31 protein-coding genes (2 of these 31 cut by a window edge) are annotated in these 57671 nt (G+C 65.6%); 14 read left to right on the top strand and 17 right to left on the bottom strand.

What is annotated here, in order from left to right; translation table 11 throughout:
- From AB0H00_RS19740 to AB0H00_RS19725, 4 genes are all read right to left on the bottom strand, one after another.
- Nucleotides 1-480, bottom strand: partial view of a hypothetical protein gene (locus AB0H00_RS19740; protein WP_357268053.1) — the 5' portion only. It extends 66 nt beyond the left edge of the window; 480 of the gene's 546 nt are visible here — the first part of the coding sequence; it begins with the start codon at nucleotides 478-480; the stop codon falls past the left edge of the window.
- The gene (locus AB0H00_RS19735) at nucleotides 477-1661 is read right to left on the bottom strand and encodes a hypothetical protein (protein ID WP_357268051.1); all 1185 of its coding nucleotides are present in this window, start codon (nucleotides 1659-1661) and stop codon (nucleotides 477-479) included. The genes AB0H00_RS19740 and AB0H00_RS19735 overlap by 4 nt, the downstream gene beginning before the upstream one ends.
- A gap of 63 nt (nucleotides 1662-1724) precedes the next feature.
- Nucleotides 1725-2168 carry a hypothetical protein gene (locus AB0H00_RS19730; RefSeq protein ID WP_357268049.1) on the bottom strand — a complete coding sequence of 148 codons (444 nt, stop codon included), beginning with the start codon at nucleotides 2166-2168 and terminating at the stop codon, nucleotides 1725-1727.
- Entirely contained in the window at nucleotides 2165-3781 is a 1617-nt protein-coding gene (locus tag AB0H00_RS19725; RefSeq protein ID WP_357268047.1) for a hypothetical protein, read from the bottom strand. Before AB0H00_RS19725 ends, AB0H00_RS19730 begins: the two co-directional genes overlap by 4 nt.
- A 413-nt stretch (nucleotides 3782-4194) precedes the next feature.
- Here AB0H00_RS19725 and AB0H00_RS19720 point away from each other — a divergent pair, with 413 nt between their 5' ends.
- On the top strand, nucleotides 4195-4785 hold the full coding sequence (locus tag AB0H00_RS19720) for a hypothetical protein (RefSeq protein WP_357268046.1): 591 nt from the start codon (nucleotides 4195-4197) through the stop codon (nucleotides 4783-4785).
- A 442-nt stretch (nucleotides 4786-5227) separates the two neighbouring features.
- Here the strand turns inward: AB0H00_RS19720 and AB0H00_RS19715 are convergent, their stop codons facing one another.
- Entirely contained in the window at nucleotides 5228-6790 is a 1563-nt protein-coding gene (locus tag AB0H00_RS19715) for an MFS transporter (protein ID WP_357268044.1), read from the bottom strand.
- 953 nt (nucleotides 6791-7743) lie between these two features.
- Between AB0H00_RS19715 and AB0H00_RS19710 the strand changes: the two genes are divergently transcribed.
- The 3 genes from AB0H00_RS19710 to AB0H00_RS19700 all read left to right on the top strand — a co-directional run bounded on the left by AB0H00_RS19710 (nucleotide 7744) and on the right by AB0H00_RS19700 (nucleotide 11235).
- Nucleotides 7744-8712 carry a TIGR03557 family F420-dependent LLM class oxidoreductase gene (locus tag AB0H00_RS19710; protein ID WP_357268042.1) on the top strand — a complete coding sequence of 323 codons (969 nt, stop codon included), beginning with the start codon at nucleotides 7744-7746 and terminating at the stop codon, nucleotides 8710-8712.
- A 313-nt stretch (nucleotides 8713-9025) separates the two neighbouring features.
- Complete coding sequence (locus AB0H00_RS19705) at nucleotides 9026-9454, top strand: hypothetical protein (protein WP_357268041.1); 429 nt, start codon at nucleotides 9026-9028, stop codon at nucleotides 9452-9454.
- Nucleotides 9455-9975: 521 nt separating this feature from the next.
- The gene (locus AB0H00_RS19700) at nucleotides 9976-11235 is read left to right on the top strand and encodes a hypothetical protein (protein WP_357268039.1); all 1260 of its coding nucleotides are present in this window, start codon (nucleotides 9976-9978) and stop codon (nucleotides 11233-11235) included.
- A gap of 348 nt (nucleotides 11236-11583) precedes the next feature.
- On the opposite strand, the gene AB0H00_RS19695 is transcribed toward AB0H00_RS19700, so the two are convergent.
- The gene (locus AB0H00_RS19695; RefSeq protein WP_357268037.1) at nucleotides 11584-12333 is read right to left on the bottom strand and encodes a Mut7-C RNAse domain-containing protein; all 750 of its coding nucleotides are present in this window, start codon (nucleotides 12331-12333) and stop codon (nucleotides 11584-11586) included.
- Nucleotides 12330-13484 (bottom strand): FIST N-terminal domain-containing protein, encoded by a 1155-nt coding sequence (locus AB0H00_RS19690; RefSeq protein WP_357268036.1) that lies wholly within the window; start codon nucleotides 13482-13484, stop codon nucleotides 12330-12332. Before AB0H00_RS19690 ends, AB0H00_RS19695 begins: the two co-directional genes overlap by 4 nt.
- Nucleotides 13485-13760: 276 nt before the next feature.
- Between AB0H00_RS19690 and AB0H00_RS19685 the strand changes: the two genes are divergently transcribed.
- Nucleotides 13761-14807 carry a hypothetical protein gene (locus AB0H00_RS19685; RefSeq protein WP_357268034.1) on the top strand — a complete coding sequence of 349 codons (1047 nt, stop codon included), beginning with the start codon at nucleotides 13761-13763 and terminating at the stop codon, nucleotides 14805-14807.
- A gap of 221 nt (nucleotides 14808-15028) precedes the next feature.
- Nucleotides 15029-15229 carry a hypothetical protein gene (locus AB0H00_RS19680; protein ID WP_357268032.1) on the top strand — a complete coding sequence of 67 codons (201 nt, stop codon included), beginning with the start codon at nucleotides 15029-15031 and terminating at the stop codon, nucleotides 15227-15229.
- 315 nt (nucleotides 15230-15544) lie between these two features.
- Here AB0H00_RS19680 and AB0H00_RS19675 read toward each other — a convergent pair whose 3' ends face one another.
- From AB0H00_RS19675 to AB0H00_RS19660, 4 genes are all read right to left on the bottom strand, one after another.
- The gene (locus AB0H00_RS19675) at nucleotides 15545-16231 is read right to left on the bottom strand and encodes an FHA domain-containing protein (protein WP_357268030.1); all 687 of its coding nucleotides are present in this window, start codon (nucleotides 16229-16231) and stop codon (nucleotides 15545-15547) included.
- 77 nt (nucleotides 16232-16308) lie between these two features.
- A complete protein-coding gene (locus AB0H00_RS19670; protein ID WP_357268028.1) occupies nucleotides 16309-17646 on the bottom strand; it encodes a VWA domain-containing protein in 1338 nt (445 codons plus the stop codon).
- 24 nt (nucleotides 17647-17670) lie between these two features.
- Nucleotides 17671-18696 carry a zinc ribbon domain-containing protein gene (locus AB0H00_RS19665; protein ID WP_357268026.1) on the bottom strand — a complete coding sequence of 342 codons (1026 nt, stop codon included), beginning with the start codon at nucleotides 18694-18696 and terminating at the stop codon, nucleotides 17671-17673.
- Nucleotides 18693-20759, bottom strand: a complete 2067-nt coding sequence (locus AB0H00_RS19660; RefSeq protein ID WP_357268149.1) for a tetratricopeptide repeat protein — start codon at nucleotides 20757-20759, stop codon at nucleotides 18693-18695. The genes AB0H00_RS19665 and AB0H00_RS19660 overlap by 4 nt, the downstream gene beginning before the upstream one ends.
- Here AB0H00_RS19660 and AB0H00_RS19655 point away from each other — a divergent pair.
- A complete protein-coding gene (locus AB0H00_RS19655) occupies nucleotides 20650-20946 on the top strand; it encodes a hypothetical protein (RefSeq protein WP_357268153.1) in 297 nt (98 codons plus the stop codon). The two genes, AB0H00_RS19660 and AB0H00_RS19655, sit on opposite strands and share 110 nt — an antisense overlap.
- A 210-nt stretch (nucleotides 20947-21156) precedes the next feature.
- On the opposite strand, the gene AB0H00_RS19650 is transcribed toward AB0H00_RS19655, so the two are convergent.
- The 3 genes from AB0H00_RS19650 to AB0H00_RS19640 form a co-directional block, all read right to left on the bottom strand.
- Nucleotides 21157-22125: a glutamate ABC transporter substrate-binding protein gene (locus tag AB0H00_RS19650; protein WP_357268024.1), complete on the bottom strand. Its 969-nt coding sequence runs from the start codon at nucleotides 22123-22125 to the stop codon at nucleotides 21157-21159.
- Nucleotides 22126-22242: 117 nt separating this feature from the next.
- Nucleotides 22243-23469 carry a hypothetical protein gene (locus AB0H00_RS19645; protein WP_357268022.1) on the bottom strand — a complete coding sequence of 409 codons (1227 nt, stop codon included), beginning with the start codon at nucleotides 23467-23469 and terminating at the stop codon, nucleotides 22243-22245.
- A 386-nt stretch (nucleotides 23470-23855) separates the two neighbouring features.
- The gene (locus AB0H00_RS19640; RefSeq protein ID WP_357268020.1) at nucleotides 23856-25505 is read right to left on the bottom strand and encodes a sulfatase-like hydrolase/transferase; all 1650 of its coding nucleotides are present in this window, start codon (nucleotides 25503-25505) and stop codon (nucleotides 23856-23858) included.
- A gap of 438 nt (nucleotides 25506-25943) precedes the next feature.
- Here AB0H00_RS19640 and AB0H00_RS19635 point away from each other — a divergent pair, with 438 nt between their 5' ends.
- Nucleotides 25944-26705, top strand: coding sequence for a serine/threonine protein phosphatase (locus AB0H00_RS19635; protein WP_357268018.1), 762 nt, complete (start codon nucleotides 25944-25946; stop codon nucleotides 26703-26705).
- Between the two features lie 143 nt (nucleotides 26706-26848).
- On the opposite strand, the gene AB0H00_RS19630 is transcribed toward AB0H00_RS19635, so the two are convergent.
- Nucleotides 26849-27121 (bottom strand): hypothetical protein, encoded by a 273-nt coding sequence (locus AB0H00_RS19630; protein ID WP_357268016.1) that lies wholly within the window; start codon nucleotides 27119-27121, stop codon nucleotides 26849-26851.
- A gap of 303 nt (nucleotides 27122-27424) precedes the next feature.
- On the opposite strand from AB0H00_RS19630, the gene AB0H00_RS19625 reads away from it, so the two are divergent.
- From AB0H00_RS19625 to AB0H00_RS19610, 4 genes are all read left to right on the top strand, one after another.
- Nucleotides 27425-28150, top strand: a complete 726-nt coding sequence (locus AB0H00_RS19625) for a L,D-transpeptidase family protein (protein ID WP_357268014.1) — start codon at nucleotides 27425-27427, stop codon at nucleotides 28148-28150.
- Nucleotides 28151-28714: 564 nt separating this feature from the next.
- Complete coding sequence (locus tag AB0H00_RS19620) at nucleotides 28715-29239, top strand: cysteine dioxygenase family protein (RefSeq protein WP_357268012.1); 525 nt, start codon at nucleotides 28715-28717, stop codon at nucleotides 29237-29239.
- A gap of 173 nt (nucleotides 29240-29412) precedes the next feature.
- Complete coding sequence (locus tag AB0H00_RS19615) at nucleotides 29413-29811, top strand: rhodanese-like domain-containing protein (protein WP_357268010.1); 399 nt, start codon at nucleotides 29413-29415, stop codon at nucleotides 29809-29811.
- Nucleotides 29812-29930: 119 nt separating this feature from the next.
- Entirely contained in the window at nucleotides 29931-30788 is an 858-nt protein-coding gene (locus tag AB0H00_RS19610) for a serine/threonine-protein kinase (protein ID WP_357268008.1), read from the top strand.
- Between the two features lie 529 nt (nucleotides 30789-31317).
- Here the strand turns inward: AB0H00_RS19610 and AB0H00_RS19605 are convergent.
- Entirely contained in the window at nucleotides 31318-31515 is a 198-nt protein-coding gene (locus AB0H00_RS19605) for a three-helix bundle dimerization domain-containing protein (protein WP_357268007.1), read from the bottom strand.
- 388 nt (nucleotides 31516-31903) lie between these two features.
- Between AB0H00_RS19605 and AB0H00_RS19600 the strand changes: the two genes are divergently transcribed.
- Together AB0H00_RS19600 and AB0H00_RS19595 are read left to right on the top strand one after the other, a co-directional pair.
- Nucleotides 31904-32551, top strand: coding sequence for a hypothetical protein (locus AB0H00_RS19600; protein WP_357268006.1), 648 nt, complete (start codon nucleotides 31904-31906; stop codon nucleotides 32549-32551).
- 76 nt (nucleotides 32552-32627) lie between these two features.
- On the top strand, nucleotides 32628-33626 hold the full coding sequence (locus tag AB0H00_RS19595; protein ID WP_357268004.1) for a DUF4185 domain-containing protein: 999 nt from the start codon (nucleotides 32628-32630) through the stop codon (nucleotides 33624-33626).
- 243 nt (nucleotides 33627-33869) lie between these two features.
- On the opposite strand, the gene AB0H00_RS19590 is transcribed toward AB0H00_RS19595, so the two are convergent.
- Nucleotides 33870-57671, bottom strand: the 3' portion of a protein-coding gene (locus AB0H00_RS19590; RefSeq protein WP_357268002.1) for a non-ribosomal peptide synthase/polyketide synthase. It continues 669 nt past the right edge of the window; 23802 of the gene's 24471 nt are visible here — the last part of the coding sequence; its start codon lies off the right edge, out of view; its stop codon occupies nucleotides 33870-33872.

Here is a 57671-nt window from a genome sequence, read left to right as displayed (position 1 = left end):
GCCGAGCAGCGGCAGGGTGCCGATCGTCCAACTCAGCGGCAGTGGCGGTCCTGGCTGGTCGAGTACCTCCACGCTGCCCAGGGTCCCTTCCCCGTGTCCGAGCGGGCCGTCGATCGCGAAGGTGAAGGTGTAGATGCCCGGAGAATCGAAAGCCTTGACATCCAGGCCCCAGGAGTCGCGCTTGCGGGGATGGCGCACCAGCGGCCTGACGCGTCTGCCGGGTTTGATTGCCGGTCCGGTCAACCGCAGCGTCCCGGAATTGTCGGCGATGCCGCCGTCGGGCATGAACGTGAAGTCCAGCGACTTCATCGCGCGGATGGGCCAAGTGGAGAACCCGATGGTGATGCCGTAGGGACCGGCCTGGACACGCTCGGTGTGGACGATGTCGACCGGCGCGTATGCCGACGCTGGGGCGATCGCCACCAGGGAGAGTGTGACCGTCGCCAGCACAGTGAAGACGAGCCTGCGCAGCATGGTCATCGGACGGCCGTCGTCGCGGGTGCGAACACGGGGAGCATGGTGGCGAATCGGCTACCGAGGAATCCGGCGAGCAGCCCCAGTGGCACCCCGAGAATCGTGATTGTCATGATGTCGCGGAACGCAATGTGCGGCATGGCATGAGTGAGGTTCATTTGCAGTGGGAACGTCGCGCCGACGATGACACCGGTCACTACACCTGCCACCAACACGATCTTCTTCGCGTCGAAACCGCGGGCGCGAACCAGCCAGAACAAACCCTCGACGGCGACCGCGGCCACGATCAGAAACATCGGCATGATGGCGGGCAGTTCCGGCGGACGTGACGTGAGACCGTCACGCAGCGGGAGCCCGATTGCCGAGGCGTAGGTTTCCGCGGCCCACGGCGAGAACCACCACAGGATGGCCTGCATGGCGCCGAGCGCTGCTGCGATGGCGATGGTGGCGCCCAGGCGGGCCAGCAACGCCCCACCGAGGATGAGCAGCATCGGCCCGAACAAGACGATCCCGAGGATGGTCGGGTCGGCGGGCAAGTGCAGGTTGTTCAACGCGTTGGTGGGAATCGGCGCGAAGGTGATCAGGATCGGGATCGCGAGGACAATGCCGCTCCTGCCCCAGAAATGGTCGCGGTGGGCTGCGAAGACGATGATACTGCCGATCATAGTGAGCGTGATCGACAAGAACAGCGCCACATGCGAAGGGGTGTTCAGCACCGCGTCGAAGCCGTAGATCGAGTGCCATTCCAGGTCGAGCAGGCCGTAGAGCAGGAACAACGCCGCGCCCGCTCCAGCGATCATGTAGCCGATCGGGGCGGTGAGGTTACTGCCGAACACTCGGATGGGTGTACCGCCCATCCGAGGCACGGGCCGCCCGGCACGTTGGGCGGAGGTGGTGATGAGCACCATGGCGAGGCTGGCGAACCCCGATATGGCGCTGCCGGAATACAGGAACAGGTGCGGCAGGGTGAAGAAGGTGTCTGGGCCGACGTCGTTGTGCCACTGGATATCCCAACTGAGACCTACCAATGTGACGGCGGTGCCCAGTAATACGACCCAGGCGCCGACGCGGGCCGCTGTGCCGTTGTCGGATTCGGTGGCGGACGCGGCCGCCGGTACGCCTTGGGCGATAGGCGCTGCAGGTCCGGCGCGGCCTTCAGTCGCGTCGGACGATGCTGGAGTGCTCATGACGGACGGTCCTTCCTCTGGTCGTGCTCCGACTGTTCTTGCTGATGTGTACCGGGCCTGGTCTCATCCACCGACCCAGATCGGCAGCGTGAGTTGGTCGACGCCGTCGTGCGCTTCGATCGACAGTCGAAGCTCCCACGGGCCGGTCATCATCAAAGGCAGCGCCGCGACGTGGAAGCGATGCCCTCCAGCGGGTACCGCCGCGACGGGCTGTCCGGCGTAGCCCATGAGCGGCTGATCGGCCTGAATCCGCACTGCCGCATGGCCTATCGGGGCACCGGCACGGTCGGTGATGTCGATGTCGATGTCACTGTGGCCGACCCGAAGGCTGTCGATGGTGACGGTGACGAGGTGGTGGGAGGTGCCGGTGTTCAGCACGAGTGGGCCGGGCAGGTTCGGCCATACCAGCCACACGATGGCGGCGATCACTACACCGCCCACGAGGAGAACACGATGGGGACGAGAGCGGCGATCGGGTACCCCTTCAGCGGAGGTCGACGCGCTCATCGATGCACCCCCGAGGCCGCCGCGACGTCGATAACGACGGGAACGGTGAGCACGGTGTAATGCCGTTCGACCTGGATCCAGAGCCGGTACCGGCCCGCGATGGGGAAGGTGTAGGTGAAAGGAACATCGGGTCCGTACGCGGCCACAGTCTCGTCGGGCGCACTGTCACCGTTGACCGGCGGCATGAGCATGACTCCCCGTCCCGCTGCGGTGTCGGTCATGCCATTCATCTCCGGCATGCTCATCCCCGGCATGTCGGACATGCCCTGCGTCGCTGTCGAACCCATCGAGTGGGCGTGCCCCCATATGGGCGAGTTCTGCACGGCCACAGCGGTATCCGCGTCACTACTGTCCGGCAGCGGGCCTGCCATGATCATATGCCCGACCATGCCGAGCCACGGTTGCAGGTCGGCGGTGTCACCGACTTCGGCGGTGATGGTGGTGGGTGTTCCAGCCAACGGGGTCGTCGTTCTGATGGTGACGGGAACTGCCTCGATGACGGTCGACCCGGTTCGGTCGCCGGCGCCGAGATGCAGCGGTACATCCGGTGGTGGCGGTGCCGCGCCAGACGCTTGATCGGGTGCCACAGTGAAACCGGCTACGACGCGCACCATTTGAACCCCGCCGCCGCGCCGGGCCAACTCGGCGGACACTGCATGGCGTCCCTGCTCGGGTGATGCCAGATGGACCTGATAGCGACCCGGTCCGGTCCGGATCGGGTGCAGATGCGACAAGCGGCCCGTCGGTCCGATCACCAGCAGATGCATCAGGGCGCTGTCGTGGACGACGAGATCGTCGACGGGTGTGCCGGTGGCCGCGTCGATCAGGGCAAGGTCGAGATCGCCTGGCTGCCCGGCGGTTGCGGGTGAACCCTCGACAGTGAGCAGCACAGGTGGACGCGAGAAGTCCGAGATCAACGGCTGGTTCAGGGTGTACGGATCTGTGACGTTGTCCATCGAGGGGTCGAGCTGGCTACCGGGCTGAGGGGGCAGCGGCAATGATGCCGACAGCAACGCGGCGGTCACCGACACGGCAATTCCTGCCACCATTCCCCCCGCCGGAAGCAACGCCCACACGCTCCGTCGGGCGCGCATTGCCATCAGCACCGAGACCGGAAGCAGCACGCCTGCCACCAGAAACCCGCCGTAGACCAGACGCTCTGGTGGAGAGGTGACCTGCTTCGACACGATGAACGGAAGCCGCGCGACCCGCACGCCGTCACCAATGGTCAGTTCCCATGGCCCGGCCCGGTCCATCGTCAAGGTAGTCGAGTACATCCCGGGTGTGCCGCCGAGCTCGACAACGGCCTCGGCAGTGGGTTCCCCCGGTGCGGGCAATGCCGACTGCGTCGTCACCCCCGTCGGTGTCGCCGCGAGCCTGAGCTGTCCGGCGGCGGTACCGGCATGGGTGACGACGTCCACGCGCAGCGGTCCAGGCACGCTGGTGACCTGGCGCAGCACGATCGTGAGTTCACGATCACCAAGGGTCTGTGCGACCGAGACATCCGCTCCGGAGAACGGGGAGTCGGCGAACGCGGGAGCGATCCCGGCCGCCAGGAACAGGGCGCACAGCCCCGCGGCGAGCAGAGCGCGGCAGCGGACGGCAACAGTCACGACCGCCATATTAGGGATCGGAATCTACGAGATCATCACCTCCAGAGGGGATTCCGCCTCCCCGCTGGAGTGATGCCGCGATACCGGAAGTACCGGAGAATCCCTGAGCGGCCCCAGTGCACAGATGCGTCTGCACTTGGGGCACGGGTCGGTCCCACAGACGGCGCTGGAGTGGGTGTAGACCGAAGTCGGCCCCCGATAATGCGTGGCTGTCGAAAAATGGCTGGCCCTATACACCGAGCGGCGACGGAGCGGTTACCGGTGCGCCTCCTACCCAACGGGGTCTGAGAGCAGGTGTTCGATTACCCGCTCGAATGAACGCCCCTGACCGCCGTACGGGTCCGTCACCAGACAACGCTGTCGGATAGTGCTGGCAGAGTGTCCACGACTGCTCTAGGAGGTGCTCGACACTCGTGGGTGACTACTTCGAACGAATCGTCGACGTCGAGGTGACCGCTGCGGATGCGGACGTGCTGGCGGCACGAATGCTGGATTGGATGATTTCCCGAGGGCTGCTCTCGCGGGAGATGTCCGACGAGGCGATGTACAGCCTCAGCGTGGACAAAGGATATGTGCCCGGACCTCATTGGGCACGGATCACCCAGGAATGGGGTGACTGGATTCCTGGCCCGGTAGCCGTGATTGTCGGGCGCGCCGATCACTTCGGCGGACAAGGCGCGATCGAGCCGGACTCGGCCGTGTGCCCGCATTGCCAGGCGAAGACTCTGATCATCGACTACCCGCAACAGTGGGAGGCCGATCCCGAGGCTTGGCAGCCATTCCGGGACGGCATCGACGCATGGAAGCAAACCGGTGTCGGGGCTGCCGGCTGCAATTCCTGTGGCGAAGCCGTTCCGGTCACCGAGTGGCGCTGGCCGTCCGGGTTCGCGCTCGGCGCGCTCGCCTTCGATTTTTGGGGCTGGCCACCGCTCACCGAGAGTTTCATCAGCGAGTTCGGTGCGCGACTGGGACACCGAATCGACCATCAAATGGGCAAGTTCTGAACGATCTGCCGCCGCGACCGGTGGAGGCAAGAACCACCACTCCCGACCCGTGAACCGCGGCATGTCCGCGGCGACCATCGGCGAGCATCTCTTACGCCCCCGGGGACCAGCGAGCCGGGTCATCGCTGTACACCGATCCAGCAATCGCGGCCGTGGCATTCGTTCGGTGTACGACCACCCGGTGCATCGCCCCGGACCAGTGGCGGCGACCGGTGTCGGTACCGGTTAGGCCACCACGATGACCGCCGCCGTCATTCGCAAAATCACTCGGCGGTCGAACAACCATTTACTGACCGAGGCCGGGGCCGGCATTATCGAGTCGGTACCGAAGCGAACCGTCCGGGCCGCGGTATACCGCGGCCCGGACGGTTCTCGACGAGTTTTGACGCTCCCGCACAGCGGAGGAATCCGAGAGTTCGGAGCCTGCCGCCTGACGGGCCACTCATAGTGGGCTGGCAGAATTTTCCTCTTCGAGCGGCTCGGTCGCCACGAGTTCGGATACGGAAACTACTTGTGGCGATTCCGCCGAAACGGGACCGGCTTCCGGTGATTCCGCCTTCGACAGTGGTTCCGCGATGTCCTCCAGGGATTGACCTTCGGCGTTCACGCCGAAGAACCAGGCGACAACGCCACCGAAAATCATGAACCCCGCGCCGATGAGGTATCCCACCGTGAGCGGGAACCGGTCGGGGTTCGGGTTCTCGGCGCCGCCCACCAGGTGACCGAAGAGGAACGGTGCGATGACACCACCGACGCCCTGCGAGATGGCGAAGAAGAACGAGATGGCTTGACCCCGCAGTTCCAGCGGGAATATCTCGCTGACCGTGAGATAGGCGGAGGACGCACCGGCCGAGGCGAAGAAGAAGATGACACACCAGAACAAAGTCTGAGTGGTGGCGTTGAGGATACCTGCGTTGAACGCCCATGCGGAAACGAAAAGCAGGACACCGGATCCTACATATGTCGCGCAAATCATCTTCCGACGGCCGATGCTGTCGAAGAGCGGGCCGAGTACCAATGGTCCGATCAGATTGCCGACGGCAAACGGGAAGAAATAGTAGCCGGTGTGATGGTCCGGCACGTTGTAGAAGTGGATCAGCACCAATCCTACGGTGAAGAATATCGCGTTGTACAGAAAGGCCTGCGTGGCCATCATCGTGAATCCGAGGAAGGAACGAGAAGGATACCGACCGAAGAATATCCGACCCATCTGCACATAAGAGAGTCGATCCGTATCCACGATATCCAGAGCTTTGCTCTCGTCGACCGGAGGAAGTTCGACTCCTTGACTTCGAACCTGCGCCTCGATCTCGTCGACGGTCCGATCGGCTTCCTCGGCCCGCCCATGGGTGAGCAGCCAGCGTGGGCTTTCGGGGATGTGCCTGCGCAAGAAGATGATAACGAGCCCGAGAACGGGTCCGATGAAGAAGCCGATTCGCCATCCCCAGCCGGTCGGGATGAGACTTTCGTTGAACAGGACCAGGCTTGCCGCCGCTCCCAACGCCGCGCCGCCCCAATAGGTGCCGTTGATCGCGATGTCGACTCGGCCCCGATACTTTGATGGCATGATTTCATCGATCGCCGAATTGATCGCCGTGTATTCCCCACCGATTCCGGTGCCGGCGATGAAGCGGAAGAAGTAGAGTGACCAGGCATTCCAGGAGAATCCGGCCAATCCACTGCCGATCAGATAGATCGCCAGGGTCAGGATGAACAGTTTCTTGCGACCGAGCCTGTCGGTGAGCCGACCGAAGACGAGTGCGCCGACGACTTGGCCGGCCAGATACCACGACGCCATCGCGCCGACTTGACCACTCGTCAGATGCAGAGTTCCGGCATTCTGCAGCGGTCCGGCCATGCTGCTGACGATTTGGATCTCGATTCCGTCCAGAATCCAGGAGACGCCCAGACCTACGACGATGAGCCAGTGGAACTTCGTCCACGGAAGCCTGTCCATCCTGGCGGGGACCAGACTTCGAATTACCTTTGTTTGCGCTGTCGACACCTTGCGATCACCTCATTTTCCTAAGAATTCTAGTTCGTCCACGGGACTGCATGGGTATTCGATAGGATCATGTCAATATCACCGCCCTGTTCTTGATCCCCATCGCATCGGTGAAATTTTGAACCTTGCGAACGAAGTTCGGTCCAGATTCGTGGACATATTTCCGTCTCGGGTGACCGTGTCGGTGCCGCCGACGGGCTACCCCGCCGGCGGCAGTACAGACCATCAGCAGAACGTGCGCGCTGACCAGTAGCCGGACGGCAATCCGCCGCGCGGGATGGGAGTTGGCCCAGTCTCGACATCGCACCAGCATGGCGCGCGGCCCCCTATACGCCGTGTCCGACGTCCTGGACCAGCAACGCCAGGAGTCCAGGTCAAGGCTCGACACGTGCAGTCGCATCCGTCATCACCCCGCGCGAGCCTGGAACCGGTTACATTTGTTGTTACATGTGCATTGGCTCACTATTTAACGTGCCGTTACTTGGGAGTTCAATGTGACAGGGCGTAACGCGTATTATCCCAGCTGCCCCGGTGCCGACCGTCGCGGGCCGCTCGCGCCCAGCTGGGACGCGGCCCGCCGATGAGCAGGGGGGAGGAGACGGCCCGCCTCAGCGTGGCGGTCCGGGCCGTCGGTGGCCAGCGACACGCCGCTCGGGCCGACCAGTACATCGTCCGAGCTCGACGCCGTCCTGGTGGACGCTCCGGCTTGCAGCAATGTCGTGATCGCGACGGTCAGACAGTCGCGCCTCTCGGGAAAGGCTCACCGCCGACGGCGAAGAGCGCACGCAGCGCGTCGTCCATACCGTCATTGTGGTGGAGTCCGCGACCGACCTGAGCTCCGCCGAGCGGCGTGGATTCGCGGAGTCGGTTTTCCATACCGGATGCCGGGTACGCCAGCCAACAGCCGGTCCCCCGAGGCGACCGGCGTCTCCCTGCCGAACCAGGAGGTGGCGATGCGCGTCGGATACAAACTGGCGGCCGAGGCATTCGGTCCGAAGGAACTTGTCCGCCAAGCGATTCGGGCGGAAGAGGTCGGATTCGACTTTGTCGAGATCAGCGATCACTTTCATCCGTGGCTGGATAACCAGGGGCATTCACCGTTCGCCTGGACAGTGCTCGGCGCGATCGCCGCGAAGACCGAGCGGATCGGTCTGGCCACCGGCGTGACCTGCCCCATCCTGCGATATCACCCCGCGATCATCGCTCAGGCCGCCGCCACCCTCGCGATCGTTTCCGATAGCCGATTCACCCTTGGTGTCGGCTCGGGCGAACGCCTCAACGAGCATGTTGTCGGCCGTGAGTTTCCGCCCGTACGCGTCCGACAGCGGATGCTGCGCGAGGCGCTCGAGATCATCCGGCTGCTCTGGCGCGGCGGCTATCGCTCCTACGATGGCGAGTTTCTGACCGTCTCCGAGGCTCGGGTATTCGACCTGCCCGACACGCTTCCGCCGATCGCCGTCGCCGGGGGTGGTCCGGAGGCGGCCCGGATCGCCGCCGAACTCGGTGACGGCCTGTTCGCCACCGAACCGAAGCCCGACCTCGTCGACCGTTACCGCGCAGCCGGCGGCACGGGCCCCCGCTACGCCGAGGTCGGCATTGCCTGGGCTCGGGACGAGGAGACGGCAGCACAGGCAGTACTGGACACGACGCGCTGGGCAGTCACCGGGTGGAAGGTGATGAGCGAACTGCCGAACCCCGCCAATTTCGCTGCGGCGACCACCACGGTCCGCCTGGAGGACATCTACGACAACTTCGCCTGTGGCCCCGACCCCGCCCGCTATCTGGACGCCGCGAAGCAGTACACCGATGCCGGCTTCGATCATCTCGTCATGCAGAACGCGGGACCCGACCCCGACGGCTTCCTGGACTTCTATCGCCGCGAACTCGACGAGCCCCTCCGCACACTCACCCCGAAAAGCTGACGCCGCGCGATTGCCCGGAGTCCGTCACCTCGAGGCACACCGCAGGTCCGACCATGGGCAACCGGGGCATCCGCCGCACACCCCCTGACAGCAGGTGGGTGCTATACCCGAGCAAGCTGCGGTCGGCCCACACTTGTCCTCCAGGCAAAGCCGACCCCGACCTCGCCCGCGGATCGCAGCTGGTCGCCGAGATCTCCCTCCGACCGACTCGGAAGCGTGGACCGTCAGGGGCATTGACACTTTTCACGCTGACCTCGGCGGCGGCGAACTGCTCTGTGTCCGCGCAGGGATGGGAACAGAGTACAGATTCGGCTTGCTCATTGAATCGGAAAACTTGCGGTGGGGTGGCGCGACGCTGACACTGATCCGGGTCGCAGTTTTGCGAGTGCAGGCGCTGAACATGTTGTCCGTCAAACGTTTCGAGGCAGTGGCCCGTTGTTGTGGAGCTGGATCGTCGCTTTTTGTGGCAGTTGTCGCGGCGGGGGCCGTTTCGTCGAGTGCGCCGGGTGCGGCCGTCGGTGCTCCTGGTGATGTCACCACCACGGTGGCGCTGTCGGGTAGAGCGGCTACCGGCTGCACGGTGCAGGTGACGGCCACGGTAGCGGGCAGTTCCGCACTCGGGCTGGGCAGCGACATTCCGCCGGTGGAGTTCTGGGACGACTGGAATTCGCTCGGAAGTGTCACCCCCCACGGTGAATCGCGCGACGCCGACGACCGGGGCCTCCCTGACCGCCACCATTGATTGGAAACCGACTACCAGCGGAAATCACGTCGTACGTGCCAAGTACGTCGGCGGCAACTACACGCCGGAATCGGAAGGCTCGACCACGGTGAACACTGTCACCGGCAACAACCTCGGCTTGGCGTGCCTGTAGGGGCGAGCGGGCGTAGCTCACGCTGCCGCCTATACCGGCAGTTGCGGAGAGTGGTCATTCGGCCCTCGGTCCTTCTCGCGCTGGAGCCGTCGCGGAGCAGGTGAGCCATTTCCGCCTGGCCGGAGGGCGACGAACTCCGCTGCCCCGGTATTGTTTGCCGGGCCGAGTTGGAGCCGGATCAGCCAGGGCATGAGACGCCCGATGGTTGTCCAGAGTTCACCGAAACTTCGGTCGAAGCGGAGTAAAGGGGTGAGGTAGGCAACATCAAAACTCGGTAAACATTGCGTCACTACCGCTGGGTACGTGATCGAATGCTCTGGAACCCGTTCCAACTGATGTCGAAACCCTCGAATTCGTTGCGGGTCCATGGATCCAGGAGGTTGTAGTTGTGGTCGACGCAAGCGTACCTACGCTGCGTCTGTCCGAGCTGGACAGACTGGGCCAGCTCGACGAGCACAAGATTCTCTCTGCCGATCAAGTGCGATCGACGTCGCAGAAACTGGGTGTGCCCGAGCAAACCTTGTGGCGGTGGCTGGAGGCCCGCCGGGCGGGTTCCATACCGGCCGATCTCGACGAACTCACCAACGCACCGACCAGGCAGGTCGGCTACCGACAAATCAGAGTCCGACAGTCACGCATTGTCACGTTGCCGGAGACGGCCGGAGACGAGCCGTTGCCGCAGATCTCCGATGGTGACGTCACGACGTTTCGCGCGGATGCCTACCGGAGCTTGCCGCCCGCCGAATTCGCACGCATCGACGCCGTCTACACCCAAGGAATCCGAGCGACCTGCCGATGGTTGACTGAGAACAGCGGTCATCCATGCCACCACGACCTGGACCAAAACGGCGATTGGAGTGGCCTAGGCACGCATACCGACCTCGCCCAGTACATGCTCACGGTTCTTCAACCCCGTCTCACCGTCGCAGATCACCTGCGTAGCGGTCGCGGCGCCGGCTTGGTCGAGGAATGGAACGACATCCTGGGCCTGTACCGGTTCCTCGGCGGTCTCGTCGCTGACAGTCCCAGCCGCGGACATACCATCACCCGCCTTCGCGGTGCTCAAGCAGCGTTTCTACTTCACGGTCTGCGGTTGGACCTGCCGCCGGATCTGGCGTACTCGGTCGGACCGGGACTGACCACCATCCCGATCGATCACAAGATCATCTCCCGTATCCATGCTGGGACGGCCAATGTGGCCGACGCGGCCGCGATCGCCACCGTGCTGTTCACCGGCGCCACCGCGATCGAGCTCAACGCGGTTCCTTGCGTCGCGCTCACCGCAGATGCGCTGATCTTCAACGGTCCGATCGGCTACACACACGCATCCGACCTATACGTGTGGGTGATACCGCCATTGGCACGGCCGCTGCTCCACTCCGCGCGCGTGTACCGGGAAATGCACGACACACCCGACAGCAAACTGTTCGCTGGAGCAATCGGCGGAGCAGGCTTCCGCCTGCGCAAGATCGCCGCGGCCTGCGGGCTGACCATCCCGGACCTGTACCACTGGCACCACAGCTGGATTCGACAAGCTGGGCTTCTCCGGATGTCCGAGCAACCATCACCCGTTCGCAACACCGACCTGCTGTTCGGTCTGAAGCTCGTCCAACGGCCTCGCCGACGCCGCGGACGCCAACGAAGATGAGAAACCTGATCGGACGCGCCTGCGCCGAAACAACCGTCGGCGCCTCGGACGTGCGGGACACGGAGTCTCACCGCACCGTCCGACCGGCGGCTACCACGACGTTCCGGAAATGAGCTGACGCAGCCCGTTATCCGGATCGGTCGATCGAGACCGGCTCCACCTCACCGGTCGCCGCACCCTAGACCTGACCGCGGCTGGCCAACGAGTGATCGAGACCGTGCATCATCCCCCTGTGCGCGCTCACCGACTCCAGGCGATGCCGGCAAAGGAGCGAGTCTCTCCGACCAGGCGGTCCCAGCGGTGCGGGAGTCGAGAGATGTCCGCACCGGAGCCCGCTCGGCACGCTGGTCAAAATTGGTCCAACCCAGCGCGGATCGCCTCCACCGTCGCGTTGAGCCGGACTTGGTGCGAACCCGGCCAGTAGATCCGGCCGCAGTCGCGACACTGCCGGAACGTGTCGTAATAGCGGCGAGTGAGCGGTTCCAGCCGATCTTCGACCTCGGCTTTTGCGACCGCGGCGATGGCGCCGCCGCAGCGCAGGCAGCGGGTGAACGGCGCCAAGCACGCGACGAGGTCGAGCCGCCGGATCACCTCGACGACTTGGTCGATCGGCTGGTCCGACCGGACATATACGCCGTGAGTGACGTTGCGCCGCTTCAACAGTCCGCGGTCGCGGGTGAGCAAAATCCGGTGCTCGTCGGCCGACACCTCGGCGAGCTGGGCGTCGTCGGCGTCCCAACGGCAGTCAACGTCGAGGCCCATCAGCCGCATCAGCTTGGCGAGTCCGCCGAGATTGACGTCTGCGACGAAGCGCGGCTGGCGCAGCGGGCGTGGGCGCACCCTGGTAACCCGGCCGATGTCGAGCGTCTCGAACACGGGATACGCCGTGATACGGTCGCCGACCTGCGGGTGATGGTCGAAGTCGACCGGTTGCCCGTTGACCAGAACCAGGTCGACCTCGGTGTGCGGGATGCCGGCGGCCTCGACGACGTCCTTCACGGTCTGGTGCGGGCGGAACAGTCGGCGCAGCACCGTGTAGCGCTCGCCGGGCCGCAGGAAGTCGTTCAGCTCGGCGTAGACCCGGATGTCCACGCTCATTCGACGAACAGCGCCATCGATGCCGTGAATCCGTGCAGCGCATTGCGGCCCGCAATGGGGCCGATCTCGCCGGCGGCGAAGAAGCCCGCCAGCGGAATGCCCCCGAGCAAGTCCTCGATGGTCGCGGCGTCGTGATTCGCGATACCGAACATCTGCCTGCCGCGTCCGTTGCATGTGAACAGCAAAGCGCCGGCCGGACGCCCGGGCAGGTCCGAGCTAGCACGCTCGAGGGCCGCACGCAGATCTCTGTCCGCGCCGACCGCGTCGCGGACTTGGAACTGCACGGTCGTGCCAACCTCGACGACCTCGCCGATTTCGATCGCGCCGCTCGACAGGTCGGCACCGAGGAGTCCACGGATCAGGAAATCGCCCTGCCCGGGCGCTGCCAAATGCTCGTCCACCACGATTCCGATCTGCAGGCCGTGCGTCAACAGTTCCTGCTGATCGGGTGGCAGTATGTCGACGACCTCCCGCAACCGTTCGATCGGCGGCTGACCACCTAGTTCGGTGATCAGCGCGCCGCGCGCGCCGGTGACGATATAGGGGTACCCGATCGGCCGGCAGCCCTGCGACACAATCGGGACACCGCACAAGCCGGGAAGCCGCACGCCGACCGCGCCGGACGTCGAAACGTCACGGTCGCGAAACAGCCTGCTGCCGGTCGTACCCAGCGCGCCGCTCACCAGCCCGCCCATCACGATGGTGCCGGGCAGATCGGCATTCAGGTGCTCGAGCAGCAGGTCGGCCGGGAACGAATACGGGTCTGGCAGCAGCAGATGGAAGTCGCGTGCGGCCTTGTCGAAGCGGTAGCCGGCTAGCAGCCCCCCTGTCGCCGTGCGGACGAAGTCCAACTGGAAGGTCTCGGCGCCAGGCAACCCGGATGCCAGCCACACCGCCACCGCGGGCTCGTCCTCTATCTCACGGCGGCCTGCTACGACCGCCTGCGCCACGCATCCGATGAGCGCGGGCACCCGGACAGTCTGGTGGACACCGGCGAGTACGGCCGAGGCCTCGTCGGTGTGTGCCCGTGATGTGAGCAGCACGGCAAGCGACGGCGTCTCGCCCGCGAGCTGATCGCGCGCGTGCGCTGCGGCTTCCATGCCCGCCTGCCGCGCCTCGGGCGCGGTGGAGAGCCCGACTCCGATCCGCACCCTTCCATCGTAGCCAACCTGAGTGAACGCAGTCGTTGTTGCTGCACAATGCTTTTCCGCAGGTGCGGAAGTAGTATTTCAGCCACGCGGCGGGGGCGGATAGTGGCGCCGTCGGCGCCGAAGGTGGCCCTCTTCCCAACCGCGGGAGGTGCACGGAACCGCGCGAAAATCGATCGCACCAAAAACGGCTATTCGCCCACGCGAAAATCAGAATATTGGCATAGGCCAGCGTACCCGGCAAGAGTTGACCGCCGTAACAGCAAGCAGGAGATATCGGTGAGTCAGCCGTCTCGGATCGATTCGAGCGAACTGCTTGCAATGGTATCGACGCTGGAACACCTCATCGCCGAGGCCTCCCGAACGGTCAGCGAGTTGAAAGCCGCCATCGCCTCCGCGGAGGCGCCGCCGAACAGCAACCAAAGTGATCGTCACGCCGAGACACCGATCCCGGTTCGAGCGAGTACGGCCCGCAACCTGGAACCCGTACCAGGACAGCTCACTGCCTCCGACCGCAAAGCTATGCCTACCCCATGGTCCCGAAAACCGCCGACCACACCATGGTCGAAGCGCCTTGGCGCGCCATACACGCCGGTGCCCCGCGTCAGACCGACCACAGAGCTTTCGTCGACCGCACGGCAGGCGACCACACCTCACCTCGCAGAATCCGAGTTGGCTCGACGGCAGGCCAACACCGCTGCCGATTCCGAAATCCTCGGACTTGCACGCGAAATGGCGTCCCGGCACAGCCTGGAAGTCATCGGGTTCGAGACGGCGAGTATCGATGTACACGCTGTTCGCGAGATCGCCTCGGCTCTTGATGACATGCTCGCGAAGTACCCGATCCCGCTAGGCGGCATCGAGATCACCGAACGGCGCGACGGCACGTCCTCTCGTCCGGTTCGGGATCGCCCCTCGGACGCAGTGCGATCGGAGGCACCAGCGGTATGGATCGTCCTAGACGGCGCCGCCTTGGCAAACCCGATCCCGCCGGTTGGGTCGGTACCTGGGGAAACCCGAAGTGGAGCCCGCAGACACGGGCCCACAGAGCGGCCGGTATACACGGTGATCGTTCGCGAATTCGCCAGAGCACTCGACATCGCGGGCGGCTTCCGGGCGCGCCAAGAGGCTTGGCGAACCCTGATCGCCGAGTCGCTCCGTGGCGGCAAAAGTGTCGATCACAGCCTGCTGGACCCGGGCCGGGCATTGGTCGAGGGGTTCACCGAGGTGATGCTGCACGGGGAGCGAGCTGGAGAGTTGGCGAAGGCCCTGCACGGAGCGTTGGTGAAAATGGCGCGAGCCGAGTCCGCCGATCTGTCGGCGTAGGTGCGAGCATTTCCAGTCGGCGTCGGCCGCGCCGTCACCGGCAGCGAGCGCAATAACGAACCTGCCCCTGGGACGGCCTCCTGCGGGCTGGTGTGCGCTGCGGACGGCTTGCTGAAATGCGCGCCACGCAATCGGTGTCGAAGTTGCGGGCGCGTCGCACCCCAAGGCGGATAATCGGTTTCGTAGGCGCGGGAAGGACCGGCACAATGCACGTGAAGAATATGAGTCTTGGAAGTCTGCTGATCCTGTCCTGGTTGATCATCGGCTTGGTCGCGGCAGGCCAGCGCGACTACTTCGACAGCGGTCCGATCAACTGCGCGGGCTTCGGCACCACCGCGCTGACAGTGCTCGCCGGTCCGCTGAACTACATGGGCCTGAATCCGAAAATCGCGGATTGCACTGTGCCCCAGCCAAGCCCGTAGGTGACACGACGACCAGGCCGTTACCGTCCACTGCACCACCACAGCGCCCTCAGCGGCCAGACGGCGGCGACGGCCGGTGCAGACTCGCCAAGCCCCTGAAGGCGATACTTGATCGCGCAGCGCCTTCAGCTCGAGGGCGTGCGGGACCACCGAAGAGATCACGGCGACACTGGCACCTGCCGCAACCAGGCGGAACGTGATCAGCCTGGAGGCAACTCCCCCACGATCGAGCAGTCACCGGACCGTAAAAGCATGTGGTGTCCGTATCGTCACATCAAACCGGATGGTTTCCTGCCCGACCCCCCGTGTGGCCCTTCAGGCGGGCCCGACGGACAGCGTGATGGTGGTCCAGCCGCCGAGGTGGATCCGGTCACCGCTGCGCAGCGAAACAGCAACCTTGGGTGGTAGTAGGTCCTCACTGCCGTTCAGGCTGGTGCCGTTGGTCGAGCCGAGGTCGGTAATGGTCAGGCCGCGGTCGTCGACGTGAATCATGGCATGCGCACGCGAAACACCGATATCGGCGGGAGCGATGCCGAGATCTATTCCGGGCGCGATACCTTGGGAGACGCTGCGCTTGCCGATCAAAATCTCGCTGCCGTGCAAGACGATTCGACGCTCTGGATAGTAGGTCGGGAAGCCGACCTGCTCGGCGTCGGGACCCTTGCGGGCGATGACCCGGTCGTAGAACTCCCGGTCGGCGATGATCGTGGCGATCCAGGCGACCGGGCGTGGTGGTTCCGCGACGGCCGGTTCGGGTGCAACCGGTTCCGCGGCGGCCGGTTCGGCCGGCGCCGGTTCCGCAGGGTGCTGCAGCGGCCGGGCAAGCGCCGAATCACGCCCGCATACTTCACAGAATCGTCCGGTGCGCGCCGCCCCACAGGAGGGACACAGCGCGGTCGACTCTTTCACGTCCGAGACGGATGTCTGTGCACCGACCGGCTTTCCGCAGACATCGCAGAAGAAGGGTGCGAGGGATAGATGACCGTCCGGACAGATGTCCATCACCCCTCCTGCCATCTGATCCCGACCACCCTAGTCCGATCGGGCCCAGCGAGCAAGGCCGCACACAGGTCGCTCATCTACATTTCCTTCCATACCCGTGCGGTCTTGGTCGAGCCAGCCTCTACGGGCAGCTCCTCCCGTATCCGCGCCGTCTTGGTCGACCGAGCATCCAAAGCCATCTCGTCTGCTGCATCCACGTGCGACCGCAGCCGCACGGTCCCCGTGCGCTCGTCGACCTCGACCACGCCGCGCAGCAGCTTCGCCGTGCCCTCGTTGCCGGACTCCGCGGCCAGCTGCACCGCCCGGCGCAGCTTCGCGGTCGCGATCGCGGCATCGCCGTTCTTGCGCGCCGCCAGCCCCTCCCGCACCGCCTGGGCCAGCTCGGCCTGCCCGGTGTAGTGCGCGACGCGTCTGCTGATCCGGGCCGACAGCGCGGTGTCGGTGGTCCACAACGCCCGGACCAGCCCCTGGCCGAGTATCTGCTCCCCCGCGAGGACGCTGATCCGGGCCGCGAGCTTCTCCCGCCCCGGCGCCGCGGGCTCGACCCAGACCTGGAGGTGATAGTCGCGGCTTTCCACTCCCCACGCGCCCAGCGAGTACTCTCCCACCTGCGGACCGAACTCAGCGCGGCGTCCGGTCAGGTCTTCGATCGTCGGCGCGACCTGCTTGACGAATTGCACCCGGGCACCCCGTGGTGTCCACACCCGCAGTGTCAGCTCCCGAATCCCCTTCGCCATCGACGTCTGCATCATGGCCGCGAAGTCGGCCGCGAGGTTGGCCGGATCCTTCACGATGTCCACCGTCCCGTGCAGAGCCGAGGAAATGGAGCGCACTTCGTCCACCCGCCAATCGGTCCCGACACCGCGGCAGTCGCAGGTGAACATTCCCTCCGACAGCTTGATCTCCCCAGCCAGCGTCTCCGGCTCCTCATGTTCGTTCTTGCCGTCGGTCAGCAGGATGGCGTGCACCATCGCGCCGGGATGCTGCGTCGCCAGCTGTCTGGCCTGGCCGAGCCAGGTGCCCATCGCCGTACCGCCGTGCGGACGCAGCTGATTCAGCGCGCGGCGGGCGGCTGCCCGGGAGCGGCGATCGGCGCGCACCGAAGGAAACTTGGTCGGGAACACCGAGCGCGCCACATGAGTTCCCTCGACGATGGCGAACTGCGTGCCATCGGCTACTTCGTCCAGCGCGGCCAGGGTCGCGCTACGCGCGCCCTCGAACTTGTGGCCCGTACCCATCGAGCCGGAGCAATCGATAATCAGGATCTCCACCCGCTCCTGCGGCGGAGTGGTCACCATCAGGTCGCTACTCGCCTCGACGGTAACCACGGCGTCTACTGTGCCAGCCCCGGCGCCCAAGTACTCATTCTGGTCGACGGCAACCGAAATCCCCTTGCTGTCAGTAGAACCCAACATACGTCTCCTGCTCGATCGGACCGGTCACGGGCGAACGGGGGCGAGCGCGACGGTGATGTTGTCGCTGCCTCCGCTACGCAGGGCGAACTCGGCCAGTTCACGCGCGGCGGACAGTGGGACGGCGCCAGTGGCCATGGAGGCAAGCGATGCGGCATCAGACTGGTAGTTCCACAGTCCGTCGGTGCACAACAGCAATATCCCAGGACCCGTTGTGCGTAACGTCCGCACGCAGTTGTCCGACCAGGGTTGCGACCCGCCGTCCGCGCCGAGCCAGCGTAGCAGCGTATGCGCCCGTTGATCATTCATTGCGGACTCCTCATCCATGGCACCAGCGTCAACAAGGGCCTGTGCCCACGAGTCGTCCACTGTCAGGCGCTGTGAGGGCGGGTTGCCGTCGTGGTGCGCGGTCGGCGGCGTCTCGGTGCGCAGCCAATACGCGCGGCTGTCCCCCACATTGGCAACCGCGATCTCCACGCCCGCGACGCCACGGTCCAGCACGACAGCCGAAACATAAGTGCAAGAGGGAGAATACATTTCGTGCGTTGATGTGGCGCGGACAGCCTGCGCCGCCGCCTCGAGCCCTGCCATCACCGCTACGTCGGCGGACCGTTCCCGGGCCAGCGCGCCTACTGCGGCGTCGACACCGGCGCGTGCCGCCGCGCCTGAGGCGGCCTGCGGGTTCTCCGAGGTGGAAACCCCGTCAGAGACGACGATCACCAGGGCTGCGGGCCGTCCGGGAACATCGCCGTCGAGCACGGCGGCGGCCACGGCGTCCTCGTTTCGCGCGTGCGCGATGCCGCGATCGGTCAGCACACACACCGCACCCAGATCTGCCTCGAAGCGATCAGGCGCACGGTTCAGCTCGCCGCATCGGACGCAGTAACGGTCGGCGTCGTACCCCGCCGCGCCGCAACCGGCGCACACTGTCGATGGAAGGTCGTTGCGCGGCAGAGCAACCCTTCGAATGCCGAGCTCGCGTCCGCAGGCTTCGCAGTACTTGTCTGCGACATCGACTTCGGCGGCGCAGTCCGGGCATACGGCCGCTGTCACAGCGTGGTCCTCGGGCGGATCGTGTTCGCCTTGTCGACCAGCTCGATCCGCGTCCACAAGTCGTCGGTTCCGCGGGCGAGCTCGCGGTAGCACTGCTCGAGGCCGGTGCGCACGCCGTCCTGATGCAGCTCGGCGCCCAACAGCGGAGCCTGATATGAGGGAATCTTGCCGGCACGCAACCAACCGAGCGCGGCGGCCAGCACCCGCATCCGTATCTGAGCGAGGCGATGTTTCGAGTCCAGGGCCAGTCGCTCCACGCGACTACCCGCTTCGCGCAGTACCCATTCGGTCAGCTGCGCCGGGTCCCGATCAGCGAGCAGGGCTTCCACAGCGGCGATTCTGGCCTCGGTGAACAGTGCAGAGGTCGGATCCACTTGGTCGAGCACCGCCACTGCGCCCGCATGGTCACCGCGGGCAGTACGCAGTCGCGCGAGACCGAACACGGCGCTGACGAACGTGTGATCGGTGTGCCAGACCGTCGCGTAGTGCCGCGCCGCCCGTCCCGGATCGCTGCCGGACAGTTCCGTGACCGCGGCGAGGGCCAGCTTCGGTGCGGGCTCGCCGGGCAGGGCAGCGTATACGGCGTCGAATTCCTTTGAAGCCCGGTAGAAATCGCCTTCCAGAAACCGCACCTGACCGCGGTACCAGGCCAGCCGCCAATCGCCGGGCAGGCTCGAGGAGAGCTCGTCCAGCCGCCGGTGGGCGTACTCGACCGCGCCCACTTCCAGGCCCGCACGCACCAGGCGCAGCGGGATCTCCACCGATTCGGCGCCGCCGGTGACGACCGACCGCAGCCCAGCGGCGAACGCAAGCTCCAGTTCGCTGGGATCGGTGCCGTTTGTCGTCGCCAACAGAGTGGCCCCGCTGTCCGCGGCATCCACCAGCGGCACCGGCAGCGCGGCGATGACTGCCCGCGGGGTCAGCGGCACACCACCGAGCCCGAACACCGCCCGCGGCGGGCCGAAGGAGTTCGACATTCCCGGGCGAGGAATACCGTCGTCGGTCGACAGCACCTCGCGCAGCACGCCGACGAGCTGATCGGACATCTCCTCCGTCGAGGAGAACCGGGCCTGTGGATCGGGATCGGTAGCGCGCAGCAGGAACCGGTGCAGCGACTCGTAGGAGGCCAGCAACGGCTCGGTGTCCGGGCCGGGCAGCGCGCCGATCTGCCCGGCCTGCTGCGGCACGGCCATGATCAGCACTGCGAGTGTGCGCCCGATGGTGTAGACCTCGGTGGCGACCGTAGGACCGGTCTCGGCGATCTCGGGAGCCTGATAGCCGATGGTGCCGTAGATGGGGCTGTCGTTGTCGTCCATCTCGATCACCGCGCCCAGGTCGATGAGCTTCAGCTGCTCATCGGTCTGCATCACATTGTCCGGTTTGAAATCGCAGTACGCACGACCGCGCGAATGCAGATAGCCGAGCGCGGGCAGCATCTCCAGGATGTAGGCGATGGCCTGTGCGGGCGGCAGATAGGAGCCGTCCACGTCGCGCCGGTCGCGCAGGATCTGCTTCAGCGAGGTGCCACCGACGTACTCCATCACGATGTAGCCGACCGCGGTGCCGTCGGGCCCGGTGTGCTCGGTGAAGTTGTGGATCTTGACGATATTCGGATGGTCGACCTCCGCGAGGAAGCGACGCTCGGCCACCGCGACTCGCAGTGCGTCCGAATCGCCCGAGTTCAACAGGCCCTTCAGCACCACCCAGCGGTCGCTGACCCGGTGGTCGATCGCCAGGTAGATCCATCCGAGGCCGCCGTGCGCCAGGCATCCGGCCACTTCGTACTGGCCGCCGATCAGATCACCCTTGGCCAGCTTCGGAGTGAAGGAAAACCTGGTGCCGCAGTTGGCGCAGAAACCCTCGGTGCGGCCGGGCTTTCCGTCACGGGTACGGCCGACGGGCTGCTCGCACTTCCCGCAGTAGCGCTTGCTCTCGGCAACGTGCGGTGCCGCCATGACCGCTCTCAACGGATCGATCCGCGGCACCCGCGGCACATCCACCATGCCCGCGCCGAGCCTGCCGCGCGCCGCGGCGCTGGACGACGAGGACCGGCTGGTCCGCACCGATCTGCCGACGTGGCGGGTGCCCACGACAGCCGCCGCGGTGGGAACGGTGCCGCAAGCGTCGCAGTATCCGCCGACAATCGTTCCGACACACCCCAGCTCGGTGCACGCACCGCCCGTCGGCGGCATAAGCTGTGCCGATGCCACGCTGTCCTTGAAGGGCGCCGTGCCACACACCACGCAGTAGCCGTCCTCGACGGTTCCGCCGCACCCGGGCTCGCCGCAGGTCATGCGCTCTTCCCCGCTTTCTCCGCCATGCATTGCCGACAGTCCAGGGCCGGGCGGGCGACCGCCGTCAGCTCCCATAGTCTCCACGAATGCCGGCCCTCCGCGATCGGATTCGAGGTGGGAACGTCGCGATCCTCGCCGAGTCCAGGAACCTGCGTGGTGGTCGAGCTCATTCCCGGTACCGCGGGGCTGGTGGACCGGGCGACGGGCCGAGCACGCTGAGCCGGGCGCGGTACATCCGATCCCAGGTGCCGTCGGAGCGGATCCGGTCGAGCACGCCGTTGACGAAGCGAACGAGTTCGGAGTTTCCCTTCGGCAGACCGATCGCATAGTTGTCCCGTCCCAGCGGATCGCCGACGACTTCGAGATTGGCGTCCTGCATCGCGAGTCCGTGCAGGATCGTCTCGTCGGTGCTGACCGCGTCGGCGTGTCCCTGCTGTATCGCCGCCAGGCAGTCGGTCCAGCTGGTCGTGCCGATGACCGTCGGCCGCGCCGGAAGGGCGAACAGCGGCTCCGCCGACGTGCTGCCGTGCGCGGCGCATACACGTTTGCCCGCGAGATCGTCCGGGGTACGAATGCCGGAGTTATTGGCCACCAGAATACGTTGCGCCGAAACGTAGTACACGCTGGAGAAGTCGACATCCTTCGCACGTTCGCAGGTGGCAGAAAAGGTGTTCACGATCAAATCGACCTCGTTGTCGCGCAACGCGTCGATACGTTCGGCCGAGGGGACCGTGCGCAGCTCGATTCGCTCCGGATCGCCGAACAGGGCACGGGCGATCTCCCGCGCGAGGTCGATATCGAAACCCTCCACCTGACCGGTCTGCGGATTGCGGAAGCCGAACAGGTAGGTGTTCTGCTCCACCCCAACCCGGACCCGGCCGTTCGCGACGATCTTCGCCATCGCCGAACCGGGTGGCATAGAGCCGGGTGGCGGCAGCGGGCCGGGCCGCAAACTCGCTGTCGCATCGCAGGTTTTGTCACCGCGCTGGTGCGGTGCGCTGGTGATCTCGGCTGCGCCGGGCGGCAATGGATTCACCCGGCCCAGCGCTATCGGCGCACGAGTGGAGGTGCCGGAACCGCAGGCGGTCACCAGCGCCGACACACCGACCAAAACCGCCACTACGAACGGCGACAATCGCCTGCTAACCAGAACCGCCTTACGCGCGACCCTCCGATCACCTCCGGTTCTCGGTCGGTCTCGTATCCAGCCGCGGATCTGCATCGGGGTGGCCTCATTCCGTCTTTCGCGCACTCACAAGAACTCCTGCAGTCGCGGCCACAATCCGACGACGACCGCGCCCCCGGCGACCAGCAGCAGCACCAGCGTGCCCGCGGGACTCCAGGCCAGCGCATCCCCCGCGGAGTCGACTCCCTCGCGTAGTTCGGCCCGCGTGACAGCGAGCTGGTCGCGCACCTCGCGGTCCAGATCCGCGAACCTCGTGGCCGAACTGTCCGCACCGGCACCGATCGCCTGCCTCACCGCCGCTGGATAGTTCGCCGCCTCGTATGCCGCGAGCTGCCTGCGATGCCCGGAAATCCACCTCGAGAACCCTTGCAACGCAGCGGAATCCGAGCCCGTCGCGTTTGTCAGGCAATCCCGCAGGGCTGCGGTGTGGGTGACGAAATCGTGCTCGCCCGCCGAGATATCGCCGCGAGTGACCAACTGCAGCGTCTCATCGGTCCTGGCCTGCTGGGCCAGAATCCTGGCCTGGGCCAGCGCCTCGAACCGACTGGTCACGCTGGATCGGCCGGTCTCGACGGACGTCGCGGCGATCAGACTCGCCCCGACCGTCCACACCAGCGCGATGGCCGCCGCGCCACCGGCAACGCCCAACCCCACGTTCAGGCGACGATTGGTCAGCCGCAACAGCACGAAGGAGCCCGCGCCGCAGGCGACCAGTACCAACAGCAGCAGCATGACGCTGGTCAGCGGCAGGGCGCCGATATCCCGCTGATCGGCACGGACCGCCGTCAAGCGCTGACTGCTGAGCCGTTCGGCGTTCGGCAGCAGTGACCGCTGCATCAGGCTCGACGCCTCCCGCAGGTATGCCGAGCCGACCGGAAAGCCCTGGCGGTTGTTCGCACGCGCCGACTCGACCAGCCCGGTGTACGCGGGCAGCTCAGCGGAAATCTGTGCGACGATCCGGCGGGTCAGGTCATCCGAGGCGCCTGTCGTCGCCTCCGCCAGCGCGGCCGCCGCATCGGCCAGTGCCTGCTGGTATCCGGTACGCACCTCCGGTGATTCGATACCGCCGGACAGGAACGCCGCGGCCGCCAGCGCGTCGGCCGCTGACAGTGCGACATACAGACTCTGCGCCGCATAGGCCACCGGCTCGGTGCGTTCGAGCACGGCATCACGCCGATTCAGCTTGCCATTCAACTGATTGGCGCAAGCAAGTCCGGCGATCAGGCACAGCACGGTCGAGACGACGACGATCGCGCCGATCGCGCCGGGCGTCGTCCCGGCGAAGCGTCGCACCCACAGTCCTCCGTTGCGGATGCTCGCCGGTACGCGAGGTCCCACACCGTTCCCCAATCCGATTGCAGCGGGTGTCTCCAATCGCGACAGTGTACGGGAGGCTGATTCAGTCCGCCGAGGATCGCCAAACTGCGCGAATCCGCCGTGCGGACTACACCTTCGACACCGGCGTTCAAGAACCGCTGACCGACGAAGGCCTGCTAGTTCGCCGCGAGTAACGGAGCGCGACTATCACGGACCGAGGCCGAGGTCGCCCACTCATCCGAGTCCTGTTGCAGCCGTGAAGAGTGACGGCATTCGTGTTCACTCGTGCCGTTCGGCTTCAGCGACCGGCGGGCCGAGGCGGCGGTGTCGGGATCGGCCGGCACGGTGGACATCGGTCGGGATTATTTGGGGAGCACGTTTTGCAGTTCGCCCAACGCGTGCTGAGCAATTGCGAGAATGTTGTGTTCCTGCGCCAGGTAATCGGCCCAACCTTGTTCCTGCGCTTGGCGCAGGTAAGGTGGCAGCGGCTGGTTCAGTTCGGCAATGGCCTGTTGCAGTATCGGTTCCATCTGGGCGCGCAGCTCACCGTTGCGTGCGGCTTGGTTGTCGACTTCGAGTTGTCCGCCCTGCGTGGCGTAATTGTAGAGCTCGTATTCTTGTTGCTGAGCGGGATCTATTTCTATACGTCCGTTGAAGAAGTGTGAATAGGACACGTATTTCGCGTCGGCGGTGCGTACCGCCGCGACGTGTGCGGGCGCATTCTGGTTGAAGAGGACGGCTGCCTCTTCGATGGTGGGTTCGTCGGTGGCGTGGACGATCCAGGGGCGCCCGGCAGTGCCCCTATCGCGGCACAGGGCGGCGATGTCGAGGCGATCGGCGAGGTGTGCGTACCTCGCGTCCCCCCGCCATGCGCTCCCGCCGGTAGCGATCGTCAGCAGCAGCGGGGTGATATCGGCGCTGGAAGTGAGCTGTCCGCGAGTGCTGGTCGACGACGTGGGGCTCAGCAGTCCGCGGGGATCGTGCACATAGAGCGGCACCCTGATCGCCTCGTCATAGGCCGCGCCGCCTTTACCGTGCAGCCCGTGCGAGCCGGCGTAGTCCCCGTGGTCGGAGGTGAAGACGATGACAGTGTTGGCGGCGACATCCGGGCGCTGGTACAGCCCGTCGAGCACCCGGCCGATCTGGATGTCGACCTGCTGCTGCAACCACAGGTAGAGGTTGCGCATGTCGATCCACTGTTGCTCGGCACCAGGAGTTCCGTAGGGAGCCATCCCGAACGCGACCGCCGAGGCTTCTACCAACGCCATCTGTAGGCGCGGCTTCTCGGCCAGCTGTTCGAGAGTTTCGTAGTTCGCGGGCAGGTCGGTCATCCAGCGTGGAATGTCGAGCTGCGCTTGAAGGCGTCGGGTCCATCGGGGCCACCATTGGATGTCGTGCGGATTGACCAACGACACCGTGCAGCACCACGGCCCTCGACCTGCTTCCGCGTCCAGCCAAACGAGGAATTGGTCGACGATCGCAGGGTCCATCTGCAAGCCCTGTCCGGGCGCACCGTTGGGTGATGGATAGGTGCCGCCTGCGAATCCGTAATTTGCCAGCGACCCCGGATCAGTGTCCGAGTCGTGCCCGAGATGCCATTTCCCCCACCACACCGTCTCATATCCATGTTCGCGGATCATCGAGCCCCAAGTGGGGAACAGCGGTGACAATGTCGACTGCGACGTCATCATGCAACCGGTCTGATGAGAGTACAAGCCGGTCAGAAGCACCCCGCGCGACGGTGTGCAGTCGTTCGCCGCGGTGTAGTGCTGTTCGAATGACACAGCGGCTCGGCGGATTCGAGCGATACTCGGCAGTATTCCGTCCAGCGCTTCCTGGTCGGGGAACCACATCGGCGCGCGCATCTCGTCCACGAGCACCACGAGGATGTTCGGCCTGTCAGGGTCGACATCGGCGCGGGCCCTTCCGGCCCCTGTCGCGCCCGACATCGAGGTGGCAGCCGTTGCGGCCGCGGCACCGCGGGCAAAGAACCCACGCCTGTTGATCGACACGCTCTACTCCATTCACGGAATGTTGCACATCTCGGTTGTCTGGGATCTGATCGATCAGTCGACACCTGTCGGTAATGTCGCTGCGGTATCCGGGGTGCCGAACTAGACGGCCATCGGCACTATAGGTGAGAAGCCCCGCGAAAGTGTCGAAGGCGGACACGACCGCGATCGCGTCGACCAGTCGAGCCCGCGCACGGCCGGGCCCGGTGGGCAGTCGCGCATCCCAGGCGCAGTGCGCCATCTGATGCCGGGCACAGGCGGCGGGGTGGCGTCGACCCGCGCCGACCAGATCCTGCGGACTGCTCAGGACGCGCGCCGTGACCTGATCGAGAGCGACTTCACAGTAATTACACGGGTGATTCTGCTGAAGCGCACGGCGTGGGGCGATGTATTGGAAGTGTGCTCACCGAGCAAAGTCCGGCCCCGAGGAGGTCAGCCATGCATACTGCCACTACGTCCAGCATGCCGCGGATCGAGACGCCGGGGAGTGCCGGGACGTCGGGGGATTCGGCGAGCCGACGTGGGTTGCGGTCGATCAACGCTGACGCGGTGGCCGTCGAGACCGACGCGGTGACCGGGGCGACAGCGTTCGTCGTCGCGGACGGTGTCGGGGATCATCTGCTTGCCGCCAGAGCGGCGCGCATGGTCGCCTCGACCGCGGCGCGGGTAGGTGCGCGCGACGGGGCCCGAGCGGGAATCATCGTCGCGCAACAGGAATTGCTGCACGAGCTTCCGGAGTCGTCGGCCGATAGTGTGCTCGTCGTCGCGGTGCTGCCCGCCGCGGGTCGACCGGATCGGCCCTGCGAGGTGGCGTGGGTCGGGGATTGTCGCGCGTATCGGTGGAACGGGCGGGTATTGCACCAGATCACCACCGACCACACCGTCGCCGAGTTATGGCGAGCCCGTGGGCTCGTTCCTCCGCCACGGATGAACCACCTCGTCACCACCTCGGCGCGCACCGTGCGTCCGGCCGATATCGGTTACGCCGCGACCGGATCGAGCACGGGTAGGCTACTGCTGAGCACCGACGGCGTGCACAAGCCGCTCGGCATCGCCACGATCAAAGCCCTACTCGCGGACGGAAACACAGCCGGGGTCATCGCGAACACCTTGGTGGACACCGCCCTCCGTACCGGAGGAACCGACAACGCCACCGCCCTCGTCGCGGACTACCGTCCCCCAGTGCCGAACATCTCGTGAGCCATTCCACCCGGCTGTCGGCGCGGCCCGGCGGAGAACTCGATCTCCCACCCGCCTGGCCGTGTCGCCACAGCTGCTCAGCACTTCGGTGATCCGGGCGAGCCCGGAAGCCTCCGTCATATGCCAGTGCTTCAGGTCCCCGATCAGCGGACCGGCACCGGGGAAGTGGTGCACCACCATGGCCAGCACATACTCGGTAGGTGCAGCGCGGTCCCCGCCTGCGATCCGGGACAGCGCGCCCCGAGCAGTACCTCGGTGGTGACGTCGAAGGTGGTCGGAAGCAGGGTGGCCACGGCGGATACGACCTCCGCGGGTGTCACCGTCCGCTCCTCGAACCGCAGGACGGCCTGCTCGAACGGGAGGATCAGCGGCGCCGACCCTGCTCGGTGCGCGGTAGGCCGGGCACAGGATCTCATGCCTGACGATCAGGTCCGCGACGGCGGCACGCAGTGCGTCCGCGTCGAGGGTTTCGGTGAGCCCCGCCGCGAACAGCACGTTGTAGGCCGCCAGCCGGGTGTCGAACTGGTTTCTGGCCCGATCCCGAGGATAGTGCGGGTCGATGGGGAGGAAACCCGTGCACCCGAGATCGAGCCGCTACTGATCCGGCGGGAACTGGCCGGCGGACGGTTCCCTCTCCTATAACCTGCTGTGCGAGTTGTCTCGCGGCAGTATCACCTGGGCATGGTTGCCCACCGAAGCCTGAATCGCAGGAGCCCTGAATGGAATCGGCGGACAGTAGTGTTCGAGCCGGAACGGCGCGGCGGTGGACCATCACGATCATCCTGGCGATCGCAATGGTGGTCGCCGCGGTGCTCGGCATCGTGCTGCTGCCCGGAGTCACCGGCGACCGGCCGCCGTTCGACCCGGCCGTCGTTCCCGGCACTCAGGTTGTTTGGGTGACCGCGCCGGTCGGCGCCGACCACGGGACATTGCAGCTGTGGCAGCGAAACAGGCTCCGGCACTGGGAACGCACGTTCACGGTGCCGGCTTGGGTCGGTACGGAAGGGATTTCGAAGGAAGCCAAGGAAGGCTCCAGCTACACACCGGAGGGAACATTCGCGTTGACCGAAGGCTTCGGCCGGTTGTCCGACGTGGATGCGAAGCTTCCCTACCTGTCGGTCGACTCGTCGAACACCTGGTGGTGGATATCCGACACGAAAAGCCCGCTGTACAACCAGAAATACCAGTGCGTCGAGGCCGACTGCCCGTTCGACACCGCGCTGAGCGAGAACCTCGGGAGAACCGAGCCGCAATACAACTACGCGCTGGTCATCGACTACAACCGCTTCCCTGTGGTGCCGAAGAAGGGCTCGGCCTTTTTCGTCCACGTCGAAGCCGGTAAGCCAACCGCAGGCTGCGTCGCGGTCGCCGACGAAGTCATGCGTACCCTCCTGACCACCCTCGAACCTTCGAGGAAGCCGGTCATCGGCATGTACTCCACCTGAATCCCCCGCTGAGAAGGCCGGATTCGCATTCGTGCTCGTAGGCGATGCGGGCCACGTCGAAGAGCTGGCCTGACCAGATGGATGGTGATCGACGAATGGCTGCGTTGTATCGACGATCACGTCCAACGGCCACCCGTTCAGCCGGATCTCCTGGTAGTCAGCTCTTTCCGAACCCGAGTACCATCGCTGAATCGTAGGGGAAAGATCGGATGTGACCACAGAGTGTCCGGCGTGTCAGACGCCCCTGCGGCATCGACGGCTGACCGCCCCGCCCGACAGCGCAGTGGCGATAGCATCCTCATCAGACCGTCAAATTTTGCTCACGCTGATTGTGTTTGGTGGCACACGCGCCGTGATGGCGGATAATCCATGCGGTACGACCGCACCTCGTAGAGGGCCATTCAGCGCCGACGGAGCCAACGGCGTCCGCCAGATGTCACTACGGACTCGTTCCGGGCGCGGTCGGCGCGGCGTGGTAGACGACACCCTCGTCGGCCCTCCGCGCCGGGTACGCCACGGTGCTAGCTACACCGGATTGTCCGCACGACCACGTCAGGAGCACATGTGACCACTTCCCTCGCGGTGAATCTCAAACACACCCGCGATATCCATCCCGACATCGACGTGCCGCTGGTTCGGGATGCCATTCATCCGGACCGGGCGCTGTGGTCACCCGCGGAGCTGCACAAGCTGACCAGCGAGGTGGCCGATGCATTGGCGACGCCGCTGCTGGATATCGTGCGGTTCGGCACCCAGCAACGCTGGTGGACCCGACTGGCACTGACCATGGGCGTCGAACTGTGGCTGCTGTCGTGGGCTCCGGGACAAGGCACCGAACCGCATGACCACGGCGGCGCGTCCGGTGCGTTCACCGTCTCCATCGGCGAACTCAGCGAGGAATACCTGCACACCGGTGGGCCGGTCCGGACCGCGAAATGGCAAGCCGGCGACACGGTCGCATTCGGACCCGATCGGGCGCACCAGCTCCGCAACCACAGCGCGCGCCCCGCCGCGTCAGTGCATGCGTATTCGCCACCACTGCGGCCGGTCCGCGAGTACCGCACTCTCACAGATTTCGCTGGTGCATGAGCGAGCGCAGCGAGCGATCGGTGGGCACAGCCGAGCATCACTCGGTCATGACGGAGTCGAGCGCCAGCGAGGCGGAGGCATGAGCGAGCGATCGGTGGGTACAGCCGAGCATCACTCGGTCATGATGGAGTCGAGTACCCGCGAGGGTGAGTTATGAGTGAGCGGAGCGGACGATGAGCACAGGCGCCGAGAAGATGGTTGCCCTGGCCAGAGCACAGCTGGATCGGGTCACCCCGGAGCAGGCGGCCGCGTTGCAGACCGACGGAGCGCTCATGGTGGATATTCGGCCGTACGCGAACCGGCTTGCCGAGGGAGAGATTGCCGGTGCGGTGGTGGTCGAGCGGATCGTGCTGGAGTGGCGCCTCGATCCGACCGGCGAACACCGGCTACCGAGCATCACCACGGATACTCCGGTGGTGATTATGTGCAACGAGGGCTACGCGTCCAGCCTCGCCGCGGCCGACGCACGCCGCCTCGGCTTGCGTCACGTTACCGACCTCATCGGTGGATTCCGGGCGTGGAAGGCAGCCGGGTTGCCGGTGGTACCGGGAGGAACGCAAGCGGTGCCGTAGCCACCGCGCCGCCACATGGCAGCTTCGGCGAGCCGTTCCGACAGGCATGACCACCGGCTCCACCCGGTCGGCTCGGTGACCTCGGCTGGTCGGCGAGATTGTGGTGGTGGCTCTAGGCTGTGCCGGTGCTACTCAGGCCAGGAGCCCGGTTCGCGAAGTATGTTGTCCGGGCACCTCTGGGGCGTGGCGGCAGCAGCGAGGTGTACCTCGCAGAGGATCCAGAACGGTCGAGCGCGGTGGCGCTGAAGGTCCTCAGTGGCGCCGACAGCCGATCGGAGCCGGCGAGGGGCCGGTTTCGCGACGAGTTCGATATCGCGCACGCGTTGCAGCACCCGAACATCGTTCAGGTGTATGCGCATGGTGAGTTCGAAGGCTTGTTATGGCTCGCGGCCGAGTATGTCGACGGTGTCACCGCGTCTGCGCTGGCCCCGGGGCCGCACAAGAGTCCGGATCTGGCGCTGGCGCTGGATGTACTCGCCGGTATCGCGGAGGGGCTGGACTACGCGCACACTCGGGGTGTGGTTCACCTCGATGTCAAGCCGTCGAACATCCTTGTCGGCCGCGGTGATCCGGTGACTGTGATGCTCACCGATTTCGGAACGGCTCGCCGATGGGAGGAGGTCGAGCCGGTGGTCCCTGGTGGCTTCGTGGTGGGGTCGATTCCGTATGCGGCGCCGGAGTTGTTGCGGGGCGAGAAGCTGTATCCGGCGACGGATCAGTACTCGCTCGCGTGCTCGGCGGTCGAATTGCTCACCGGTCGCCCGCCGTTTCTTCGGTCGACTCGGTTCGCGCTCGCAGAGGCACAGTTGCATAAGCATCCGCCCGACGTCTCGTCACGTCGGCGCTGGATCCCGCACGCGGTCGACTCGATCCTGGACAAGTCGTTGGCCAAGGATCCGTTCGCCCGATACCCCACCTGCGCGGAGCCGATCCGGTTGATCGCGCACGCGTTGCGTGGTATCGAACCATCCGAATGACCCCAGCGTGGTGCGGGTCGATATGGATCCGAATGGAAATGGACGCGAGAGGACGTATCCCTTGCACGGGTCATCCTCGAATTCAACGGTGGCGAACGACTGGTTTCGTGGGAACCACTCGTGCGAATGAGTTCGACAACAGCCGTCAGGGGCTGGGATGACGTCGGGTAGATGCGACGATGTCGGTCGCGGTGGCCTGGCTCAGTCGCGGTGGCCTGGCTCATCCGCGCGCCGGCAGCGGTACTTTTCCATTCCGTGGTTCGGGTCGGTCAGCCGATTCCCTCTCGGATAGCGATCCCCCTGCGGAGACCGCGGGGAATCTTCGGCGGATCTGAGAGATGCAGCGGAGGACCTCATGCAGTTCGGTCCGGAGTCGACGCAACTCTGCGGTGCGTCCGGCAGGACTCGATGGACCTGCGCGTTTCATCGCTTCGATGAAGTAGGCCAACTCGTCTGCCTCCGCGACCAGTAGGTTGAAAAACACTGCGGCCTGAGCCCTGTCAGCGTGGTCGTTCACTGTCGGCTCGTGTCACCTCGAGGTTTCGGACAGTTCTCGACCCGCGCCGCGTTCGACGAGTAGCGGCACGAACTCGCGCACCGACGCGCCCATGAAGCGTTTGTGGATTCGTTGGACAACCGATGCGATGGTCTCGGCGGGTAGCTCTGGATGGCACTTCGTGAGTCGCGCGACGACATACCGGATCTGCGTAGCCTCGTCGTTTTGCATGGCTCGGTCCCTGCTCGGTGGTTTGTATGCGAACAAGCACGCCACCTGCATCAGGACTTTCCCCAGAAGTGACCGCACGGCCGGGACTGGGCATCTCGATGCTCTTCGGCACTGTCTTGCTCTACGCGCTCGGCAAGACAGTGACTTCGTGACGGATCGGCGTGCGCTGAACTGCAAGATCGTCACGCTATATAATGTACCGTTATGCGACGGTACATTCAATAAGGCGGCACACAAGCTTCAACGGCTTGTCGAGCCGAGACCAACCGGCAAGCATCGCAGCGATATTCGAATAGCAGTACGCGAAACCAGCTGCGCGGCAACCAACTAACGGCCGCCGAGTTGCATATGGTGCAGCCTGCCACGGCAGCTGCGGCGAACCGTCAACATGACCGGCGCGCAGGGAGACCTGCTGCAGACCTCCCCGGGCACCGCGGCCGCGGCACAGGCTCGGGTCACAGCGGTCACGCAGCATGTCAAGGCACTCGCCGACACGGAGCTGGTGAGCACCGCCCCGACCCGGCCGGCCGGAGGGCGGTGTTCGTTCGTCCAGACGACCGAGGCGGGCCGCACCGAGTTGCGACAGCTCCTGCGGATCGGTGACCAGGTCTTCGGCGCGGTCGTCACCGACTGGAGCGCCGAGGACGTCGTCGCCCTCACTGCTCTGCTCGACCGGCTGAGCGAATCTCGGGCGGCTCGGGACCGAACAACAAAACCGAGCAAACACCCGGCGCGGCAACCCCTTCGGCCGGAGCCGGGGCTGACGACATCCGCGTCGCCATCGAACGGAACTACTGATGTCCCCCACAGGGTTCCGGCGCTGAAACGAAAGATGTCCGCCGCCGGGCGCCGACCAACAGTCTCCGTATCGAGGGATCGGCCGCGAGGCGTCCGGGGCACGCCGCTGCCGAATCAGGTGTATCTCGGGGTTCGTCCCCCGGATGTGCAGTGCCAGGCCGGCTACCGTCCCGGCGGCGTGTCTCGCGACGAGATCGGGCCGAACGCACGACGCTCCAGTCACCGAACCCGATACTGACTGTGTAGGCCTGCTATCTCGGTACCCGTACGAGGTGCCCGGGACGCAACGCAATACAAATCAAGGGGGTCCGGCAATGACCAAGATCAAGGATCTGAATCCTCTCCGAATGGCCGATATCGGCGGCTCGGATCTATTCATCCCGTTCAGGATGCCGAGCGGTGACATCGGGTTCGTCCCCGGTGACACATTCGCGGGCACCGAACCCGCGGTAGGCGGCCCGAACTGGCGTTCGCCGATGCTACTGCGAAGCAACACCCACGACATGGCCAAACCGATCGAGTTCCAATCGGCCGCACGCGGCGCTCGACAACTATGGGATTACGTCCACGACAACCCGGAATTCTCGACCGTATTGCCCTGTGACGCGATAACCATCGGTAACCGAATCTATTTGTGGGTGATGGTGACCCAAGGTCTGGGGAACGAGCGGTGGTGCGAGATCCGCTATTCCGACGACAACGGGGAGAACTGGACCGACACCGCAGTTCGGTGGTCGACCAGCGTATTCGGTGGCAAACGCACCATGATTTCCTGGGAGCGCGGTGGTGACGGTTACGTCTACGTCATCTCGACCGGAGGGCTTGCCCGCAACAAGAACATGCTGTTGTGGCGGGTGCGCGAGAATCATGCCGACCTCACCGACCCGGCGGCCTGGCAGGGGTGGGGCTGGAACGGTCAGAACTGGGAATGGGGCCGAGATCCGGGCAGTGATCCGCGACTGGGCATACTCGCCGATGGCACCAGGCTCGGTGAGATCGGGCTTCGCCGAATACAGGGGAACTGGGTGATGTCCGGCTTCGATGCCGGCGCTTACACCGCTTTCGTCAAGGTAGCCGGAAAAATCACCGACAATTGGCGTACCGCCAGGACGTACCGGCCGGTGAAGGGGTCGCCGTGGGTGCTGGGCGGACCGGATATCGTGCCCCGCCTCTACGGCTGTTATGTCCACCCGGACAGCAGGTTCGACGGCGCATTCTGCATGATCGTGAGCGAGTGGGCAGAATCCGGTAACCCTTATCGCGCAATGCAATTCCGAATCTTCGGCATCTGGTCGGCCGTTCCGATCGCCTAGACCCATCGGATCCGACCCGGCCGATCACGAACGAATTCGGCCGGGGCCGGGCGTGACTTCCGCAGTCGTCGTTTCGGATCACCGGACCTGCGGCCGTCCGGGTGCCGGTCGCGGGTGGCGCGCTTCCCGCCGCCCGCGACCGGGGACACTACCGCGATATATCGCCCCCCGGCATCCGTGCCGCAGCCGGGCTCGTACAGGCGACTGTCCTGCTGTTGCCGAGCCGGGGCTGCCGGAAAGTTGTCAGCATTCGTTCATGAACCTTTCGAGGATCGGGCAAACGACGGACAGTGCGTATGGGTGGGTCATCTCGAGGTGACGTGCGTCGACGACCATGTTGTGAATGTCGCCTGCGATGTACGGTCGCCACGTCTGTGCCACAGCGTCGTGGTCTGCGCGATCTTTCCCTGCGGTGAAGAAGACCAGGTCGCCGTCGAAAACTTCCGGCCGGTAATCGTGCGCGATGCCGCTCGCAGTCTCGAAGCTGTTCATCACCCGATCAGCCTGGTCGGCGGTGAACATCCCAGTTCCGGTCACCTGCTCACGAATGACGGCCCATGCTTGCTCAGGGGTGGCTGCCGTCACCTCGTCGCCGAGGTCGAACAACTCCCGCCAGCCGCCGAGCAGGTCGGCCATCAGCTGTCCCGGCGCGGCCTCGTCCGCGGTGGTGATCGTCGCCGCGGCCAGCTCCTCCTCTGAACCGGCGGCGCTGTCCAACATCGCCAGCATGCCGACCTGCTCACCCTCGCGCTGGAGTCGTACCGCCATGGCATGCGCGATCGCACCGCCCAACGACCATCCGAGCAGGTGATAGGGACCGCTGGGCTGGGCTCGGCGAATCTCGGTCACATAGCGTTCGGCCAGTTGATCCACGGAGTCCGCAGGTGGTTCGCCCTCCACCACATGCGGATCCTGCAAGCCGTAGATCGGCCGATCCTTGTGCAGATGTTCGACCACACCGCCGTAGGACCACGCCAACCCGCCCGCAGGGTGGACACCGAATATCGCGGGCTTCGGGCCGCTCGCACGCAGCGGAAGCAGCACTTGCAGACCGGAGCTTCCCTCCGCGTCGTCGGCTCTGACCGCCAACGCCTTCGGCGTCGCATCGTCGAACATCCACGGCAACGCGATCGTCACACCGCGTGCACGCAGTTCGGTCACCACCATCGTGGCCAGCAGCGAATTGCCGCCCAAGTCGAAGAACCCGTCCGATGCCCCGACCCGCTGGACTCCCAGGACCTGCGCATAAACCTCGCTGATCATTTTCTCCGTATGGGTCCGCGGTGCGACGAACTCGTTCGCCGGTACGTCGAAATCGGGGGCGGGCAGCGCCTTTCGGTCGAGCTTGCCGTTGACCGTCAACGGCAGTTCAGGCAAGACCATGATCGCGGACGGCACCATGTAGCTCGTCAACACCTGAGCAGCGGCTTCCCGTACTTCGCCCGGATCGAGTTGCTTACCGTCGACGCCCACGACATAACCGATCAGCTGATCCACGCCACGATCGTGGTGATGCACCGCCACCGCTGCCCGCGTCACGAGCGGATGCCGGAGCAGCGCCGACTCCACCTCGCCCATCTCGATCCGGAAACCGCGCAACTGCACCTGCGCGTCGGCCCGGCCGACGTATACCAACTCCAGCCCGGTGGTGGTCTTCCGCCACCGGCCGACATCTCCTGACCGATACAACCGGGCGCCATCCGGATCGAACGGGTTCGCCACGAATCGGCCCGCCGTCAACGCCGGAGCTCCCAGGTACCCACGCGAGAGTTGGCCACCTGCCACATAGATTTCCCCAGCGACGCCGATCGGCACCGGATGCAGCCGGTCGTCGAGCACATACACCTGCAATCCCGGCAGCGGCGATCCGATCCCGGCCACGCCCGCCGCACCGACTTCACAGAACGTCACGTGCACAGTCGTCTCGGTGATCCCGTACATGTTCACCAATCTCGGCGACTTCGGCTCGTGCGCCGCGAACCAGCCGGTCAACCGCGACGCGTCCAATGCTTCGCCACCGAAAACGACATATCGCAAGGCGAGATCACCAGCGGTGCAGCCGGATTCGCGATACACGCGCTCCGCGTCGGCGAACCCGTAGAACGCCGATGGGGTCTGGCTCAACACCGTTACGCGCTCCCGCGCCACGACGTCCACCAACGCCTCCGGCGACCTGGAGGTGTCGTAGTCGACAACGACCAGCCTGCCGCCGGACAGCAATGCGCCCCAGATTTCCCAGACCGTGAAATCGAAGGCATACGAATGGAACATCGTCCACACGTCATCGGGGCCGACGTCGAATCGCTCGGCCGCGTTGGTGAACAATGTGACCACTTCCCGATGGCTCACCGCCACCCCCTTGGGGCGACCTGTGGAGCCCGAGGTGTAGATCACGTAGGCGACGTTGTCCGGCCGCACACCTGACACCACCGGACCGAAAGAACTCGCGACGGCGTCCACGCAATCCTCGACGAGCACCACCGGCGCCGCGTACTCCGGTACCGCCGACACCAAGTCGGCCGTCGTCAACACGGCCGCCGGACCTGCGTCGTCGAGCATGAACCGCAATCGCTCCTGCGGATATGCCACATCCAGCGGCAGATACGCCGCCCCCGCTCGCAGCACTCCGAGCAGGCCCACGATCAGCTCGATCGACCGCGGCAAGGCCACTGCCACCAGCGATTCCGGCCCAACGCCGTGCTCGGTCAGCCGAGCGGCGACCAAGGCGGAGCGCTGATCCAGCTCCGCGTAGGTCAGCTGCGACTTACCGTGAGTCACCGCAACCGCCGTCGGCTGTGCGACCGCGCGGGCGGCGAACATCTCCCCGAGAGTCGCGTCCGTGACCGCGACGCCGTCATCCCCTGCCGCGTCCAGCAATTCGCTTCGCTGCACCGGATCCACGATGTCGATATCGCCGACCACGACCTGCGGATTCGCGGTCACCTCCTCCAAGATCCGCACGTACGCGTGCGCGAACCGACTGATCGTCTCCTCGACGAAGAGGTCGGTGGCAAAGGTCAGCCGCCCCACCATGCCGGCCGGACGCCCCTCGTCGGTGAACCTTTCGACAAGCTTCACGCTCAGGTCCGCCTGTGCCTGCTCGAAACCGCTCTCGATGGGCTCGACAGTGAGCCCCGGCAGCTCCAACGCGGCCTTACTGAGATTCTGGACATCGAGAATCACCTGGTACACCGGAAGATGCGCGGTAGACCGTGGCGGATTCAGTGTCTCGACAATCTGCTCGAAGGGCACATCCGCATGTGCGAACGCGGCCAGGTCCGTCTCACGCGTCGCGGCGAGCAATTCGGCGAACGGCTGCTGCGACGACACCCGCGACCGCAACACGACCGTATTGACGAACATGCCGATCAGGTCGTCGAGTTCGCGCTCCCCGCGGCCGGCCACCGGTGTGCCCACCGCGACGTCGTCGACACCTGCCAGCCTCGACAGCAGGACGGTCAACGCGGCGTGCAGGACCATGAAAACCGTCGCGTTCGCCTTCCGCGCGACCGAGTCGATCCGCGCCCGCAACTGGACGGGGATCTCGAACTCGACCGCGGCGCCGCGCATGGACGCGACCGGTGGTCGGGGCAGGTCGGTCGGCAACTCGAGCAGCTCGGCCAGCCCGCCGAGTGTGTCCTTCCAGAATCGCAACTGCCGGGACATCACCGAGTCGGGATCGTGCTCATCGCCGAGCACCTCGCGCTGCCACAACGAGTAGTCCGCGTACTGGACCGGAAGGGCCGGCCACATCGGCTCTGTCCCTTCCCTACTCGCCTGGTAGGCCACTGCGACATCCCGCGTGAGCGGCATCATCGACTGTCCGTCGGCGCAGATGTGATGCACGGTGATCACCAAAACGTGATCACGGGGACCGAGAGCGAACACCTCGACACACAACGGAGGCGCCTGTGTGACATCGAAGCTCGCCGAGACCGCGGCGGCCGCCCGTTCCATGACATGCTCTTCGTCGACCGCGACCGGAGTCAGCACGGGGGCGACGTCTTCGACAGGCACCACGACCTGATGAGGCGTTCCGTCGGTCATGGGGAACTTGGTGCGAAGCGACTCGTGCCGGGCGATGACCATTTCGCACGCCTGCCGCAGCGCGTCGATGTCGAGCTCGCCCTGGAGCCGAATCACCAACGGGATGTTGTACGCGCCGACCGAGGTGTCGAATTGATTGAGGAACCACATCCGCTGTTGTGCAGGTGAAAGAGGCACAAGAGCAGGCCGAGTTCTCGGTGTCAGCGGTACCCGAACGCTGCGCTCGAGGGTAGCCAGACGAGTGGCGAACTCGGCGACAGTCGACGCTTCGAACAGGTCCCGGACACCGATGCTCACTTCGAGTGCCGTGCTCAACTGGGCAGTCGCCCGCGTTGCCGACAGCGAATTGCCACCGAGGTCGAAGAAGCTGTCCGTCGCTCCTACTCTTTCGATGCCCAAAACGTTCCCGAACACTTCCGCGACGCGCCGCTCGGTATCGTCGCGCGGGGCGATCCACTCTCGACCGTCCGAGAATTCCGGCGTGGGAAGCGCGAGGCGGTCGAGCTTGCCGGTCGTGGTAAGCGGGAGTTCGGCGAGAACCATGAACGCGTCGGGCACCATGTGCGCAGGCAACCGCAACCGTGCGGTAGCCCTGACCTCGCTTGGATCCACATCCTCGTCGCTTACGAGGTAGCCGACGAGCCGGTCGATGCCGCGCTCGTCCTTCCGCAACACGACAACCGCGTGTTCTACCCCGGGGTGTCCAGCAAGGACGGTTTCGATCTCGCCGAGCTCGATGCGTTGACCGCGGATTTTGACTTGGAAGTCGGTGCGGCCGAGGTATTCGAGGGTGTGATCGGTAGTCCAGCGTGCCAGGTCGCCGGTGCGGTACATCCGTGAGCCGGTCGCACCGAACGGATTCGCCACGAACGCCACCGCCGTTGTCGCGGGCCGGTTCATATACCCACGTGCCAACTGCACACCCGCGACGTACAACTCACCCACCACCCCGACCGGCACCGGCCGCAACCACGCATCCAACACGACAGCCTCGACACCACGGATCGGACCACCGATGGTGACCGGGTCGCCGACACGCAACGGGTCGCTGATTCCGACCAAGATCGTGGTCTCGGTCGGCCCGTACCCGTTGAACAGCCACCGCCCCGGCGCCCACACCGCGACCGTCTCGGCCGATACCGCTTCCCCACCCGCCACCAACACCCGCAACGAATCCAACCCGGCAGGCGACATCGTCGCCAACACACTCGGTGTCACGAACGCGTGCGACACCCGATGCGTACGAATCAACTCCGCCAACTCCTCGCCGGCGAACACCTCCGCCGGAGGCACTACCAATGAAGCGCCATTCGCGTGCGCCAGCAGAACCTCGAGAACCATCACATCGAAACCCGGAGCCGCCGCCTGCAACACCCGCGACCCACTGTCCACCTGGAAACGGTCACGCTGGGCGGCCGAGAAGTTGGCCAACCCCTCGTGCGTCACCGCAACGCCCTTCGGGGTCCCCGTCGAACCCGAGGTGTAGATCACGTATGCCGCATCCCGAACATGCGGCGCACGCACCCGGTCCGCATCGGTGACAACCGCCGACGATCGAGACGAGATCGACGCCTCGGTGTCCGGATCGTCGAGAACCATCAGCCGGACCCGGTCGGGAAGCAGGTTCCGCGATGCCTCGGTCGTCATAGCGACCCGCAGACCGGAGTCCGCGACCATGTGTGCGACACGCTCGGCCGGGTTCCGAGGATCCAACGGCACGAACGCGGCGCCCGACTTGGCCACGGCCCACACCCCGACCGCGAACTCCAGCGAACGCGCCATCGCCAACCCGACCTGATCCCCCGGTCCGACACCCCAACCGATCAACTCGCGCGCCACCCGGTTCGACCACTCATCCAACTCGGCATAGGACACCGTGCGCGCACCCGAAATCAATGCCGCCGCAGCAGGGTTCTCGACTACGCCGGCTGACAACAACTCTGCCAGCGCTCGCGGCGCCTCCGCACTCCCACCCGAAGCCGGCACCAATTCACGCCGCTCATCGTCGGTCAACAGGTCGACGGCACCAAGCCGCGCTTGCGGATCAGTCGTGATAGCTCGCAGGACGGTTTCGACGCGGGCGGCCAGACCGGACGCCGTCACGGCATCGATACGGGACTGTTGGTAGCGGATTCGGACGTGCAGCTCGTCGGTCTGGTGCGCCTGAACAGTGATCGGGTAGTGCGCGGCGTCACTTCCCTCCGCGGAGACCACCCGCATACCGTCGATATCGGCGTCGCCGAGGCCGCTGCTGTCGACCGGATACGACTCGAAGACGACCAGTGTGTCGAACAATTGGGCAGCGCCAACGGCCGACATGATCTGCGACAGTTCGACGTAGTGATGGTCGAGCAGACGGGTGTTGTCCGCCTGCAACCGGTTCAGCGCGTCCTGCATGGTCCAGTCCCGGCACACGTTCACGCCGATCGGAACCGTGTTGATGAACAGGCCGATCATCGACTCCACGCCCGGCAGTTCGGCGGGACGCCCGGAGACCGTGCTACCGAACACCACGCGTTCGACGCCGAGCAGGTTCCCCAGGACCACCGCCCAGGCGAACTGCACAATCGTCGCCATCGTCACCGCTCGAGCCCGAGCGAACTCGACCAACTCGGCTGTGACGGCGCGATCGAGAACAATCGCGAGATCGATCGGTATATCTACGGTCGTGTCCGTGCGCGAGTCCGCGACCAGCGTGGGTTCGGTGAAATCGCGCAGCACGTCTCGCCAGGCCTCGATGCCGGCGGCCCAGTCGCGCCGGTCCAACCATTCCAGGTAATCGCGGTACGACGCCACAGCCGGCAACAGATCCACCTGGGTGTCCACCGCGTAGAGACCGATCAGCTCACGCCACAACAGAGGCAACGACCAGCCGTCCAGCAGAAGGTGGTGTGCCGTCAACACAAGCCGGAAGTCTTGCGGCGCTACAGCAACGATCAGGAATCGCAACAGCGGCGGGTCGGCGGGATCGAATGTGACCGCGCGTTCGGCCGCGATCAACTCATCCAGTTCCCTTGGACTGTCGGTCAGATCGACGCTGCGCCAGCACACGGCAGTATCGACGGGAACAACCTGCGCAGGAACGCCGTCGGCCGTTCGGGTGAATGCCGCGCGCAGGTTGATATGCCGCTCGAGCAAGGCTGTCGCAGAACGCTCGAGCCGGCCCTCGTCCACTTCGCCGGCAAGGGCCAGTACCGATTGTGCCGTGTATACGTCGAGTTCGCCTGCGGCGAGTTCGGCGTGGAACAGCAGCCCCGCCTGGAGCGGCGCCAGCGACCATACGTCGGTCAGCGGTCCGTACCGGTCGGCGAACGCGTCCAGGTCGGGCTGGGTGACATCGACGAGCGGAACGTCTGCTCGGGAGAGTCCCCAGTCATCGTTCGCGCGGGCCGCTGTGGCGATCCCGGTCACGGCATCCACCCATTCGCCGACGAGTTCGGCCACGTCATCGCGGTCGAGCAACCGCGAGGCGTAACCCACGTGCGCCGACAACTGAGGTCCGGCCTCGGCGTCCACGATATTCACGTCGATCGTGACGGCCGCTGCCGCAGGCATTTCCGGATCGAACGCAGCCCGTCGATCGAACTGCTCGTCGGTCGGAATCCACGCGACGTCCGACAGTGTCGTCAGATCGACGCCGACGCGGCCGAGATTGTTGAAGCTGATCTGCGGCTCCGGCGACGCTGCGAGTCGGTCGGCCGTGTCGGTGTTCAGATAGCGCAGCAGGCCGTAACCGATCCCCTTGTCGGGGATGTCGCGCAACTGGTCTTTCACAGACTTCACTGCCGCGCGCAGGTCCGAGTCCTCGATTCCGCTCAGATCGAGCGTGACCGGATACGCGTTGGTGAACCAACCAACGGTGCGAGAGACGTCTGCTCCCTCGGCAATCTGCTCCTCACGGCCATGGCCCTCCAACAGGACTTTCATGCCCGCATGTGCGACACCGCGCCGCCTGCGCCAGCGTGTCACCGCCACGACGAGACCAGCCAGCAGCGCATCGTCGACGCTGCCGCGAACAGCGTCGGGGACCACCGCGAGCAACGCCGAGGTCACCTCCGTCGGGAGGGACACCGTCAGATGCCGCACCGTCGACTGGGTGTCGACGGCGGGATCCAACACCGCACGGCCGAGCAGTGGATCGGCAGCCGCACTCATCCGATGCCACAGCTCGAACTCGCCAACGCGATCTGCGGCGGCGGCCGCCAACGCGTGCGCCCACCGGCGCATGGATGTGCCCTGCGCGGGCAACTCCACTGGCCGCCCCTGCGTGATCTGCTGCCAGGCGGCCACGAAGTCGGGGATCAGGATCCGCCACGACACCCCATCGACAGCGAGGTGATGGATCACGATGAGGGCACGGGCATCGGCATCGACGCCCGCTTCGGGAAGCAGACACACAACCTGCAGCATCCGGCCCTCGGCCGGATCGAGGCGGTCGGATGCCTCCGCCAATGCCGCTTCCACCACGGCGGTGAAACCGTCGCTGCCTGGAACGTCCTCCGCACGGAAGGTGCGGGTCGCGACCGAACCCGCGGCATCGGCGGCGCTTTCGGGCAGCACGTCGAGCCGGCGTTCACGCAGCCTCGACCGCAGCATGTCGTGCCGTTCGAGCATCACCTGCACAGTCTCGGTCACGTCCTGGACTCGCACGTCGCGCGGCAAGCGCACCAGCATCGACTGGGCGAACCGATCTGCCGCCCCGAGTCGATCGGTGAAGAAGGACACGATCGGCGTCAACGGGATTTCGCCCACACCGCCCCCGGGCAGTTCCTCGAGCGACACCCGTTCAGCGGCTTCGGCCACTCGCGCCAGCCCACGAACCGTCTTGCGCTCGAAGATGTCCCGAGCAGTCACGATGACACCTGCGGACTTCAGTCGGGATGCCAACTGGATCGACATGATGGAATCACCGCCGAGCGCGAAAAACGAGGTGGTAGCGCCGACCGACGTCATTCCCAGCACGTCCGCGAAGACGGCGGCGATGGTGCGCTCCAGGTCGGTAGACGGCGCGACCGCATCGTCTCCGGCAATTTCGAAGACGGGTTCTGGCAGCGCTTTTCGATCCACCTTGCCGGTCGAGGACAGCGGCATGCGGTCGAGCACCATGATTGTCGAGGGCACCATGTGGGTGGGCAATACGGCAGCCACCTGATCGAGTACCGCGCTCGGTTCGACGACCGTTCCGAGTTCCGGCACGATGTACGCGGCGAGTACGGGTTGCCCGCCCGGTCCGTTGCGACTCACGGTCACAGCGGACGCCACCCTCGGATCCGCGAGCAGCGCGGCGTCGATCTCGCCGAGTTCGATCCGCTGGCCACGAATCTTGACCTGGAAATCGATGCGGCCGATGTATTCGAGCGTGCGCTCCGCGGTCCAGCGAACGATGTCGCCGGTGCGGTACATCCGCGAACCCGCACCACCGTAGGGATTCGCCATGAACGCACCGGCGGTCGTCGCGGGCCGATTCAAATACCCGCGAGCCAACTGGGCACCCGACAGGTACAGTTCGCCCGCGGTTCCGACCGGCACCGGTCGCAACCGGCCGTCCAGGACCATAGCCTCCGCACCGCGGATCGGACCGCCGATCGTGATCGCGTCGTTGGCCTGGACCGGATCACTCATCGTGATCACGATCGTCGTCTCCGTCGGACCGTAGATATTGTGCAACCGCCGACCCGGCGCCCAGGCGGCAACCAGATCCGGAGCCACCATCTCGCCGCCGACGGCCAGCATCCGCACCGATTCGAGGTCGGCCGGCGCCATCGTCGCCAACACACTCGGCGTCAGGAACGCATGCGACACCTGATGCGTCCGGATCACATCGGCCAGTTCCTGGCCGCCGAACACGTCCGGTGGCGACACCACCAAGGACGCGCACGCCGCATGCGCCATCAACGCCTCGAGCAGGACCGCGTCGAAGGCGGGCGCCGCTACTTGCAGCACTCGCGATGTGCTGTCCACCCGATAACGATCACGCTGCTCGGCCGCGAAACCCGCCAACCCCTCGTGCGTGACCACGACGCCCTTCGGCGTTCCGGTCGATCCGGAGGTGTACACCACATACGCCGCATCCTGAATCTGCAGTGCGCGTGGGCGGTCCGCATCCGTGACCGCGCTGACGGGATACGCCGCGGTCCCAGCGGCCGAACGCGGGTCGTCGAGCACAAGCCATCGGACACCGCCCGGCAGCGACTTACGGGCGGCCGCGAGCGTGATCCCGACTTCGACACCGGAATCGTTCACCATGTGCGCGATCCGCTCCGGGGGATACCGCAGATCCACCGGGACGAACGTGGCACCGGTCTTCGCGATCGCCCACATGGCGACGTGATAGTCGACCGACCGCGGCACCGCCAACGCGACAAACGCTCCCGGTCCGACATCCCCGGCGAGCAGGTGACGGGCCAGCTGGTTGGCCCGACGGTCGAGTTCCCCGTACGTGATGGTCTCGGTATCCCCGATCACGGCAACCGCGGATGGGTCTGCCGCCACGGCCGACGCCAGCAGATCGGGAAGTCGACACGGACGCGTGGTGTCGCCGCCGCGTGCCGGAAGTAGGCTTTCGGTCTCCTCGGCGCTGAGCAGCCCGATCTCCCCTACCGGCCGGGTCGGATCGGAGGTGACCGCTTCGAGGACGCGGATAAACCGCTCGGCGAGCGATTCGGCGGTCGATCGGACGAACAGATCTGTGGCGTAGATGATCTCGCCGTCGATTCCGGCAGGCCGATCGCCCTCCAGGCGTTCGGTCACCAACACGGTGAGGTCGGTCTTGGCTTGCGCGATACCCGGGTCGAGGAGTTCGACACCGACGCCGGGCAGCTCGAACCGCGCCGCGCGCGTATTCTGCAACCCGAGCATCACCTGAAACAGCGGCGAGTACGCCGTCGATCGCGGACGACCGAGGACGTCGACCAGCCGTTCATAGGGCACATCCGCGTGTGCGAGCGCCTCCAGATCGACGCCGCGCACCTCCGCCAAAAGTTCCGCGAACGACCGGTCGTCGCGGACCTTTGTGCGCAACACCACTGTGTTGACGAACATGCCGACCAGATCGTCCAACTCCCGCCTGCCGCGACCGGCGACGGGTGTCCCGACCGAGACGTCCTCGCTGTGCGCGGTGCGAGCCAACAGGATCGCCAACGCCGCATGCAGCACGACGAACACCGTGACGCCCGAACGCTGTGCCAGCCGCACGATGTCGTCGTGCAGCCATGCCGGCATGCCGAAGCGAACATTGCCGCCGACCATCGACATCGTGGCGGGCCGGGGCCGATCAGTCGGCAGGCCGAGCAGTTCCGGGGAATCGCCGAGGACCTCGGTCCAGTACGCGATCTGCCGCGCGACCACGGATGTCGGATCGTCTTCGGAACCGAGCATCTCCTGCTGCCACATCGCGTAGTCCGCATACTGGACTTCCAGCGGTTCCCACTGCGGTGCTACTCCATTCGCGCGGGCCCGATACGCGGCGAAAACGTCGCGGGCGAGCGGCGCCATCGACGATCCGTCCGCAGCGATGTGGTGGACCACGAGCACCAGCACATGATCGTGGGCGCCGGCCTGATACAGCCGCGCCCGTACGGGCGCCGATTTCGTGATATCGAAACCTGCTCCGACAGCATTCCGGATCCGGTCGGCCAGCTCCGTCTCGTCGACGACCGGCTCTCGATCCAACACCAGGTCCGCCGCTATCGCCGCTTCGTCCCGCACTACCTGACACGGTTCTCCGTCGACAGCGGGATACACCGTCCGCAACGGTTCGTGCCGGGTCACCACATCCAGTAACGCCGCGCGCAACGCATCGACGTCCAGTGGGCCGGTCAACCGAGCCGCGAAACAGATGTTGTATGCCGCCGAGGCGGTGTCGAACTGGTTGAGGAACCACATCCGGCGTTGAGCCGCCGCCAACGGGACAGCCGCGGGGCGTGGACGCGGCGCGAGCGGATTCACCGTAGAACGGGTTCGGGTCGCGATCCGTTCGGACAATCCGGCAATTGTGGGCTCGTGGAAAATGTCACGGATGCCGACCTCGACACCGAGAGCCGCCTCGGCTCGCGCCGCTATCTGCGCAGCGGAGAGCGAGTTGACACCGATCTCGAAGACGTTCGCCGTCACACTCACCCGATCGGCGCCCGTGATCTCGGCAATCACATTCGCGAGTGCCACTTCGCGTTCGGTGCGAGGCGATACGAACTCCTTGCCGTCGTCGAAAACCGGCTGCGGCAACGCGGCTCGATCGAGCTTGCCGTTCGCGGTGAGCGGCATCGAATCGAGTACCTGCACGCCGGCTGGAACCAGGTACGACGGCAGCGAGCGAGTGAGTTGGTCACGAATCGCGCGGCCATCGGTCACCGCGCCCGGTACCAGCGTCACATATCCGACGATTCGTTCCGCCGTCACGACAGCCACAGCACGCGCGACTTGCGGAACCGCGGACAGCGCGGCTTCGACGTCACCCGGTTCCACTCGCTGACCGCGCACCTTGACCTGGAAGTCACTGCGGCCCATGAACTCCAGCTCCCCGGTTTTGGTCCACCGGACCAGGTCACCGGTACGGTACAGCCGTTCACCTGGCACACCGAACGGGTGCGCGACAAAGGCACCGCAGGTGAGGTCGGCGCGCGCGTGATACCCGCGCGCCAGCTGGACACCCGACACATACAGTTCGCCGACGACACCGACCGGCGCAGGTCGCAGCCTCGAGTCCAGCACATAGACCTTCATGCCGGACACCGGTGCACCGATCGGGACGGTCGCAGAGGTTGCCACACCCGGCACGCACCGCTGAGCTGTGACGACCTCCGCCTCCGCCGGGCCATACCAGTTCACCACATCCGCATTCCCGAACACGCGCGCCGCAGCGTCGACAGTGCGCTGCGCCAGCGCCTCACCCGCGACGAATACCCGCCGGATCGACGGCAGCTCCGCGCCACCGGTGGATTCCAGGAGAACATCGAGCATCGACGGGACGAAGTGCACCGTGGTGACCTCATGACTTGCGATGACGCCTGCCATGTAGACCGGGTCACGGTGTCCGTCGGGTTCGGCGACGACGATGTGCGCTCCGGTCTGCAGTGGCCAGAACAACTCCCACACGGCGATGTCGAAGGTGATCGGAGTCTTGTACAGCACCGCGTCGGACGCGCCGTGCGGCCATTGCTGCTGCGCCCACGCCAATTGACTCACGGTCGCGGAATGGGTCAGGGCGACCCCCTTGGGGACGCCGGTGGAGCCGGAGGTGAACAGGACGTAGGCGAGGTGGTCGGGCCGGAGCGGTATCCGGCGTTCGGCATCCGCGATCGGGGCATCGGACAGACCCGTCACGTCCAGTTGGTCGATCCGAGCGGATTCGAATCCACCTGGCAGTTCCTCGCCGTCCGCGGAGGTCGTGAGTACCATCAGCGGCCGCGCCGCGCTCAGCACGCGGGCGATCCGCGCGCTCGGATGGTCCGGGTCGATCGGAAGGTACGCGGCGCCTGCCTTCACTACCGCGTACAGCGTCGTAATGAGCTCGACCGACCGGCGGACAGCCACCGCCACAACGGTGTCCGGCCCCGCACCGCGCGCGATGAGCCACCGGGCCAGACGATTGACGCGGGTGTCGAAATCTCGGTAGGTCAACGTGCTGCCATCCGGAAGGCGGATCGCTGGACCGTCCGGGGTGCGTGCGACCTGTTCGTCGAAGGCGTCGACAAGGGTCCGGCCTGCTGCGGCGGGGCCGGCGGTGTCGTTCCATCGCTCGAGCACCTGATGCCGCTCTGCGGCGTCGAGCAGCTCGAGCTCACCGACGGCCGCATCGGGATCGTTCGCGGCGGCGTCGAGAACACGGACGAAGTGATCGGCGAAACGCTGTACAGAGTCCTCGTCGAACAGGTCCGTGGCATACGTCAGGCGCAGCGTCATGCCGGTCGGCTCGTTGTGCGTGCCGTGCCCCTCCGTCATCATGAGCAGCAGGTCGTAGATCGCGGCGCTGTCACCCGGGTCCACGTTCTCGACGGTGAGCTCCGGAAGTTCGACGCGAGCCTGCGTCATGTTCTGGTAGGCGAGCAATACCTGGAACAACGGCGTGTGCGCTGTCGACCGCGCGGGATTCAGCGCATCCACCAACTGCTCGAACGGGACGGTGGCATGGTCGAATGCCTCGATGTCGGTGCGCCGCACCTCATCCAGCAAACTCATGAACGTGCGATCGAGCGTGATCCTGGTGCGCATCACCAGGGTGTTGACGAACATCCCGACGAGGTTGTCGAGCGATCTGTCGCCGCGTCCCGCATGGGGCACCCCGATGGTGATGTCGTCGCTGCCGGACAGCCGCGACAGCAACACTGCCAGAGCCGTGTGCACCACCATGAACGTCGTCGAACCGGCTCGACGCGCCAGCGACTCCACCCGTCCCTGCAGCTCACCTGGGATCGTGACGTGAAGCACCGCGCCGCGTTGGGTCTGCTCGATCGGCCGCGGCCGATCGGTCGGCAGCTCGAGCAGATCCGGTATACCCGCGAGTTGGGTTCGCCAGTAGGCGATGTCGCGGGCCACGTGCGAATCCGGGTCGTCCGCCGAGCCGAGCACCTCGCGCTGCCAGAGAGCGTAATCGGCGAATTGCACCGGCAGCGGCGCCCAGTCCGGCGGGTTTCCGCTGGACCGCGCCCGATAGGCCGTCACGATATCGGCGGCCAGCGGCGCCACCGAATAGCCATCGCAACTGATGTGATGCACGGCCAACGCCACTGTCCAGGTCGTGTCCGACAGCTGATACAGCGCTACGCGCAGTGGCACACCCTTCGACACATCGAATCCGACGCTCGTGAACTCGGCCAACCGGCGTGACAGCTCGCGCTCTCCGATCGGCTGTGGCGTGAGATCGCACATCGCGACGACCTCGGCCGCGTCCAGCACGACCTGCGTGGGCGTACCGTCAACCGCCGGGTATACGGTGCGCAAACTCTCGTGCCGCTCGATGACATCACCGACGGCCGCTGCCAGCGCATCGATGTCGAGGACACCGTCGAGCCGAATCGCGAGTGGCACCACGTATCCGGCCGAATCGGGGTCGAATTGGTTGAGGAACCACATGCGGGTCTGTGCCTGCGACAGCGGAAGACGATCCGGCCTCGGATTCCGCGTCGGCGCGGGAAGGCTCGGCACCGCACGCAACCGCGAGATACGCTCGGCCAGATCAGCAACGGTGGGTGCCTCGAATATCACTCGCACCGGTATGGACACACCGATGACATCGCCGACGCGGCTCAGAGCGCGAGTCGCGATGAGCGAGTTTCCGCCCAGGTCGAAGAAGTTATCGTCCGCGCCGATCTCGGGAAGGCCGAAAAGCTCGCCGAAAACCCCGGCGATGGTCTGCTCGACGAGCCCCCGCGGCGCTCGATACTCCGACTCGTGGGTGCTCGGATCCGGCACGGGCAACGCTCTGTAGTCGACCTTGCCGTTCGCCGTGAGCGGGATAGAGTCGATCCGGACCACCGGTGACGGCACCATATAGGCAGGCAGCCGTTCCAGCAGAAAGGCCCGAATCCGCTTGGCATCAAGCGCCTCTTCGGCCACCACGTAGGCGATCAAGCGCTGCTCGCCGCGATCGGTGCGCACCTGCGCGACGGCCGCGCTCACCTGCTCGTGTGCGAGCAACGCGGCTTCGATGTCACCGAGCTCGATCCGCAGGCCGCGCACCTTCACCTGGGAGTCGGCGCGGCCGACATATCGCAGGCTTCCGTCCTCGTCCCAGCGAACCAGGTCGCCGGTGCGATACAGGCGTGAACCGCTCGCCCCGCCGAAAGGATCGGCGACGAACGTCGCCGCCGTCAGACCGGGAAGTTCGTGGTATCCACGGGCCAGCTGAACACCCCCCAGATACAACTCGCCGGTCACTCCGATGGGAACGGGATGCAGCCGCGAATCCAGCACATGGACGACCACGTTCGTCTCCGGGACGCCGATCGGCACCGCGACGCCGTCGAGCGCGTCGATTCGGTGTGCGGTCACGCTGACCGCGGCCTCGGTCGGCCCGTAGAGGTTGTCGATGCGCGCATCGCTGAGATCCCGGAACCGGCGGACAGTGTCGGCGGGAAGCGCCTCGCCGATGCACATCACACGCCGGAGGTTCGGAAACTCGCGAGGAGCGGCCACCTCGAGGAATGCCGCGAGCAACGACGGCACGAAATCCGCTGTCGTCACTTGATACTCGGCCATCAGCCGTGCGATAGCACTCGGGTCGCTATGGGCGTCCGGACCCGCTACTACCAACGATGCACCACATGTCAAGGCGGAGAACAGTTCCCAGACCGACAGATCGAATGTGACCGGTGTTCGCAACATCATGACGTCGTCGCCGGCGAGCCGGTAGTGATCGCGCATCCACCGGAGTTGATTCACCACGGCGGCGTGCGGCACGGCCACACCCTTCGGTACACCAGTCGAGCCGGACGTGTAGATGACGTAGGCCAGGTCATCCGGATGCAGCGGCCGACTCCGATCGGCATCGGTCACCATCGACGAATCCACGTGCCCGGCGTCGAGCTCCTCTAGCACCCACACCGGCACGTCGTCGGTCAGACTTGCCATGTCGATCAGACGAGTGAGGACCGCAGTCGGCCGCGCGGCCGTCAGGACGGCACGCACTCGATCGACCGGGTGGTCCGGATCCAAGGGCAGGTATGCCGCGCCCGCGGCATGGATCGCGTACAGCGTCGTCAGCAGATCGACGGAGCGCCGCATCGCCACCGCCACAACGGTTCCAGGGGCGACCCCTCGTCCGATCAACACTCGGGCCAGCGAATTCACCCGTGCCGCGAACTCACGGTAACTGTGCCGGCCTCCGTTCTCCGCGTCGAGCACGGCTGTGTTCTCGGGCGTCACCGCTGCCTGCGCGGCGAACAAGTCCGCGATCGTCGAGGTCGACGCCTGGGTCGTCACTCCTGTCGATCGCGCGGTGAGCTCACCGACCTCGTGCGCGTTCAGCAGGTCCATGTCACCGATGGCGCGCGCGGGATCGGCAACGGCCGAGCGGAGCAGCAGCAGGTAGCGGTCGAACATCGCGGTGATCGTGGCCTCATCGAAAAGATCTGTCGCGTAACTGAATTCGACCGCCATGTCGCCCGGTTCACCGCCAGGCTCGGTGGCGTCGACGAGATTCAGATGCAGGTCGTATTTGGCCACGCTCGGGTCGGCCATGTGGGCCGAAACCGTCAAGCCATCGAACTCGACCGTGGGGATCTCGATGTTCTGGAACGAGAATCCCACCTGCGTCAACGGTGCGTGTGCAGTCGAGCGCGGCGGATTCAGCACCTCGACGAGGCGCTCGAACGGAATGTCGGCGTTCTCGAACGCGGCCAGATCGGCGGCCCGGACTTGATCCAGAACACGGAGGAATGAGGCATCCGGCTTGATCTGCGACCTCAGCACCAGAGTGTTGACAAACATTCCGATTAGGCCGTCGAGCCCGGGCTCACCGCGACCCGCGATCGGCGTGCCGACCGCGATGTCACCGGTTCCCGACAGCCGCGCGAGCAGAACCGCGAATGCCGCATGCGTCACCATGAAGACTGTCGCGTCGTAACGCCGGGCCAGCGCGACCACGTCACGGTGGAGATCGGCAGGCAAGGCCGCCGACACTGTCGCGCCGCGGAACGACTGCTTCACCGGCCGTGGACGGTCGGTGGGCAGGTCGAGCACTTCGGGCAGGTCGGCGAGAGCCGCCAGCCAATACCCGGTCTGGGCGACAGTCGGGCTGTGCGGGTCGTCCTCCGTGCCCAGCAACTTTCGTTGCCACAATGCGTAATCCGCGTATTGCACCGGCAATGGCACCCACTGCGGCGCCTGCTGCCGAACGCGGGCCCGGTAGGCGGTCATCAGGTCTGCGGCGAGCGGTGCGAGCGATGACCCGTCGATGCTGATGTGATGAACGACGAGAATCAGGGTGTGTTCGTCGGGTGCACTGCTCAGCAACGTGATCCGACACGGAACCTCGGATGTGACGTCGAATCCGACTGCCACTTCGGCGGCGATGCGCGCCTCGATGCCGCTCTCCGCGACAGCGACTGGGGCCAATCGTGGCAAGGCCACGTCCACCGGGACAATCAATTGGTGCGGCCCGGTGTCGCTGTCCGGATACACGGTCCGGAGCGATTCATGTCGGTCGAGCACGTCGGCGATTGCCGCATGCATGGCGGCCACCTCGAGATTTCCGGACAGGCGCACGACCAGCGGAACGTTGTACACCGGCGAGCTGGTGTCGAACTGATTGAGGAACCACATGCGCGCCTGTGCCGGTGACAGCGGGATCCGATCCGGGCGCTCCTGCGGCACAAGAGGTTCCCGTTCTACCGCGTTGGCGGTCCGAAGATTCTCCGCCAACGCCGCGATGGTCGGCGCCTCGAATACCGCGCGCAAGGGAACATCGACGCCGAATGCGGCGCTCAGTCGCGCTGCGGCCCGGGTAGCGGACAGCGAGTTGCCGCCGAGATCGAAGAAGCTGTCGAGGACACCGACTCGCTCGATTCCCAGAACGCCCGCGTAGATATCCGCGACGACCTGCTCGGCCGCGTCACGCGGCGCGACGAATTCTGTGGTGGTGGTGGCAAACACCGGTTCCGGCAACGCCGCACGGTCGACCTTGCCCACCGACGACAGCGGCAGCGTGTCGAGCACCATGACGGTGTCCGGGACCATGTGTGACGGCAAGCGTTGCGCGGCGTAGTTCAACAGTTCCGCGTTGTCGATGGCGCCGTTCGCGGGCACCACGTAGGCGGCCAGTCTCGATCCGCCGTCCGTCGCTACACCCACCGTCACCGCTACCGACACATCGGGGTGACCGGCGAGAACGGCTTCTATTTCGCCGAGCTCGATGCGTTGACCGCGGATTTTCACTTGGAAGTCGGTCCGCCCGAGGTATTCCAGGGTGTGCTCGGGTGTCCAGCGTGCCAGGTCACCGGTGCGGTACATACGGGTACCGGCAGGACCATAAGGATTGGCCACGAATGTGGCGGCTGTGGCGCCGGGTTGGTTGAGGTATCCACGGGCCAGTTGCGTACCTGAGAAGCAAAGCTCCCCCGTCACCCCGACCGGGACCGGTCGCAGCCGAGCGTCCAACACGACAGCCTCGACACCGCGGATCGGACCACCGATGGTGACCGGGTCCCCGACTCGCAGCGGGTCGCTGATCGCGACCATGATCGTGGTTTCGGTCGGCCCGTACCCGTTGAACAACCGACGTTCCGGCGCCCATACCGCGACAGTCTCCGGCGATACCGCTTCCCCGCCCGCTACCAGCACCTGCAATGAGTCCAGTCCGGCAGGCGACATCGTAGCCAGCACACTCGGTGTGACGAACGCATGCGACACCCGCTGTGTGCGAATCAACTCCGCCAACTCCGCGCCGGCGAACACCTCCGGCGGCGACACCACCAACGCGGCACCGTTCGCATGGGCCAGCAGCAACTCCAATACCACCGCGTCGAAACCCGGGGCCGCCAACTGCAACACCCGCGAGGAACTCTCGACCCGGTAGCGTTCACGCTGCTCGGCCGCGAAGTTCGCCAACCCCTCATGCGTGACCGCGACACCTTTGGGGGTGCCTGTGGACCCCGACGTGTACACCACATACGCCGTGTCCGAGACATGACATGCCCGCACCCGGTCCGCGTCCGTCACTACCGCCGACGACCGCGCCGCGATAAAGCCCTCGGTGTCCAGGTCGTCGAGAACCAACTGCTGGACCTGGCCAGGAAGCAGGTTCCGTGATGCTTCTACCGTGATCGCGACCCGCGCATCGGCGTCCTCGATCATGTGCGCGACCCGCTCGGTCGGATTCCGAGGATCGACCGGCATGAATGCGGCGCCCGCCTTGGTCACCGCCCACAATCCGACCACGAACTCCACCGACCGCGCCATAGCCAGCGCGACCTGGTCACCCGGGCCCACACCGCTCTCGATCAAGACTCGCGCCACACGATTCGACCAGGCATCCAACTCCCCATACGACACCACGTGCTCACCCGACACCACGGCGGTCGCCCCCGGATCCCCCACCGCCAACAACTCCGCCAACACCCGTGGGCCCTCCGCCACACCACCCGACGCAGGCACCAGCCCTAGCAGCTCATCCACCGACAACAAGTCCGCACCACCCACCGGCACCTGCGGGTTTGCCACGAACCCCTCGAGAATCCGATTCAATCGGGCAGCGAGCTCCTCGACCGTCCCCCGGTCGAACAGATCCGTCGCATAGTTGATCCGCAGTGCGACATCGCCACCGGCGGCAGTATTTTCGGCGACGGTAACGATGATGTCCACTTTCGCAGGCTCGGGCCCCGGATCCAGAATCTCGACCGTGAGTTCGGGCAGCTCCAAGCTCGCGCGGTCCATGTTCTCGAAAGCGAGATACACCTGGCACAGCGGTGCGTACGCCATGGACCGTTTCGGATCGAGTTCCTCCACGACGCGTTCGTACGGCAGGTCACTGCAGGCGAAGGCATCGGCATCGATCTCTTTGACGCGAGCCAGGAACGCGGTGAACGATTCGTCGAAACGGACCTCGGTGCGCAGCGGCACAGTGTTGACGAACATACCGATAAGCGGCTCGAGCGCGCGTTCGCCCCGCCCCGCGACCGGCGTGCCGATGATGATGTCCGACGAGCCCGACAGGCGGGCCAGCAGAACAGCCAGCGCGGCATGGACGACCATGAAGGTGGTGACATGCGTCGTGCGCGCCAATCGCTCGATCCCGGCGAAGGTGTCGGCCGGGATCACGGTGTCCGCTACGTCGCCGTGCATGGACTGGCGGGCAGGACGCGGACGGTCGGTCGGAAGCTCCAGCACCGGCGGCATGCCCGCCAGCTGCTCTGCCCAATAACGCAACTGACGTGACGCCAGCGAGTCCGGATCGTCCTCGTCGCCGAGCAGGCTGCGATGCCAGATGCTGTAGTCGGCGTATTGCACCGTCAATGGTTGCCAGTCCAGCGTCTTTCCCTCCGACCTCGCCCCGTAGGCGGTCGCGACATCGGCCGCGAGTGGTCGGAGGGACGATCCGTCGCAGCAGATATGGTGCAGGACAACGACCAATACGTGACGCAGACGGTCGGCTGTCGCAAGCAGCGCGACCCGGATCGGCGGACGCTCGCGCACATCGGTCCCGATCGACGCCAGCTCGCGAATCCGGTTCACGATGTCGTCGCTGTCGGTCGGCTTCGGCGTCAGATCGAGTTCGGCGACAACCTGCTCGGCCGACAGAATGACCTGTGTCCCTTCCCCATCCACGGCAGGATAGAAGGTACGCAGCGACTCGTGCCGATCGATCACGTCCGTGAGGGAGGCCCGCAGCGCCGCGGCGTCGAGGCGTCCGGTCAACTGCACCACCAGCGGAATGTTGTACGCCGCCGACGCCGGGTCGGCCTGATTGACCAACCACATCCTGTTCTGCGCGGGCGACAAGGGCAGGGGCTCGACCCGCCGGGCCGCCCTCAGCGCGGGCCGGTTGGGGCGGTGCCCATCCTCGATATGCGCGGCGAGTTCGGCGACGGTCGGTCTACCGAACAGGTCACGGACCGACACGTCGCATCGGGTCACCTCGGCGATGCGCACGGCGGCACTGGTCGCGGTGAGCGAATTGCCGCCCAGTTCGAAGAAGCTGTCCAGCACGCCTACCCGCTCCGTACCCAGAACCTCGGCGAAGACGTCGGCGATCGACTCCTCGACGACCGTACGCGGAGCCACATACGCCGCGGCCGAATCGAACACCGGTTCCGGCAGCGCACGCACGTCCAATTTGCCGTTGACTGTCAGCGGCAACGCCGGCAACACGACGATGCTCGACGGCACCATGTATTCCGGCAGCAGTGTTCCGACATGAGCGCGAAGAGAGTCGGCCGCACAGGCGGTGTCGCCGACAGGCACGACGTATCCGACGAGCCGTGCTGCCTCGGTACCGGGGAGATGCACTACCACGACCGCCGCCGAGACAGCGCTGTGGGTCAACAGCGCGTTGCGGATCTCGTCCAGCTCGATGCGGAACCCACGCAGCTGCACCTGCTGATCGGCGCGGCCGCGGTATTCCAGCACGCCCTGGTGATTCCATCGTGCGACATCGCCGCTGCGATAGAGGCGCTCGCCCGGCTTCCCGAACGGGTCGGCGACGAATCGTCCCGTGGTCAACGAAGGTCTGTTGAGATAGCCGCGGGCGAGTTGGTCTCCCGCGACATAGATCTCGCCCCATGCTCCCAGCGGAGCTGGGCGCAACTGCTCGTCGAGGACATATATCCGCACACCCGGCAACGGCGGGCCGATCGTGCTCGGCGCACCCGGCACGGCAATGTCCGGTGTCAGGCCGAGGTAAGTGAGGATGACCGTGGTTTCGGTGATCCCGTAGCTGTTGGCCAGCATGGGCGATTTCGGGTTGTGCTCATACCAGTCCGCCAATGCCACCGGGTTGAGAGCTTCCCCCGAGAGGTAGACCAGGCGAAGGACGATTTCGCCATCGGGCTCGCCTGCCTGCGCGTACCGCTGCCGCGCGGCGGCGAATTGATTGAACGCCGTGGGCGTCTGGTTGAAGTGGGTCACCTTCTCGCGTGCCACCAGGCGCACGAGGTCGTCCGGCGAACGCGTGGTGAGGCTGTCCACGACGACGACACGGCCACCAGTGATCAACGCGCCGAATATTTCCCATACCGAGTAGTCGAACGCGATCGAATGGAAGAACGTCCAGACGTCGTCGGATCGAACTCCGATCTCGGCACACGCGTTCACCAAGTAGCTGGCGACAGCGCGATGGGGTATCGACACACCCTTCGGTCGACCGGTCGATCCCGATGTGTAGATGACGTAGGCGACGTTGTCGGAACACAGCGAGCCCGTCCGATCGGCATCGTCGATCGGATCCGAGGCAACATCGCGGTCGGCCGCGTCGTCGAACAGCACCACCCGGCTGGGATCTCCCGGCACATACTCGCGCATGCTCCGGTTTGTCACGACGACGACAGGATCGGCATCGTTCAGAACGTATTCGAGCCGTTCGGCCGGATGGGCCGCGTCCAACGGCAGATACCCCGCGCCCGACTTCAGCACGGCCAGCACGACGACGATCAGATCGGCATCCCGTGGCATCGCGATGGCCACCAGTGATTCCGGCCCCGCACCGAGGGCGATGAGCCTGCGCGCGAACCGGTTGGACCGCTCGTCCAGCTGACGGTAGGTGAGGGCGGTCGTACCCGATGTGACTGCTACCGCGGACGGAGTGGCCGCAGCCTGTCGCGTGAGCAGATCCACCAGTGTCTCGGAGGGCGATTCGCCGTCGTGGCCCGCGAGTTCCCCGAGGATTCGCAGCTTCTCGACAGGGTCGAGGAGCTGGATGTCGACGATGGGCGTTTCTCTGGGCAACTCCATCATCCGCTGCAGGAACTCGATGAACCGGTCTGCGTGCGATTCGAGTTCTTCCTGACCGTACAGATTCGAGTTTCCGTGCAGTTCGATCAGCAGCGGCGCATCGGCACCGGAGCGGTACAAGTTCAGTTGCAGGTCGTCGAGCGCCCCGGAAGTCAGTGCCCGGTATCGGCCGACGGCCGACCCGAGGCGGATCTCGGAGTCGAAGAACAGGATATTGACGATCGGACCGAACGAGTTCGCGGCCGCGTCCAGCGCATTCGAGTCGCGGCGCAGATCCTCGAACCGGTAGAGCTGGTGCCGCATCGCCGAGACGAGTTCGGACACCGAAGCGCGAACCAACTCCTCCACGGTCGTGGTCGCATCCAAGGTGAATCGAATCGGCACCATATTCGCCAACATCGCGGCGGCATTGCGCAGGCGCTTCGTCACTCGCCCACTCACCGGCATGGACAACACCACATCGTCGGTACGTGTCATCCGGGCGAGGAACGCGCCGAACGCGGCGACCACGACCTGCGCGGGCGACGCTCCCAGGTCGTCGGCGAAGCGATCGAGCAGCTCGGACAACCTCGAGGGAAGCTGCAGACCGGCTACGCGGTCGACTTTGCTCGCGCGCGC

The sequence above is a fragment of the Nocardia sp. NPDC023852 genome (assembly GCF_040639505.1).
Classification (GTDB): Bacteria; Actinomycetota; Actinomycetes; order Mycobacteriales; family Mycobacteriaceae; genus Nocardia.
This window is presented reverse-complemented; position numbering and strand designations above follow the sequence as displayed.

Coding starts and splice junctions, on each gene's coding strand:
- AB0H00_RS19655 (WP_357268153.1), top strand. CDS start 20,650: ATGACCGCTCTCAACGGATCGATCCGCGGCACCCGCGGCACATCCACC.
- AB0H00_RS19625 (WP_357268014.1), top strand. CDS start 27,425: ATGGAATCGGCGGACAGTAGTGTTCGAGCCGGAACGGCGCGGCGGTGG.
- AB0H00_RS19615 (WP_357268010.1), top strand. CDS start 29,413: ATGAGCACAGGCGCCGAGAAGATGGTTGCCCTGGCCAGAGCACAGCTG.
- AB0H00_RS19735 (WP_357268051.1), bottom strand. CDS start 1,661: ATGAGCACTCCAGCATCGTCCGACGCGACTGAAGGCCGCGCCGGACCT.
- AB0H00_RS19635 (WP_357268018.1), top strand. CDS start 25,944: ATGCATACTGCCACTACGTCCAGCATGCCGCGGATCGAGACGCCGGGG.
- AB0H00_RS19710 (WP_357268042.1), top strand. CDS start 7,744: ATGCGCGTCGGATACAAACTGGCGGCCGAGGCATTCGGTCCGAAGGAA.
- AB0H00_RS19630 (WP_357268016.1), bottom strand. CDS start 27,121: ATGAGATCCTGTGCCCGGCCTACCGCGCACCGAGCAGGGTCGGCGCCG.
- AB0H00_RS19605 (WP_357268007.1), bottom strand. CDS start 31,515: ATGCAAAACGACGAGGCTACGCAGATCCGGTATGTCGTCGCGCGACTC.
- AB0H00_RS19595 (WP_357268004.1), top strand. CDS start 32,628: ATGACCAAGATCAAGGATCTGAATCCTCTCCGAATGGCCGATATCGGC.
- AB0H00_RS19680 (WP_357268032.1), top strand. CDS start 15,029: ATGAGTCTTGGAAGTCTGCTGATCCTGTCCTGGTTGATCATCGGCTTG.
- AB0H00_RS19695 (WP_357268037.1), bottom strand. CDS start 12,333: ATGAGCGTGGACATCCGGGTCTACGCCGAGCTGAACGACTTCCTGCGG.
- AB0H00_RS19670 (WP_357268028.1), bottom strand. CDS start 17,646: ATGTTGGGTTCTACTGACAGCAAGGGGATTTCGGTTGCCGTCGACCAG.
- AB0H00_RS19675 (WP_357268030.1), bottom strand. CDS start 16,231: ATGGACATCTGTCCGGACGGTCATCTATCCCTCGCACCCTTCTTCTGC.
- AB0H00_RS19600 (WP_357268006.1), top strand. CDS start 31,904: ATGACCGGCGCGCAGGGAGACCTGCTGCAGACCTCCCCGGGCACCGCG.
- AB0H00_RS19730 (WP_357268049.1), bottom strand. CDS start 2,168: ATGAGCGCGTCGACCTCCGCTGAAGGGGTACCCGATCGCCGCTCTCGT.